The following is a 50,043-nucleotide window of genomic DNA, read 5'->3' as shown; positions in this document are numbered from 1 at the left end:
CCAACAAGTGGTCTCCATCGGTGCAGCGGAACAGACCCAGTTTCACCAGCGGGCCTTCATCTAGACGGATACTGCTTTGAATTTCGCTAGCTTTGTTCTCCAGCAAATGGGCAAAGTCAGACTCCTGGGTATAATCCACCACTTCGAGGCTATACAGCTCTCCTTCTTGCACGCCACGGTTCCATGCTTCATAACCACCGTCTGCATTTTGGCGGAATACGATGCGCAAAGCATCATGATGCTCGACAATGCGTTGCAATGTTTGATGAAGCGCCGTTTCGTCCAAACGATCCTCACGGTGCAGCATCAGAGCCTGGTTATAGTGCTCAGGATTAGATGGCTGCTGTTCAATAAACCAGTGCTGAATCGGTGTCAAGGCCACATTTCCTCTGACTTCTCCTTGATCGGACACGCGGGTCACCCGCTGCACCCGTCCATTCAGCTCAGCAATCGTTGGATACTGGAACAGTTCTCTCATTTCCAGCTTGTAACCATTTTGCAGCAATCTCGAAGACACCTGGATGGCCTTAATCGAGTCGCCGCCCAAATGGAAGAAGTTATCCAGTACACCAATTTGTTCGATACCCAGTACAGATTGCCATACCGATACCAATGTCCGCTCTACCTCATTACGGGCGGCTACATAATCCTCGCCGGAATCCACGCTTCCCTCCGGCTGTGGCAACGCCCGCCGATCCACCTTGCCATTCGGTGTCAACGGCAATTGCTCCATCTGTACAAAATACGACGGCACCATGTAACCCGGCAATTCCTGGCTCAAGGCGCTTCGTAGCTCACTTGCCGTAATATCCGTAAGGGTGACCACATATGCGCAAAGCTGTTTTTGTCCCTGCTCATCCTCACGTGCAATGATGACGGCTTCTTGCACCGCCTCCAGCTTCAACAGCTGCGCTTCCACCTCGCCCAATTCAATCCGGTAGCCACGAATTTTCACTTGCGCGTCGATCCGCCCTTTGTATTCCAGCGTCCCGTCCTCATTCCAGCGAACCAAATCGCCTGTACGGTAGCAGCGCTCTCCACTGCAGAACGGACTATCTATGAACTTTTCAGCCGTTAAGTCAGGACGATTCCGGTAGCCACGTGCCACCCCGTCGCCGCCGACGATCAGCTCGCCCCAGGCCCCCACAGGCTGAAGCTGCATGGAACGATCTACAACATATGCCGTGGAGTTGTGAATCGGACGTCCAATTGGAACCGCTTCTGACTGCACACCAGCAATTGCATGAGTTGTAGAAAAAGTTGTATTTTCCGTTGGGCCATAGCCGTTGATAATCCGTAAGGACGGATGAGCCTCAAGCACTCGGTTAATGTGCGGTACGGACAGCACATCACCGCCAACCAGCAGTTCTTGTACCCCCTCAAATAACTCCAGATCCTGCTGGGATAGCTGGTTAAAGAGCGGCGCAGTTAGCCACATTGTCGTAATACCATGGCTGCGGACAGCTTCCTTGAGCTTCGGCGCATCCAAAATGACATCCTGGCTCACCAGTACAAGCTGTCCTCCATTCAGCAGCGCACCCCAAATTTCAAAGGTGGACGCATCAAAGACAACGGCACCGGTTTGTAAAATGCGCGTATCAGCACCCAGTTGCGCATAGTTTGTATTTTTCACCAAACGCACAACATTGCGGTGTTCTACCATAACCCCTTTAGGCTGTCCGGTCGTGCCTGAAGTGTACATAAGATAGGCTAGTCGATTACCAAATGTATGTGTCTGTACTCCAGTAGTGCTATCTGTGACAGACGAGGAGGATTCTTTTATATTCACATTTTTCGGATTTGTATAATCGGCATAATCCGCATGATAAGCTTCATTTTGTTCCTCATGAACGTTATTTACGCCTTGGGTATTCTCTGATCCGTACACCGTGACATCGCTAAGATCTAGCACGATTCCGGTGTAATCCTCCGGTTGCTGTTCCGCATGCTGCACCAGCAGCAACTTCGCTCCCGAATCTTCCAACAGGTAGCGTACACGTTCAGCCGGATAATCAGGGTCAATCGGCACATATGCGCCGCCCGCTTTGAGAATCGCCAGCATACCGACAATCATATCTGCAGAACGCTCAGCAACGATACCTACAGTTCGCTCAGTAGTAACACCGTGTCCGCGCAGCGTATGAGCCAGTCGATTGGCTTTAGCATTCAATTCGCCATAAGTTAAATGAGCGTTCCCAGACACAACTGCTGTCTGATTCGGTATACGTGCCGCCTGTTCCTCAAATAACTCATGAATGCCTGCTTCGCGTGGATATTCCACTGTTGTGGCATTGAATACGTCGACGATTTGCGCCCGTTCTTCCTCACTGATCAGCGATAATTCCTGTATCTGCTTGTGTGGGCCCTGTACCATATGCTCCGCCACACTCAAAAATTGTTGAATAATTCGAGCAATTTCCTGTTCACTAAACAGCTCAGTACGATAATCCAGGTATAATACGAGTCTGTCGTCATCCAGCATTTCAACCATGTGAATATCGAAGTCATTCACTGTATCTCCGCAGAAATCGTTATCCACCTGCTGAATCGCTTCATCAAAACGGGAGAAACTCAAGGTACGGTACTGAATAGATGCCCCAAATAGACGCTGGATGTCCAGACTGCTTTGCTGTTCGCGCAAATCCTGAATAATTTTGTTGTACGGGTAACGCTGATGCCGCAAAATAGACGCCTGCTCCTTCCCTACCCCCTGCAAGAAGGCCAGCAGTTCGGATTCCGGTTCGACCAGCAGACGCGTTGCCACGGTGCTGACGAACATGCCGATAGTATCCTTTTCTTTCTTAGAAGTACGGTTGGCATAAAGTGTCCCTACGGTTAAGTCTTGCTCCCCCGTCACTTTATGCAAATAAATATACAGAGCCGCCAGGAAGAACGTGAAAATACTGATTTTATGTTCCTCGCAAAAAGCCGTAACACCACGATACAATTCATGCTTCAGTATAAAACTCTCCCGGCGTGCAGCTGTGCTCAGTGTCAGCGGATTATATGATTTTAAGCCTGTGGTCTCTGGCAAATCAGCAAACTTTTCCGTCCAATAGGTCTTGTCCTTTTGATAACGGTCAGATTGCTCATAGCTTTGCTCTACCTGAATAAAATCCAGATAAGGATTGCCTTTGGTCGGTGCATCCTGGCTTGTACCATGCACAATATCCATATAATGTCCAGTGATTTCATTAATGGCCTGATTCATGGACACGCCGTCCGAAATAATATGATGCATTTTAAAATTGAACCAGGTTTCTTCTGTCCCTAACTGCAAAATAACAAATCGATACAGCTGCGAATCCAACAATGAGAACGGCTGTGGATTATGGCGCTTTAACCATTCATTCGCTTCTTCCGGGGTTACTTGAAGCGTTTCAATACTTTCAGCTGTAAACGGCTCTACATATTGATATGGGATTCCATCCTGAGCAGTGATTTTGATACGGAAAGAATCGTTTTGGGCAATCACCCGGTTCATTGCTTGCTGCAATGCATCTATACGAACAGTTCCTCTGATTTTTACAGTAGCAATAATGGTTGAAGTATTCCGATTAGGATACAAAAGCTCCGTATACCAAATACGTTGCTGTGGCTGGCTTAAGGAAAACAATTGAACATCTTGCTGTGTCATCCATCTCTCTCCTCGCAAAATAGATATTTGGTAAAAAGAAAATTCGCATATTTATGCGGTTTGTTCCTCGGGATGCTTTCGAAATTGAAGCTCATATAGCTCCGCATAATGACCACCCTCAGCAATGAGCTGGTCATGAGTACCCTGTTCTTTGAGCTCACCATCGGCAAGGACACAGATCGTATCCGCCCGCTCAATCGTAGACAATCGATGGGCAATAACTAATGTCGTACGATCCTTCATCAGCTCATCTAAGCCCTGCTGAACTTCATATTCTGATTCTGCATCCAGAGCTGAGGTCGCTTCATCCAGCAGCAAAATCGGTGCATTTTTGAGCAGAGCACGGGCAATCGCGATCCGCTGTCTTTGGCCGCCGGACAAATTGGCTCCGCGTTCACCAACAATCGTATCGTAACCCTCCGGAAGCTCAGCTATGAAGCCGCTGGCATAGGCTGTTTTGGCCGCAGCCTCTACTTCCTCATCCGTGGCATCCGGTGAGCCAAAGCGGATATTATCCGCTACTGTACCGTGGAACAATGTAGCCTCCTGTGGTACATAGGCCATTAAATTCCTAACCTCATCCAACCGAAGTTCTTCTGCCAAGCGGCCGCGAATCCGCAGTATACCTTCGTCTGGTGGGTAAAATCCCAGCAACAACTTCATCACTGTGCTTTTTCCACCACCACTCGGACCGACAATCGCGGTTACTTGCCCTTCCGGCACGACCAAGCTCAATCTTCGCAGCGTTGGGCGCTCTGGCTGATAGCCAAAGGTGATGTCGTGCAATTCCAACGCAGCTGCACTCTGTTCAATGGCGGGGTCCGAATCCACGATATCAACCTCGTCATAAGACTCCTTAGATTTACGGGCTGATGAAGCTGCCGCCCCCGGACCGATAAGCCCGGTCATCAGGCTCTTCTGCTTCGCCGCGGGGAACTGTTCCTCTTCCTTCGATTCATTCAGAATTTCGCGGATTCGCGCCAAGCCCGCCAAAGAGTTTTGTAACAGTGATACAGCCGCCCCCAGCTCCAAAAATACCGTTGAAATACCCGTTTGCAGCTGCACGATCTGTCCCAAAACTCCGAGTTCCATTTGCTTCTGCGAAACTAGGATCAATCCGGCAACAAGCACACCGCCCAAAGTGATAAATTCAATAACAAAATTACACATATCTTGCAGTCCCATGTGACGTCCCTGTCGGATACTGACGCGATTTATGTCCTCGCTTGCATCGTTGCAAAGTCCACCCACCTTTGTCCTTAGCCCAAACAACTTCACCGTCTGTAAACCGGCAAGCAAATCACTCAATCGTTCCGTGAACCTGCTCATCCGTCCCTGTAATTCTTCACTCGTATGTCGCATTCTCTTCGCGAAATAAGCATTTATCCAAGCTGAGGCCAGACCAAGCAAAACCGCCATAACTCCAAATCGCCAATCCAGCACCATCAAAATGACCAAAGAGCCTAAGAAAAGCGAAGTTTCCAGTATAATTGAGCGAATATGAACGGTGTAAGCCTGCTCCAGCGTTTGGACATCATTCGTCATACGAGATACAAGATTACCCGAATGGTGTTTTTCAGCTTTTTCATAAGATAGCTTGACAACATTTCCGAATAGCTTCATTCGTACATCGGCAATCGCGAGCTTGACACATCGTTTATACATATAGCTGCACACAGGGGAAATAAGACTTAATGCCAAAAATGTCCCGCTGACCAAATAAACCGCTCGGTATAGCTCCTGTACATCGCCATTAACCGCAAAATTCAGCAGATAATGCACCACAAAAGAAAGCAAAATTGTGATGCTGGCATTGGTTAGACTGTTGCCAACCAACCCTGTAAAATACCATTTTCGGTGCGGCTTCATCAGGGACATCAATTGCTTGAATTCATAAAACCCCTGCTTGAAGGTCACGACGCTCACTCCTTTCCTCAGGCAGTGAATATCCGTTTTCCGCTGTTTGCTGTCCTTCTTCAAAATTTTGCAAATACAGCTTTCGGTACACACCGTCACGACTTAATAATTCCTCATGGGTACCCGATTCCACGATACTCCCCTGATCAAGGACGATAATGCGGTTCGCCTGACGTATGGTTGATAGTCGATGGGCAATGACCAGTACCGTCCGGTTTTGCATGGCCGCATTCATTGCAGTCTGTACCTGAGCCTCCGACTGGCTATCAAGTGCTGAAGTAGGCTCGTCTAGTAGAAGCAGCGGAGCATTTTTCAGCAATGCTCTTGCTATAGAAATACGCTGTTTTTGTCCGCCGGACAATCCGCCTCCCCGCTCGCTCAACAGAGTCTCATAGCCCTCGGGTAGCTGAATAATAAATTCATGCGCATGTGCCGCTTTCGCCGCCTCGACAATTTCCTTGCGGGTCGCCTCCAGACGCCCATATCCGATATTTTCTGCAATAGTGGCCGGAAAGAGCGACGGTTCCTGAGATACCATCGAAATATGACTGCGCAGACTTGTCAGATTCCAATCCGTTAAATTCTTACCAAACAATTGAAGAGTTCCAGCATGCTCTCCCGGTTCATTAAATCCGCAAAGCAGCTTGAAAATAGTGCTTTTACCGCCACCACTGGCACCAACAATCGCTACCGTTTCTCCTTGTCCTACCTGGAAGCTAATATCCTTCAGCACCGTATTTCCTTCGCTGTAGCCAAAGGTCAAATGCTCAAAGCTGACTACAGCAATGTCATTGTTGCTTTCTGCATTGTCTTCCTCATGATCTTGACTAATTGAAGTGCTTTCCCCGTCTTGCCGTTCATCCGGCCAATCCAGTACCTCAAACAAATGCTTCGCCGCTCCCTCTGCTTCCTTCATTTGCGAAATGATCGTCGGCAGCATGGCAACGGGCTGCAGGATGAACGAAATCAGATATAAAAACAGGACAATGCCTCCCGCGTTTAGCTCACCTTGTTGGATCAGATATCCACCGCACACAATGACCAAAATAATCGGTGTTGCCAGCATCATCACCCCTACTGGAGTAATGAACGCATAGCGTTTTTCCAGCCGCAATCCGCGCCTGATGACCTCCTCCGTAATCACCATATACTTCTTCAACAGCACAGCCTGCATATTGAATGCCTTGATGATAGGAAGTCCTCCAATCGCATCCTGTCCGACCGCATTCAAATGAGCAATTTTCTCCTGAAGCTCCTTGGAGTATTTTTCAATTGGCTTGCTCATCAGTGATGTAATGAGCATTCCTATAGGCATAAGCGCAAGACTTGCCACGACCAGTTTCCAGCTTGTCAGTAAAAGCAACGTTAATGATGCCGCAAACACCAGTGGCAAATAAAATAGATTAGCAAACTGCTGAATAAAAAAATTCTGTAGTAGCGCGGTATTGTTTGTTAGACGGGATACTAAATCTCCAGTAAACTTCCTCTCCACGCTGGCAACAGGTAAATCATAAAACTTATGTACGAGATCGCCTCTCAAGTCGCGCAGGGCACTAACACTGAATCGTGCTGAAGCGTACCTCATCACAAACTTACAAGGCATTCCAATTACCGTCATACCAACAACTAGATAGACCATGTTCTGGGTAGAGGAGAATGTCCCCTGTGCCATTTGCTCTATGGCCTTACCCAAAATAATGTCGATAGCTGCCAAACACAGGGAAGAAATTACGGTTATAAAAACCCAAAGGTTATACGGCTTTATATAACGTGTAAGTCTCCGAAAAGCAGAATTGGATCGAAACAAGGGCATCCCTCTTTTTCATTGCCCACACTTGAGCAGTGCGAACTAATTAGATTGGCGATGGACGTCGTTGAAGTAAACTCTGTGTCTGAAGTGAATGAGTGCCTGTACAGAAATGTTGGATTTAATCTATGCTGGAAAATGCATCATGGTGGGTTGATTTCGGTTAATTGCTGAGATAGCGATAACGAAGTGTATCGTGATGTGTGTGGGACATTTAATTCTGCCTAAATCGTGGTTGTAGAGTACTTGTGTCGTAAGATGTATGAGCTGCCGCAGTGTGGGCCATCGGCGGAGATGTAGAAAGAATGTCCTCAACTGCGCTCATAACCTCTGGCTCTTGCTCATGGATGAAAAAGTGATTGCCTTCGAACATACGGACATCCATAGGTGACGTTGTATGCTGCTGCCAGGCACGGAGTGAATCTGTGCTAACCTCAAAATCCTCCGTCCCCCCTAGAACTGTCATCGGGCATACCAGTGGATTTCCTGGCTGATAAACATAAGTTTCGCATACCTTAAAATCTGCACGCAGACGAGGCATAATAATTTGCATCAATTCTGCATTTTGCAGCACCTCTTCAGGTGTACCCTGCATCAAACGAAGCTCTTCAGTGAAAGAATCGTCTGCTAAATCATGAAGTTGTTTTTTCGAGTACGGAAGATGAGGGGCAGATTTACCAGATACGATAATATGCACAGGTAGTTTTCCAGTTTTGCTGTACAACTGCCGTGCTGTTTCAAATGCAATCAATGCCCCCATGCTGTGCCCAAAAAAGGCAAATGGCTTATGTATGTATGGAGTCATGGCTGGGACCAATGATTGAACGATGTCTTGAAGGGTTTCCAGTGGAGCTTCAATGGAGCGGCTCTCACGTCCTGGGAGTTGTATTGGTAACACGGTAATATCAGGTGCGAGCCTGGACTTCCAAGAGTTAAATATATAAGCACCGCCGCCGGCGTAGGGGAAGCAAAATAATTGGAGCTTCGCAGTCGGTTGAACCTCTGTTTTCGCGAACCAAGATTGTGATCGAGTCGTCACATGAATTCCTCCATCCTCTATGCAGTTCATAATTTTACAGTAAATCCTTATATCTCTTTTTTTCTTCCAACACTTTCTAGCTTTTTTAAATATACAAACTTTAAAACGGCTTGACATGGGACAAAAGTGCTAAATTGCTGAGCTTCATAAAAATAAACTAAAATCCATATTATTCTATTTGTTTCCAAACTACAAAAACAACAATTTTACTTTTTCATTCATTATCTGCTCCTCATGGGTCTGCAAATTAGGCTTAAAACATAGTTTCACATTTTCAAGAATATTGTAAAACTAAAATTATTGTGATTTACAATTACGCCCAAACCCCTTATCCTATAACAATTTTATCTTTACATGCCATTAACATAAATGTAACAAATTCAACCTGATATCATCCGACAAATTCCGCCTTTTTCCGCACCTCTCCTTAACGTCCTATATAATGGAATTAATTTAAAACAAGCTCACATAAACCAAAATTAATAACTCTTTAAATTTTTATTAAGCAGGGCTTTTATGTAGTTCAATAGAACTACATTTTCCATAATTTTTTTTGACTCTTCGTCTAAAAAATTTAGTGAGAATTGATTTTTTATCTCTCCAAGCTATGAAATTTCTTTTGAAACCTTAATTGAAACGTTTCTATTTCACTTCAAAAGTGCCTTTTATTTAGAAATTTATATCCTTGCTTTTAGTCTTTTCGCCTCCCAAAAATCAGTAACGGCAAACAGCAAGTCTCCCTGTTGTTAGAGACTTGCTGTTATATAAGTTTATTATGATTGATTTCGACAGTGGGAGAAGTCTTAACTTCAACTATCAAGAGGATGCTGCTGCCGCAAGCGTACCGGAAGAATCAGCTATATGGTGAATGCTTCGTACGAAACGAATTGTTTTTGTTTGCGAATGCATTACAACTGAATGAGTTTCAGCTCTGTGACCTGGCAGAGAACGAACTCCCTGCAACCACTCACCAGGCGTCACCCCTGTAGCGACAAACATCACGCCTTGGCGTCCGACCATATCCTCCATCGACAGCAACGCCCCCGGATCAGTAATACCCATGCGTTTGCAACGTGCAATCTCTTCTTCTCCATGAGGCAGCAGGCGACCCTGTATTTCTCCGCCCATACATTTCAGCGCTGCCGCTGCCAATACTCCCTCAGGAGCGCCACCAGAGCCGATGTGCAAATCTACACCGCTATCCAGGCAGGTTTCGATTGCGCCCATCACATCCCCATGGCCAAGCAGCTTAATCCGAACGCCACTTTCCCGCAGAAGCTGGATGATTCCGGTGTGCCGTGTACGATCCAGAATTGATACTGTAAGATCGGACAAGGATTTCCCCAAAATTCGCGCTGCTTTTGATAAGGTAGTCGGGATCGTGTCCTCTAGTGACAGCTTTCCGGCCAGTGCCGGGCCAACGGCTAATTTTTGCATATACATATCCGGGGCATGAAGCAGACTCCCACGAGGTGCAGCAGCAATGACCGACAGTGCGTTATTCAAACCGTTCGCCACCGTTTCCGTCCCCTCCAGAGGATCAACAGCAATGTCCATGGCCGGTCCTCTGCGGTTGCCTACTCTCTCCCCGATATACAGCATGGGAGCCTCATCCATCTCGCCTTCACCAATTACAACCGTACCGTCCATGGATACCGCGTTAAAATGAGTACGAATGGCTACCGTTGCCGCCTCGTCCGCACTATTCTTATCTCCACGCCCTGTCCATTGTGCCGATTGCAGTGCCGCTGCCTCTGTAACTCGAACGAATTCCAATGCCATTTGACTCTCCATACTTATCCCTCCACCTCTCCTAAAAATAATTGTTATCCATAGGCAAATTAATATTTTCAAGGCAGTTTTGCTGCCTTTTATATTTACACTCCTGTATCCTGTGATTCATGTTCTCTGTATATAAGCTGCTTCTAAGTTACTTCGCTTCTACAACATTCGGATAATCAAGCCTGCTGTCTCTTCAATTGCTTTATCTGTAACATCAATGACCGGACAATTCAGCTCTTGAAACAGAGACTGTGCATACGCGATTTCCTCTTCCACCCTCGTTGCTGTAGCATACTGCACATTGTTAGGAAGCCCCATTACCTTTAGTCGTTCACTGCGTATTTTCAACAGCAGTTCCGGCTGGATCGTCAATCCGAACACTCGGCCACGCTGAACATCCTTTAACTGAATAGGTGGTGTTAGCTCCGGTACTACCGGAATATTGACTGTTTTATAACCTTTGTGTGCGAGAAACATGGATAAAGGAGTTTTGGAAATACGAGACACTCCAAGCAATACAATATCTGCTTTGAGAATGGCGCTCACATCTTTGCCGTCATCATATTGAACCGCAAAATCCAGTGCCTCGACACGCCGAAAATAGTTGTCATCCAGTCGGTGCAGTAGACCAGGCTTCTCTTTAGGATCGTTATGAAACGTATCGGCGAACGCCTGCATCATCGGTCCCATAATATCGACAGCACGCACATTCAGCCGGACAGCCTCCTCTTTCATCGCCTCTCTCAATTCCGGCTGTACCAGCGTATAAGCTACAAAGCCTTTGCGTTCGGCAACTTCCTCCATTACCCGACTTAGCTCGTCTTCATCCCTCACGTTCATAAATCTTTTGATCTCTGTGTCTGGTAACTCAAATTGGCGCATGGTCGCCTGTACGACAGCTTCTGCTGTCTCGCCAATTGAGTCTGAACAGATCGCTATAAAATGACTGCTCGCCTGAACCATTCGATTCCTCCCATTAATCCTCTGCTACCATATCGAGCAACATTTTAATAATATTTGTTTTTGTAATACGTCCCACGACTTTCCAATGCTCTCCTGGTTTGTCGGAATCCGAAGGGACGACGACAGGCAAGCTGTCGATTTGACGGGCAATAATTTTGCGTGCCGCCTCTAATACGGTATCCTCTGGCGAAACAGTAACCACATTCGCTTGTCGGGTCATTACCAGACTGACAGGAATAGTTGCTGCATTGGGATTGCCTAACGTTACCTTAAGCAGATCCTTGCGAGAAGCTACTCCTGCCAAATCTCCGTCTTCATCAGTTACGATCAAATTGCTCACATTTTCCAAAAAAAGAGCTACGACAGCTTCCTGAATTGTGGTGGTTTCACGTACGATGACTGGAACCCCGTGAAGATCGCCGACCTTCATTTGCAAAAGCCGGAATTTTTCCTCCCGGTTCGGCGTGCCCCGCTTTCCAACAAAATAACCGACCTTGGGCTTTGCATCTATGTAATTCAGAATGCCCAATTTGGATAGGTCGGTCCGAATGGTCGCCTTACTGAGATTAAGCATTTCCGCAATCTGGTCACCCGTAATCGGGGCATGCTTTTGTACGATGTTTAAAATTTCTACTTGTCTTGCCGTAAGGTCGATGATGAACGCCCCTCCTTTTTAACTTGCGATCTGATATTGAATATAATACGTCATATATAATAATAAATCAACCTAAAAAAGCATATAAAACATCACATATATAAAATTAAAGTGGTTATTCACGTTCTTTTATCATTTAAAACACTTATTTCATACAAAAAAACGGGTGCTTTATCCCTCTCTTTCGAGTAAGGCAAAGCACCCGCTTTCCTATTCGTATCTTAAAGCATCAATCGGACGCAGCTTCGAGGCCTTGCGCGCCGGATATACTCCGAACAGCACTCCAACTCCCATACAGCACAGAAAAGAATACAGAACTGGCTCTACCGAATACACAATCGGCATTTGGGCGAATTTCTCGAGCAGCTTTGCACCCCCAAGACCCACCATTACGCCGACCAGTCCGCCCATTAGACTGAGAAAAACAGCCTCAGCCACAAACTGCAGCATAATATCGCTGCGTTGCGCACCAATTGCTTTGCGAATTCCGATTTCTCTCGTACGCTCTGTGACGGACACCAGCATAATATTCATAATGCCGACACCGCCAACACCAAGCGCAATTGCAGCTACACCGATCAGCAGCATATTCATAACCCGGTCAACCCCGGACACTGTTTTTAGGATTTCCGTCTGGGTCATAATTTGAAAATCATCGCCCTCTGAGGGCTTTAGCTCATGCCTGGTCCGCAGCACCTGCCGAATTTCAGCACTTGCCTGATCGATCTTGTCCTCTGTTGTTGCAGAGGCATTCACCTGCTGAATGCTCATATTGCCTAGTCGTTCCATCCCCGTTGTAATCGGCACATATACCTGCTGTCCACTATTATTCATATTGGAATTGGAATTGGAATTAGCCAGCACACCAACCACCTTAAAGGGCAGTTGCTTGATCATAATGATCTCACCTACCGATTTGGAAGCATCCGGACCGAAAATATTACGGGCCGCATCACTCCCCAATACCACCACATTCAATCGTTTATCCACTTCATAGTGGGTAAACGATCTGCCTTGAGCGAGCGACAGCTTTCTCACATGAACAAATCCCAGCGAGGTCCCCTCAATTTGTACATTGACCTTATTGCGACTCCATGTAATATCTGCACTGGTCATCGCACTTGGTGCCACCTCGGCTACTGCCTTTTGCTTCTCTAGCTCCTCGATATCTTCCAGTGATATTCCTTTCGTTTGATTAAACGACATGGAACTTGATCCATCATATGGAGCATAAGGATAAATCATCAGCAGATTATTTCCCATACTGTTGATCTGCGATGTAATCGTAGCCGTTGATCCTTTACCAATGGCCACAATCGCAATCACAGCAGCCACACCAATAATAATGCCCACCATGGTCAGTAAGGATCGCAGCATATTGGTGCGCAAACTGTTGAGCGATACACGAATAATTTCCTGAAACTTCATGCCTTCACTTCCTCTGCCGCCATTCTTCGTTTCTCAACAGGCTGATCCTCTTCAATCCGCCCATCCCGAAAGTGAATCAGACGCTTGGCATATTCCGCAACCTCCTGATCATGAGTAACCAGTACAACCGTTTTCCCCTGATCGTTCAATCGCTGAAAGATCCCCATGATTTCCACACTTGTTTTGGAGTCCAAAGCTCCTGTCGGTTCATCCGCCAAGAGAATAACCGGATTATTCACAAGTGCGCGTGCAATGGATACACGTTGCTGCTGACCGCCTGACAATTCGTTTGGTCTGTTGTTCATCCGGTCGCCTAGTCCTACGCTTGTGAGGGCTTCCATGGCCCGCAAACGACGCTCCTTGGCAGAAACACCCGCATAGATCATAGGCAGTTCCACGTTTTCCAGAGCTGTTGATCGGGGAAGCAAATGGAATTTTTGAAATACAAATCCGATTTTCTGATTACGTATAATAGCCAGTTCATCCTCGCGGGCATCTAATATCGAATATCCATCCAAATAAAATTGTCCTGACGTAGGTAGATCCAGACAGCCGATGACATTCATCATTGTGGATTTGCCTGATCCAGACGGTCCCATAATCGCAACAAAATCACCGTCGGCAATATCAAGCTGAACCTCACGCAGAGCATGAATTTCCTGATCTCCGACATGGTATACTTTTTTCAAACCCTCAATCTGAATAACATATCTCATGCCTGTTTAAAAGCCTCCCTGCATGCCGCCCATTGCGGAAGGATCTGGCGGAGGCTCAGGGGCAGGCACAATAATCGTGTCCCCCTCCTTAACACCGGACTTAAGCTCTACTCGGTCTGGCGTGTAAAATCCAAGTTCTACAGGCTTGAATGTGCGTGCCCCCGGATTCGCAGCGTTATTAGCAGAAACATACACACCGTCCTGTCCTCCTTCGGATCTCAGTGCAGTCGCAGGAACGAACAGTACATTTTTGTGTACTCCCAAAATAACAGCCACATTCATAATCATGCCTGTTTTAAGCTTCCCTTTCGGGTCATGAACAGACAGTTCCATCAGATACGTTGTCATCCCTTCATCCGTAGAAGCTTCCGGTGAGACGAATTGCACTTTCCCTGGGAACGATTCACCCGGATAGGCATTGGTCGACAACACAGCCGAAAGCCCCTTCTTTACCTTGACAATGTCGTTCTGACTTACCTTCACAACTACTTTAAGATCGTTGGAATCCGAGTTGTTCATGGTAATAAATGGAGCCGTCGGACTGGTCCCCACATCTCCGTTCACCTTCAGGATCACTCCGTCCCACGGTGCCGTGACCTGAAGCTTGTTCAGTTCATTTTTTTTCTGCTCTAGCTCAGTCGCCAGCCTTCGCACCTCTATCCGTGAGGATTGAATACTCGATGCATCAGCCGGAACCTGAGTCTTATGAAGCTCAGCTAATGCGGCACGGTAGCCGATTTCAGCCTCTGAAATAGTGCGACGTTTTTGCGACATGATTTTGCGGAACTGCAGATCTAGACCATCATAGTCCGTCTGTGCTTTATCCAGCGCTTGCTCTGCCTGCTCCAATTCACTGTTAGACACCGCTCCAGCATCATGTAAAAACTTTTGGTCTTCATACGCCTTCCGCGCTTGCTCCAGCTGCTTTTGAGAGGCTTTCTTCTGGCTTTCGGCTTCTTCTAGCTCAAATGATTCTTGCGCAGTATCGACAGCCATTTTGGCCCGAAGTACATTGGTTTTCTGGATTTCAATATCCTCTGCCTTCGGACCTTTTTCCAATTCAGCCAGTTTGGACTTGGATATTTCCAAAGAATCAGACGCACTTTGAATTTGCATTTTAATTTCCGAGCTGTCCAGAAGCGCCAACACTTGTCCTTTTTTCACCTTGTCTCCGGCTTTCACGTTCACCGCAGCCAACTTATTGTCGCCTGCACTCGTGAAGTTCAGCTTCACTTCCTTGGATGCTTGCACAGTGCCCGACGTGTCGAGCTTCTCGCTCACATCGCCGCGCTCTACTTTAAGCCTCTCATCCTGAACTATAGGTGCTGCCTGCTCTTTGGGCATATTCAGATATACTGCCGCTCCGCCTCCACCTACAACCAGTAAAACAACCGCAGTCCAGATCCACTTTTTTCTCCGTTTTCTCCGTAGCTTGATTAAAGCATCATTTAAAACCGTTTTTGCCAACGCCTTTTCCTCCCTATGTGCTCCATGGCTTGTTCAACGTATACTCATTTTGATCCAGCTCAATCGCCAGCTCTTCCATTTGCCGCTCAATTTGGTTCACTTTCAACTGATTATTTTTCAATTCCATTTCGATAATTAGACCTCTGGCCCACTTCTTGCGCGATAACTCCAAAGCCTCTTTTGCCGTACGCAAGCTTTCTTCCAGTTGTACGTATTTCTTTTGGTTTTCCTTAACCGTGGCATACAAATTGCGAAGGGATTCGGCAAAATCCTTTTGACCTTTGGCGAGTTCCTCTTTGGCTGTATCGACATCCATTTTAGCTAGATCGTAAGCTCCTGCGCCGCTGTTAAAATCAAAATATCTCACGTTGAGCTCCGAAGTTTTGATACTATCCTCCAGCTTCCATAAATTCGGATTCATGTCTGTCAGCTGTTGTATATGTAATTCGATATCCAGCTTCTTCGGTTCCTTGTACACGGGGCGATCCACCATTTCATAGGCTGTTCCGTTAGGCTGTCCCATGAGGAAGTTCAGAGCATCCCTGGCTTTTTGCAACGCAATTTTTCCCTGCTCGACAGTTTGCTCTGCCTGGATTCTGGCCTGAGTACTCTCGTTTTTCGCGTATTCAGACAACTTGCCGCGCGTAAATTTGGCAAGTGCAATCTTTTCCTCCGCTTGGGCGATTTCAAGCGCCTCCAGATCATTTTTCACTTGATTCTCTGCTACAAACACACTTTGGTAGCTTTTCATTACATTAAAATAAATCTGGTCTTTGGCATATTGCGCCTGCTTTTTGCTGGCTAGATAGGATAGTGTCGAAGAGTTATAATTTCTCCAAGAAGTCTCATCACCGACATATTCACCGTCTATAAAATCAACAAATGCATTTCCCAAATCCTTTTCTGCATTTTTTAGTTCAAGTCTACGACGCTCTACATCCCGCTCGGCGGTACGCGTATTGTAGCTGTTCGTCTGGGCCCATTCTACTGCCTGCTTAAGCGTTAATGGAGGTAGAGCCTGTGCTGTTACGGATGATGTCTTCGACGTAGCCGCAGCAGATGAATTAACTGACACATTTGCTGAAATGCTTTCTGATGAACTGTCAGCCTGTACAATGGGGACAAGACCTGTAGAAAAGGACAATACAAGCAGCACGGCAGCCGCTTTTTGCTTCATAAATAAATTTCTCCCCTCTCGGTGAATACTTCGAATCTTTTCCATTCTTTTCGACATAAATTTCCACGAATTCTTCGCATTCTAATTGTACTTTCACGTTTATGTTGGTACAAGGTGTCAAAACAATACATTTTTGTAACCTTTACGGCCAGATTACTCGTTGTAAACTACTTCACACCCCACCAGACATAGATTTAATCTGTTTTTACCTGAACTTTACCTAAATTTCAGCTAATTTTAAGGAAACTAACAGCAACTATTAAGGTTTGGAACATATACTAGAGAAAGAATAACAGCCGCTCACTAGGAGGGTTAATAGATGATAAAAGAATCTCGCATGACAACTACTAACGAACCGTCTGATTTGTGGATGACTCGCTTTCTGCGCGAATCCGAACACAAAAAGAAACAACTCATTCGGGAAGCCCGAAACAATAACGATATACCGCTGATGAACAGTATTTCTTTTCACCTTGCCCAGCGTGACCAGCAGCATCTGATTGGATAAGCTTACTGGGAAATCTAGTGCTATATATAACACCATCGTTCGTTAATCTACATGATACGCCAAATTAAAAAGAGACGGGACAAATCATAGCTTGATTTGTCCCGTCTCTTTTGGGCGAGGATACAGGCTAATGTAATATCTCAAAATCATTGCCACCATGGCTTGTTCCTCATTCTATTCTATTCTTCCATCTCCGCCTGCGGCTGATAAAGATATTGATCCAGCGGGATGCGTCCATTTGCATTAAATTGTATGCCCTCCTCTTCCAGATACAGTCGCTGCAAGGATGCGGACTCATCCTCCTGCAAAGCAATCTCACCCAAACGGTTAACTACTCTATGCCATGGAAGTCGATGCTTTTGGCTCAGTGTATGCAAAATACGCACCACCTGTCTAGCCCCCCTTGGGCTTCCGGCCTCTGCCGCAATTTGACCGTAAGTCATTACTTTCCCCTCAGGAATCAGCAAGATAATTTGAAGCACACGGGCAGTGAAAGGCTGCATGTTCTAATTCCTCCGCATTACTATTGCTTTTTTCCATTATTATTATAGCACCCTGAACAGAGGCCAAAAACCCCTGCTCCTACAAATGTAAGAAACAGGGGGGGACCTATCATTGCAATTTAGAATCCACTCAGGCCCTGTCTTTTTAAATCCTGTGCTACCAATCGCGCCAGTTCTCTTGCACCGGCATGGTTTGGATGCAGTGTATCACCGTTCATATACAGGGCCAGTGTAGCTTCTTTGCCAATAGAGGTGAAATAAGCCGAGCTGAGAACATTCAGATCCACTAAAGGCGTTTGTTCCTCTTGAGCCAGCGCCAATATAGCGCTTCTATACCATCTGTTTTCTGCGTTGTGTACATTGTTAGCATTAAAATCAGTGGCTCGGCCTTGCGGTGTTGACAGGATTACCGTCGCCCCCTTAGCCTTCACCTGCCGGATCATATCCCGCATCCAGTCCTTAAACTCTGCTTCGCTTTCGTTATGCTTTGGATTGGTGTCATTTATGCCTAATTGGAGAATAAAATAATCCCCCGGCTTAATATATTGAACGATTGCCTCCAACTGGCCGTCCTGATGAAAGCCTCTGGCAATTTGGCCCCCTGACGCCATGTTGCGGATTTGAAAAGTATTTGTGTTTACAAACTCTGGCAGCAGTTGACCCCAGCCCGCCTGCACGCTGCTATCTAACGGATAATAGTTACATACCGTAGAATCCCCGCCGATATAAATCGTGCGATTCGTAACCGGATTGCTAGACAAATGCCTGATTTCCAGTGCACTGAGGGTGAAGGATGCGCCCTCTTTGCCCTCAGTAACCAGCAGATTTAGCTGTCCGTCTGTCACGGGGATTTGAAAGCGATCCTTTGCCCCATTTCCCGTCATATTTATGACCTGATATACCCCTTCAGCTGCAATACTCGAACGTGAGGTATCTCCTAAAGTAACCGATACCTCATACAAACCTGGAGGAAGATCGACGTCAAAAGTATTTTTGCTTTTTGTACCTGTAGCCAAGAATTGTACGGCATCACTTGCCACTCCAGTCCCCGATGCATTGACATTACGCATATTCTCAGGAGTACGAAAGCCATAGCCACGTGCTGAGTCATAGGACAGCGAAGCGCTCACTCCGGTATAACCCGCTTCGACCGCACCCCCGCCAAAATCAAACTTGTACTCGCCAGTGGATGCATGTACCGGAGTAGCTATACCCAGCCCTGGCGCACCACATAAAAAAGCTGCTAAAAGCATACCAGTCAATCCTTTTTTCCACTTCATTCTTTATTCCTCCTCCAGATTTTTATAATTGAGCGAAGCAAAGAATATATTTTGTAAGCGCATACATAAAATTCTACCAATAGTTGCACGGTTGTACCTATGTAATTCTTATGCAAATAGAACAGCTTCGCAGTTCCAACTGCGAAGCTTTATAAATTAGCTTCAAGATTACTACATTAATCTGAAACAAGAATACCGTCAAAGCTCTCTGGACCTACACGTATTGTTCCCAACAGGTTAGAAGAAACAAAAGCTGTATAAACCAATTGTGGTGAAATCGGCGGGTTAAAGTCATCGGCCGAGAACGCAATTACCTGTGGAGCTAATAAACTCAAATTAAAAGTAGATGTAGCCGAATAAACAACAGGGTCAGTTATGAGCGTACCTCTTACGATAGTGATCGTAATTCCGGCTAAAGCAAGCGGAAGCTGAAGTGAAATGGTTCCTTTAAGCAGAACCCGTGGCGTACCTGTAGTTCCCTGTGTGTTTAATCCGATCTGCCCGAACAATTGAGGCGTATTTAAAAGAGTAATCGGAATGGCAATAGAGTTGGCTGTTGAAGCATTCTGGGATGTTCTCCCATCAATAAATGTTCCCATAGAATCTCCCCCCTCTCTACCAGATACTCATAGACTATGAAAAAATTCATTTTACGCTTGGACTAAATCACTTGTAAAACACACAACTTCTGATGAATAGGCGAATGTGCAGCCCTTTCTCTGTCCATGTGAATACACTAAATCAACACTGGGAAAGGAGGGACGTAATGTCCAATAAGTTTAGAGCCACGTTGAGGGGGGCTAATGAAGTGCCTCCTGTCAGAACAAATGCGACAGGAACTGCGGAATTTCATTACCGTCCGTCAAGCCAGCAATTAAGCTTTGAGCTGACGGTTCGCAATATTTCACGAGTAACTGAAGCGCACATTCATCTGGGACGAAGAGGTGAAAACGGACCGATTGTTGCTACCCTATTTGGTCCTTCAAAGTTTGGGATAACAGTAAAAAGAGGCGTCGTTAGTGGTGTACTACGTGCATGTGATCTTACTGGTCCGCTCAAAAGCAGAACCATTTATGATTTGGTGTGCCAAATCAGAGAGGGCAACGCCTACGTCAACGTCCGCACAATCCGTCATCCGAACGGCGCCATTCGTGGACAAATTAGACGCGCACCTATCAAACGTTGCAAATAAAAATGAACATGAGTATAAAAAAGAACTTCCATGCCGCTCATTTTGAGCCTATGGAAGTTCTTTTTTATTCTTAACAAAAGTTAAGAAGTTCATAAGCGGTTCTTAAGCCACTCCCTTTCAGGTTGTTAAGAACTTTGTCTTTTAATAGAAAGAGTTCAACAAGATATAGTTCACTACTGAAAGGAAATGAAAATTATGAAGCCTACGACCAAAGAAAAAATTCCCGAATTGCAGTTGGTCAGAGCCATGGCGATTCTAGCCGTCCTAATGGTACATGCCACGTCTTACGCAACGGTCCAGCTTACAAATTCCAGCCTTTATGTTGTGTATAATGCGCTCAATGTGTTGATGAAGTATGGTACTCCTGTATTTATCGCGCTTAGCAGTATGGTGCTGTTCTACAACTATAAGGATCGTCCACTGGGACGACAGCTCTTAAAACGCTTTTATAAGCAGAGATTGCTGTACATCCTCTTGCCTTATGTCATGTTCTCTCTTTTTTATTTCATTCTGTCCCTTATGGCTGGAAGTACCGAACCATGGAGTATACCTACACTGGCGGAAAGTTTTGCTCTGGAGCTGGCCACAGGCAAAGCGTACACCCATTTATATTATATTTTTATTATGATGCAATTTTATCTTGTATTTCCATGCGCACTGTGGCTGTTCCAGCGTTATCGGCAATTTCCACAATGGTCTATTGTCATTGGGCTGTTGGTACAGTGGGCATTTATTATTAGCAATAAATATCTCTTTCAGGTTCAAAATAAAGGCAGCTGGGCGCTGTCCTATGTGGCCTGCTATATGCTGGGCGCAGCCCTCGGTTACTACTATCCCCAGCTTCGAACTTGGTTTCTGATGCGTAAAGGGGAACGAAGTCTTGCTGGCGTGCTGACATGGATCGCAATTTGGGCTTTATGGCTGATTTCAGCTACCATTCATGTCTATATGTGGTACGAAAATAGATTATATGGAGCCTCATACAATTCGCTCGTTTTTGAACTTATGTATAACATGTACAGCCTGTCTAGTACGCTGGTATTACTACAGATTTCCTTTTTAATGTATAGAAGGCAACATTCCTTTGTCATTCGCAAGCTGGAACGTCTGGGCACACTATCTTTTGGTGTCTATCTGATACACCCGTTCTTCCTGCTTCTGTATCGGCAATTTTCACCACACATCGGCTCAGCGCAGCTTATTCATGTGTGGTACGCTGGAGGTTTTTTCTGCGCACTTCTTTGCTCTTGGCTCGTCGTGTCGGTCATCACCCGCTTCCTGCCATTCGCGTGGATTTTGTTCGGTCAACTACCAGCCAGCAAGCGACCTGAGATCAGTGTCCATAGCCTCCACCCTCAAAAAAGTATATAATACGCCCATATTGTATACAGCTGGAAAGAACAGAAAGGGTGCAAAATCATGCATAACGGAACCATTTTATTAGTAGACGATGAACCTGAGATTATTAAGCTCATGCAAATTTATTTAGAAAATGAAGGCTATCGCTTGCTCATGGCACGCGACGGACTCGAAGCGCTGGAGCAGGTTAATCGGGAACAGATAGATGTAATGGTGCTGGATGTGATGATGCCCAACATGGACGGGATTGAAGCCTGCATGAAAATCAGGGAAACCGAGCATTTTCCAATTATTATGTTGTCTGCAAAGGGACAAGATATGGACAAAATCACAGGACTTAGCGTTGGAGCCGATGATTATGTTACCAAGCCGTTCAGTCCGCTGGAGTTGGTAGCACGCATCAAATCCCAGCTGCGTAGAGTACGGAAGTATACCCAATCCTCACCTGCTTTGGAGCATGAAATGGTGCTGGATGAACTCTCCATTAACGCTGTTACGCATGAGGTTACTCTTGCTGGAGAATCCATTAAGCTGACTCCGCGTGAATTCGCCATTGTTGAGCTGTTGGCTCGACACCGGGGTCAAGTGCTAAGCATGGAGCAGATTTATGAAAAGGTCTGGAAGGAGCAATATCTGGAATCCAACAACACGCTAATGGTTCATGTGCGTAAAATTCGCGAGAAAATTGAGACAGATCCGAGAAAACCTAAATACCTGAAAACGGTGTGGGGCATCGGCTATAAAATGGATAAATTCGATTAATGGAGGACTTGCATCTTGAAGGCAAAACGATACGACACGCTGGGATGGAAGCTGGCAGCCCTTAGCCTTGCCGCCTTCACTTTAACTGGGTTGATTTTAATGGTGTTTTATTATGGAGCGTCTTTGCTGTTATGGCTGAATCCGTCCCGTTCATTTTTTGGCACCCGGCTGATCCGCTGGACCGTAAATCACATTGGTTCCTCCCTAATCATGCTGGTGTGCGGGCTGCCTTTATATATTTATTTCTTTTTCCTTTTTACCAAAAATACGATTGGCTATCTACGCGAGATTACGACAGGGATGCAGAATTTCGCGGACGGAAATCTATCCTATTCGATTCCGGTATCCTCCGCGGATGAGCTGGCAACCTTGGCGAAAAATATGAACACCATGGCAGACAAGCTCCGTCTCTCACTAGAAGAAGAACGGGCTTCTGCCAAAGTAAAAAATGACCTAATCACTGGCGTATCCCACGATCTTCGCACCCCGCTAACATCCGTGATCGGCTTTTTGGAGTATATCGAAACCGATCGTTACCGGGACGAAATTGAGCTGCGCTACTATGTGAATATTGCTTATGAAAAATCGCTGACGCTTAAAAAGCTGATCGACGAGTTGTTTGAATACACGCGTGTGAGTGGTGGCAGCCTGCCGTTGGAACTGGAGCCTGTAGACCTCGGCAAATTGCTCACTCAGCTTGCTGAGGAATTTGTGCCCTCACTGGAACAGGCGGACATGTCTTATCATGTCCGAATCGTTGAGCCTGTTCGGATTTTGGCCGACACGGACGAGCTGGTACGCCTGTATGAAAATTTATTTTCCAATGCGATTCGATATGGAAAGGAGGGCAAGCGTCTCGATATCACGATAGGACGTGAAGGCGATGAAGCGATAGTGATCTGCACCAACTACGGTACCCCGATTCCACCGGAAGATGTCCCACATCTGTTTGAACGATTTTACAGAGTAGACAAATCACGCTCCAAGGAAACCGGAGGTACCGGGCTGGGCCTTGCCATTACCAAAAGCATTACCGAGCTACACAATGGCCACATTTCGGTTAGGAGCAATCGCAGACAAACGGATTTCGAAACCCGTTTTCCGATTTATCGCGCCCGTTAGACGGGCAGTATAACGCTAACCAATCAACAACGTATAAACGATACCCGGTCCATGTACACCAATCGTCAAATCGTTTTCAATATCCGACGAGCGGCTCGGTCCAGTAATAAAATGAATGCCTGCGGGCAATTGCTCTCGCCCGGCTTCGTCAAAGCGGCTTAAAATCTCGCCCAGTCGTGTTCGCAGACGCTCCACTGGCAGGAGAATGATCAGCACGGTCGGCAGTAGACTAACCGAGCGCCCCTTCTCCGGCGAGGATAGCACTGCTACCGAGCCGGTGTAGGCGGCTGCCTCATCGGCTATAACGATGCCGATATCGGCCTCCGCGGCGCGTGCCTTCCAGTCTTCGGCTGGATCGGTGTTCCACACCGACAGTCGGACTTCCGGCAGCGCTGCTTCCAACTGGAGCGCATCCAGATCCGGCTCATTCTGCCGGATGATATAGGCCGCTCCCAGTTCTTGCGCTTTGCGTGCGATCCAGTCTGCCGTTTCCTTCAGATCCGGCAGACGCACCACATGTCCGCCAACACTTGTAAAGTTGGCGGTAAACTCCTCGATGCGCTGCTCCGCGCTCCATTCGAATTCGTGCCAAAACGCAGGTGCACCGCGAAACGGCTGCATCGGTGGCTCTGTCTGTCGCGGACGCTTGAGCCGGGCCGCAATGCCCTCCATAAAGCGCGCCTGCTTAACACGGGATTCTGCCTGCATGTGATGAAGCCACGCTTCATGCTCCGCTTTTGCTTGCGCAGAAGAATTACGCTGTTCACTCATGCTGCGTCCCTCCTTTACTTCTATCCGCCAAGATCGCCTCCATTCGACTGAGAATGTCCGGATGCATGACCTTGCGTTCCTGCTCCAGCTCTCGCTCCAGTGTGTTCCAATGCTGGCGGAAGGATTTTTTTGCCAGACTCGGGGCCACACGATACGTATTCCAGCCTTTTAAGGGACCAAGCTTAAGGGGAATTTCTCCCTTACGAACCACCGCTTTCTGTGCGATCTGCCCGAGTCTGATCGCCGTAGCGAATCGCTTCGAGCTGGAAACTACCGCCGCAAAACCTTTCATCCCGATCGTCTCCAGCTTATCCCCTTGTCCCGCCTCCACCTTGCGCCTACGCAAATAAACCAGCATTTCATGCAGTGGTATTTTGACCGGACAGGCTTCATAACACGCTCCACACAGACTGGACGCACTCGCAATATCGTTCCACTCTTCAATGTTGCCGTGAAGAGCAGGCGTAAGCACTGCACCGATAGGGCCGCTATATGTCCCGCCATACGCGTGTCCCCCAATGTGCCGGTACACCGGACAAGCGTTCAGACAAGCGCCGCAGCGAATGCAATTTAACAGCTCCTGAAACTCAGGATTGCCTAGCTGAAGCGAACGCCCGTTATCTACGATGATGATATGCATTTCCTCCGGTCCATCGGCATCCTGGCTGCGCCGGGGTCCTGAAATACCGGACATATACATCGTCAGCTTTTGTCCAGTAGCGGAGTGTGGCAGCAATGTAGCCATCACCTCCAAATCTGTCCAGGATGGAATAATCCGCTCCATACCCATCAGGGTGATTTGCGTTCTGGGCAGAGTGGAAACCATACGTGCGTTGCCTTCATTTTCGAACAGGACCATGGAACCCGTCTCGGCAATGGCAAAATTACAGCCTGTCATGCCAATATCCGCTTCTAGAAATTTTTCACGCAGCTTTTTGCGGACAAAGCCCGCCAAAATTGTCGTATCTGCGGACAACTCCTCCCCCGCTTCTTTGGACAGCAGTTCGGCAATTTGATAGCGGTTTTTGTGAATTGCTGGAATGACGATATGGGACGGTGCCTCTCCTGCCAGTTGAATAATATACTCACCGAGGTCACTTTCAATCGTCTCGATCTCTGCACCTTCCAGCGCCTGGTTCAAATGCAGCTCCTCCGACACCATCGACTTGGATTTGACGACAGAACGGGCTTGATTATGCTCAGCAATATCCAATGTAATGCGCACAGCATCCACTGCGGTAGCGGCAAAATGGATATGCACCCCGTTGGCACGGGCATTTTCTACAAACAGATTTAGGTAATAGTCCAGATGGGCAATGGTATGAAGCCGAATTTGACGCCCCCGCTCACGCCATTCCTCCCAATTTCCATGCTGCTCTGAGGCTATTCGCTTGCCATTACGTAGCCGTTCGGTAGTGAAACGAACGGCATTCCGCAAAAAATCATCATTCAGAGCCAGCTCTGCACGTTTTTTGACCTTTTGGTTCATAGTGTGTGTATGTACAGCGGTCATGCATGCTTCACCCCTTCGTACAACAGCTCTGCTAGATGCATCACCCGAACGGGCTCTTTCCGATATCTGAGATTACCCGCGATGTTCATCAAGCAGGCCATGTCCAGTCCGACCAGTACCTCAGCTTCCGTCTCCCTGATATGATCTACTTTTTCAGTCACCATCGCTCCCGAAATATCAGGCATTTTCACCGCAAAAGTACCACCAAACCCACAACAGTCCTCAGCAAAAGGAAGCGGCACTAATTGCAAATCCTTTACGCTGCCAAGCAGCTTCATTGGCTCCTCCTTTACGCCGAGCAAACGTGTTCCATGACAAGACGGATGATAGGTTACCGTATGCGGAAAAGACGCGCCCACATCGGTCACGCCAAGCACCTGTACCATAAATTGTGTAAACTCATACGTCTTTTGCTCCAGCCTCCGTGCTGAATCCAGCCACTCAGGCTCATCCTTAAACAATTCCGGATAATGATGAATCATATATGTGCAGGAACCAGAAGGTGCTACGACAAAATCGCTGTCATTAAACGCTTTCAAAATCGTTTTTGCCGCAGCCCTTGCTTCATCCCAATAGCCGCTGTTATAGGACGGCTGCCCGCAGCATGTCTGTACCTTGGGAAATTCCAGCTCGACACCATATCTGGCAAGCAAGCGGGCCATCGCTTCCCCTACCTTGGGATAAATGGCATCACTCAGGCAGGTAATAAATAAAGATACCTTCATACGACACACCCCTTCCGTCCATGGAATAGCTATTACTGAAAATATATTTACCTAAAAGCTTTCCAAAGGAAAGCTCTCTACGCAAGCATAAGCTTGCAGTGGAATCCTCACCTATAGGTGTTTTACATTATCAAAGAATCCCACTGTAACAGCGATCGTAAGATCAAATGAAACGCAGAGCGGCCTTTTCCCCTCCCAAACTGCATCCTTTACACAATCGTAACCGGAATGGACAGCTCTGCGAGTTGACTGCGAATCGGGTCCGACAACCGTGAATCTGTAATAATTTCGGACACTTGCGACAAGTTCACGACATGAGTAAACGCCTGCTGCCCGAATTTGCTCGCATCCGCCAATAAAATCACGCGATCCGCAATGCTGACCATTTTCTGCTTCAAACGAGCCTGCAACTCATTCGATTCACTAATGCCGCGATCCAGATGAACTCCCTGACTTGAAAAAAACAGCTTATCTACGTAATAAGTTTCTAATGAACGCTCTGCGAGAGGACCCACGAACGACAGTGAACGTTGAAGCAACTGGCCTCCCGTCGAAATGACCTCGATTTTTTCCTTACCCGCCAGCTCTGTTGCTACCCGAATCGAATTCGTTAGTATGGTTAAAGGGATATCCGGCAGACTGGAAGCCATATACCAGGCAGTCGTACTGGCATCTAATAAAATGCGATCATGCGGCTGAATCTGCTTGACCGCTTCCTCGGCAATCCGGCGCTTTTCCTCTGCGTTCATAATTTCCCGTACCGCATAGGGTGTTTCAGGCTGCTCGTTTTTGACACTAACCGCTCCCCCATGCGAACGGCGCAGTCGTCCCGCCTGCTCCAGACGATCCAGATCGCGTCGGATCGTTTCTTCCGTTACTTTACACAGCTCACTCAATTCGGACACCCGGATGCTTCCTCTTTCATTCACGAGCTGTACAATCATTTCATATCTTTCTGCGACCAGCATGGCAATCTCACTCCACATCTTTAATATACAAAAAGTCCTGTCACCCGCCGGAACTGCCCGTAGGCATCCTCCCACGCTTCTGATTCAGCAGGTTCATATTCCTCTACGGTAAGAGAATCCGCAATGACCCGGCGTGCTTCCCATATATCGGAGAACTTTCCCTGTGTCATCCATTGTACCGCAAGATTGCCGATTGCGCTCGCTTCTGCGGGTCCCGCCCACACCAGTTTTTGAATCGAATTGGCCGTCCATTGGCACAGCAAGCGATTCTGAATCCCTCCGCCGACCATATGCAAACCATTAAACTGCTGTCCTGACACCCGTTCTGTAAGCTCCAAAATGTAGCGATACTTTAACGCCAAACTTTCTAGAATGCAGCGCGTAATCTCTCCTGGCGTATCTGGCAATGGCTGCCCAGTATTGCGGCAGTATTGGCGTATGCGTGTTTTCATATCCCCGGCATGCAAAAACAGTTCATCATCCGGGTCAATCAAACAAGTGAAGGCTGGCACCTGCTCTGCCATATGAACCAATTCAGGAAAGGAATAGGAGTTTCCCTGCCGCTCCCACTCTCTGCGCGCCTCCTGTAGAAGCCACAGTCCCATGATATTTTTTAGCAGCCTGTAGGTCCGACCTACGCCGCCTTCATTTGTAAAATTAAATCGAAGCGTATCATCATTGATTACTGGCTGTGCGGTCTCCGTTCCCATCAGGGACCATGTTCCGCAGATCAAGTACGCAAAGGACCGCTCCAGCGCAGGCACGGCAGCCACTGCTGATCCTGTGTCATGCTCTGCTACTGCAATCACAGGAATCGCTTCAATGCCCAGATCCGTCATGACCGATGAACGGATGGTGCCGGCAACACTTCCTGGCTCCAGTACCTCTCCAAACCAAGAGCGGGGAATGTTGATTCCCGACAAAAGCTCGTCATCCCATTTTTGCTGTAATGGATGATATAACTGCGTACTGGTTGCATTTGAAAATTCATGATACATTTCACCTGTCAGAAAATACCGCAGCAAATCGGGAATCATCAGGAAATGTTCTGCCTGTTCCAACAAGGGTGATCTTGCATTTCGCATAGCAGCCAGCTGATAAATCGTATTGAACGTCAAAAACTGAATGCCTGTGCGCTGAAAAATAAAGTCTTTTCCCAGCCGTTCCTGTACTTCTTCCATTACTCCATGGGTGTGCCAATCCCGATAGTGATAAGGGTTGCCCAACAATTCGCCGGTTTCTCCAATCAGTCCAAAATCGACCGCCCAGGAGTCAATCGCCAGGCTGGATGGATTCACCCCCATATGCTTGGCTTTGAGCAATCCCTGCTGAACCTCGTGATAGAGACGCAGTATGTCCCAGTGCAGGCGCTCCCCAACCTTGACCGGATCATTGGAAAAGCGATGGATTTCCTCCACCACGATACGTGAATCGGTCAATTTCCCGAGCAAAACCCTGCCGCTGCTTGCCCCCAAATCATATGCGAGGATGCTCACCAGCTCGCACCACCTTTTCCTCTTTGCAAAATCTGCGTACCATACTCAGACGCCAAGTAGGCTTTCATTGGGTCTGCTGGTAATCCTTGCTCTTCACGGATCGCCTTGAGCAACGGTGCCACATCAAACTCAAACGCTTGACGTACGGCATTTTCCGCACCCAGCACATCCTGACGGCTTGCCGCTTCCTCCACTTCTGCATGATTGATCAAGAGTGCCTTTGCATATTGAGTTTGCACATTCAGCACCGAGCGAATCATGGCCGGAATTTTGGATTCGATATTATGTGACTGATCGATCAAATAAGCAATTTTATCGACAGTATGACGGATATCTGCATCGACATCCTGAGCTGCGTTCAAAATCTGGTAAAAGATTAAAAACAGCTCATACGGATTGGCGGTACCCACGATCAAATCATCGTCCGCATATTTATAACTATTAAAATGAAAGCCTCCCAGTCGTTTCTCATCAATTAGGAACGCAACAATATGCTCCACGTTGGCCCCCGGCAGATGATGCCCTGTATCCACCAGCACCTGTGCCTGCGGCCCCAACTTGGTCGCGTAATGGTACGCCATGCCCCAATCGGCAATATCCGTATGATAAAAAGCTGGCTCAAACGCCTTGTATTCAATCAGCATGCGCATATCCGGCGTGAGCGCCTTATACATTTCACGAAGCGCCTCCAGCATCCAATTTTTGCGTTTGCGAATGTCCCCCTGACCGGGATAATTCGTCCCGTCTGCGAACCATAAGCTAAAATCGTTGGAGCCCGTTTCCTTTGCAATATCCACGCATTCCAACAAGTGGTTGATAGCTTTACGACGGATTGCCGAATCTACATTGGTAACGCTTCCGAGCATGTAGTCCTCATCTTGAAACAGATTGGGATTTACAGCCCCTATCTTTAGGCCGAGACTTTCGGCATGACTACGAAGCTTACTGTAATCGTCCACTTTATCCCACGGGATGTGAATAGCAACGGACGGACACAAACCTGTCACGGAATGAACCTGTGCAGCATCCTCCAGCTTTTCGAACGGATCACGCGGCACGCCCGTTTTCTGAAAGACCTTAAACCGTGTACCTGAGTCTCCATATCCCCAGGAGGGTGTTTCTATATTAAGTGATTTCAGCCTTGACTTTACTTGCTCCAGGTCAATGCCTCGTTGTTGCTGTTGTTCCTCAAATAAGCCGTACGCTTTGTCACTCATCGTGGTTCCTCCTTGGAAAATGAAGTGAGTTATGGGAGGCCGCTCCGCTGCTGACCACCCATAAAGTCATTTCTAATTTAAAGTGTTAGTGTATATAAAAGGATGCAAACACGTAAATGGGTGTTTTTACTTATTTACGTGTTTCCAAGAGTATTTCACACTCCTTCAGAACTATGGGTTTGTGGCGATTTGTGGTGATTAATGAAATGGATTAATACATTAAACTAGCGTTATAACCCAAAGTATTGAGTCGTTGAAATGAGTCTATCGCTTACAGAGGTTCATTTAAATTTGGCTAGCGTGTAAACGCTGCTGGGACGCCGCCGTCGATAGTCAGCATACAGCCTGTCGTTTTCTCTGCCTTGGATGAGGCAAAAAAGGCGATGCCCTCTGCGATATCCTGCGGGTAAATGTTGACCAGCAGCGTCGTTCGCTTGCGGTAATGCTCCTCCAGCTGGTCTGGCTCGATGCCGTAGGCAGCGGCGCGTTCATTGCGCCAATTGGAGTTCCAGATTGCCGAGCCTTGCAAAATCGCATCCGGCAAAATCGTATTCACGCGGATACCGTATTCGCCGCCTTCTGCGGCAATACAGCGGGCTAGATGCGCTTCCAGTGCCTTGACCGAGCTGTAGGCCGTTACATTTTTACCCGCGTAGACTGAGTTTTTGGAGCCGACGAACACCATGCTGCCGCCAATTGTCTGTTCCTTCATCAGCTTGAATGCTTCGCGTGCGACCAAAAAATAACCTGTTCCCAACACATTTACATTTAAATTCCACTCTTTTAATGATGTCTCATCGAACGGACTGGATGTAGCAAGCCCTGCATTGTTAACGATGACATCTACACCACCATAGGTTAACGCTGTTTCGGCATAAGCAGCCTGAATCTGCTCCTCCTGTGTTACATCCATTTTCACAGCAATTGCACGGTTTTCACCGTAGCTGCTATTGATGTCTGCAGCTACCTTTTGCGCACCTTCCAGATTGAGATCTGCCAATACAACATGCGCACCTTCATCTACCAAACGCCGTGCGGTTGCACTGCCGATTCCGCCTGCACCGCCTGTAATGAACGCAATTTTGCGTGAGAATTCCGCTTCTGCCGGCGCAAGGGACAGCTTATAAAGCTCCAGCGGCCAGTATTCCACGTTGTAAGATTCATTTTCACTAAGCGAAACAAACTCTCCTAACGCCGTTGCTCCTCGCATGACAGCAATTGCACGATGATACAAGGCGCCGCTCACCTGCGCATTGCTCCAGCTTTTGCCTGTGTTGATCATACCTACGCCCGGAATCAGGATTACACGCGGCGCTGCTTCAAATCTCACGTCTCCTTCATGTTGATTGCGCTCGAAATAAGCTTGATACTGCTCCTTATAGGCTGCTATACCCTCGGCTAGCTTAACTTTCAGCCCCTCTACATCCTCCATATCCGGTACCCAATCTACATAAAGCGGTTTCATTTTGGTATGAACCAGATGATCCGGACACGCTGCTCCGATCTGGGATAAAGCGGCAGAATCCCGGCCGTTCACAAACTCCAATACATCTTCCGCGTCATCAAAAGTAAGGATCATCTTTTTCTCATCACTGACTGCCCCCCGGACGGATGGCATGACCTGGGACAGCATGCTGCGGCGCTCCTGCGAGGTAAGCGCTTTATATTTTACGCCTCCAAACGCCTGCTTTTCCTCTTGGCGAGCTTTAATATAACTTTCTGCTTCTTGGATGATTTCAATCGTTTTGGCATATGCCGCTTCGGATGTATCTCCCCACGTAACCAAGCCATGCTTTTCCATCAGTACCAACTCAGCTTGTGGGTAATCGAGTACTCCTTGTGCTATCATTTTCGACAGCTTAAAGCCAGGACGGATATAAGGTACCCATACAAAACGTTCACCGAAAATTTCCTTAGCGATTTCCTTGCCGTTATGCGCACAGCATAAGCTGATGATCGCATCTGGATGTGTATGATCGACATGCTTAAACGGCAAAAATGCGTGTAGCAATGTCTCAATTGAAGCTCGCGGATGCTTAGCATCTATCATACAGTTCGCCAAATATGCGACCATATCCTCGTCAGACATATCATCCCGTTCAAACAGTGGACGAATATCCTCCATACGAAGCCCTGTAAAGTTATACGCTTTCATTGTTGCCAGATCGGAACCGCTCCCCTTAACGTACATCACTTCTACTTCACGCCCGCGAAAATCTTGTATCGTCGTTTTGGCCGAAGTGTTCCCACCTCCCCAGTTGCACACGCTCCTATCTGTGCCAATCAGGTTAGAACGATATACGAGTTGTCCCAGCGTGCTTTTCTGCTCAGATGCTTGTGAAGAATTCCATAGACTTTGTACCATAGGAAAAAGACCTCCAAGTTCTGTTTTTGTTTTGAATTGTTTTATTAAGGTGGATATTTTTATTTATGGAGACTATAACACTTTTGTTTAAATTTGAAAATATAAAATACAAAAATAATCAAAAATAAATTTTAATTTTATCCATCTTTAAAATGAATATATTCATCTACAAAACGATTTCCACGCACACAATAAAGGCTGTGTCAGAATCGGTTATAAAAACCTCTCCGGCACAGCCTCGTTTGTTTATCTTATCTATTTATCCATCTATATGCATCACTTGGGCTAGCAGCTCGTACGAACGCAAACGCGCCTGATGATCATATATCTGAGCGGTAATAATTAACTCATCGGCTCTCGTCTGGTTGATTATAAAATCCAGCCTTTGCTTGACGGTGTCAGGACTGCCAATTGCGGAATACCCCAGCATATTACCGCGAACCATCTCCTTCTCCTGCTCACTCCAAAGCTTATCCATGTTATCGACTGGTGGTTTTAGTCCTCCGCTATGTCCGCGCAGCACATTTAAAAATTGTTGTTCTTGTGAAGTAAAAAGCCGTTGTGCTTCTTCATCAGAATCTGCGACAACCACATTCACACCCACCATCACATACGGCTGATCCAGTGCCTTGGACGGCCGGAAATTACGGTGATACAATTCCAGCGCTTGTAGCAAATGAGCTGGGGCAAAGTGGCTAGCAAACGCGAACGGCAGTCCAAGCTGACCTGCCAATTGAGCGCTAAATCCACTTGAACCCAACAACCAGATAGGTATGTCCATCCCTTCTCCTGGAATTGCTCTTACACCCGGAACGGCTCCCTTTAGCGCTGGATTCAGGTAAGAACGCAGCTCATTTAATTGCTCGGGAAAATCTTCTCCAGTGCTGTGCAACCCTCGTCGTAATGCTCTCATTGCAGGTTGATCCGTGCCAGGAGCCCGACCAAGTCCCAGATCAATTCGCCCCGGATAAAGCGACTCTAAGGTTCCAAACTGCTCCGCAACCATGAGTGGAGCATGGTTAGCCAGCATAATACCGCCTGAACCGACCCGAATTTTGTGGGTATGTGCAGCTACATGCCCGATGATTACAGAAGTAGCCGCACTGGCAACCGCCTGCATGTTATGGTGCTCCGTTAGCCAGTAGCGGCGGTACCCCCATTGCTCAGCATGCTGGGCAAGATTCACCGTATCACGAAAGGAATCGGCAGGAGTACCGCCTTCAATGACAGGTGCAAGGTCTAATATAGATAGTGCAACATTCCGCGTAGTCATTTTATATAAACCTCCTGTCAAACTATTATTTTACGTATTTCTTTCCACACCTTAAGTCTTTGACCTATCAATCAATTGATGCATCAACTATAATAATGCGTCCCCTTATGAATTGCAAATGATTTAAATTTTAGTTTTTATCAAAAAATAGTTTACTTTTACGATCAGCTCGTCTATCATGCTCATATGTGGATAATGATTATCCATATTAGCCTGGTTATAACATATTGAGGTGATTGCTAGTGCATATGAAAACAGGTGTTGAACAATCTGTCTACGCCCTCCTTCTGCTCACGATGCTGCCGGACAAAGCCGTTTTACCTGGAGAAGCCATCAGCCAGCAGTTAGGCGCTTCACCTACTTATTTTCATAAGCTGTTACGAAAATTGGTTAGCTCTGATTTGATTACTTCTGTACCTGGTGTCAAGGGCGGGTTCAAATTAAAGAAAAAACCTGAGGATATACGGGTATTTGATATTTATCTGGCGATTGAGGGACAACAAACCCTCTACTCTTCCAGCGGTATATACAACGATATGCTTGAATTAAAGAAAGACGATCAGTGCTGCTTACTGACCAATTTGATGGAAGAAGCGGAAGCCTCCTGGAAGGCCGTTCTGAAAAGAGAAACCATCGCATCACTATCCGCTGAATTTTTTAAAGAAGGATACGATGCGAAAATTACTTCTTTGGAGAACTGGATTCAGGAAAAAATGGTGTTGTAAGAACTCTTATTTACAGAAAGGGATATGAACATGAATGATTATTTAGTAAAAGCTCTTGCCTACAATAACCAGGTGCGGGCTTATGCTGTGAGAACAACGGAAACAGTAAGTGAAGCCCAGCAGCGTCATTATACCTGGCCAACAGCATCGGCTGCATTGGGACGTTCCATGACGGTGGGCGTGATGCTGGGAGCTATGCTTAAACATGAGGATAAACTGACGATCCGGATTAATGGCGGGGGGCCCATCGGTACTATTCTTGTTGATACCAACGCCAAAGGAGAAGTTAGAGGTTATGTAAAAAATCCACAAACCCATTTTGAGCTTAATCAGATCGGGAAATTAGATGTCGCCAGAGCCGTAGGGATAGATGGAGCGCTGATTGTATCCAAAGATATTGGCTTAAAGCAACCATTTGTTGGACAAGTCCCCCTTATATCGGGTGAACTGGGCGAGGATTTTACTTCTTATCTCGTCCAATCCGAACAAATCCCTTCTTCTGTAGGAGCCGGGGTTATTGTTAACCCGGATAACTCCATTCAGGCGGCTGGAGGTTTTATTATTCAGTTAATGCCAGGTACACCGGAGGAGGTCATCAGTTTTATCGAGCGACGGATTGAGAGCATTCCGAGTATCTCCGCCATGGTCATGGAAGGTCTTGCACCAGAGCAGATTCTGGGTCAGATTTTGGGAGAAGGCAACATGAACATATTGGAAACTATGCCTGTACAATTTCATTGTCCCTGCTCCGAAGAACGAGTTACCAACGCCATTATCAGCTTAGGGAATCAGGAAATAGAAGACATGATCCGTACCGATGGCCAGGCTGAGGCCCATTGCCATTTCTGCAATGCACATTACCATCTCACCAAAGAAGATCTCGAAGGCATGCTGGAAACTAACATCGTTTAAATACGGGCTGTTCCCAAAAGTAGTTCAAGCTACTGGGGAACAGCTCTTTTATTTACCAATTATTCTCATTACTTCCTTATCCGAAAACGGTAGACTTGCTCCTCATGTAAGTGTTAATGTTATATTATTCCAATCCTTTGAGGTGAGATGCTCTATGTTCGACAAAGATACATATGACATTCTGGCTTATTATGACGGCGGTGCAGAAATAGGCAGGTTAGAGCGAGGCATCGGAAAAATAGAACTGGAAAGATCAAAAGAAATCATTTCCCGTTATCTCAACGAATCCACTCACGTTATTTATGATATCGGCGGCGGTATAGGGGTCTACTCTTTATGGCTGGCAGGGCTGGGATACGAGGTTCATCTATTTGATCTATCTTCCCAAGCCATTGAGTTCGCTCGTCAGCAGCAATTGAATAACCCCATCATCAGCACACTGGAAACCGCAGATGCCAGAAATCTTGATCGTAAGGATGAGAGCGCGGACATGGTGCTATTGATGGGGCCTTTATATCATTTAACAGAGCAGAAGGAACGAGTAAACGCACTGCAAGAAGCGGCACGTGTCTTAAAGAAGGGGGGAACGCTGATTACTTCGGCGATCTCCAAGTTTGGCTCGCTACTATGGGGACTATCAGTGTACGGCGAGTGCAATACCATTATGGAGGAAGATGCGTTCATGGATATGGTCAGACAGGAACTGGCAGATGGTCAGCATATACGCCCGGCGGCCTATCCCTCTTTTATCACACGGTCCTACTTCCATACTCCAGATGCTTTGCGTGCAGACTGGCAGGCGGCTGGATTGTCGAAGCCTCGTGTATTAGGCGTAGAAGGCCCTGTCTGGATTGCACCCGGATTTGAGGGAAAATGGGCGATTCCTTCCCATCGCAGACGTTTGCTGGATATAGCACGGCAGGTTGAAGAGCAAGAATCCGTGATCGGCATGAGCCCGCATATGCTTGCGGTAGGTACCAAGTAAAAAGACGAGCAATTCCCCCGCTGTTTGCTTTTCCCAGATAAAAAACCTAATGGAGGTCGTTTTCCTTGATGATCCTTGAACTGGTGGCTCTTATTTCTACCACAGTCTTGTTTACGTTTTTTTCCTTTCGATACCGCTTGTGGAGACGACTACCATAAGAAATGAACAAGAGATGCTGCATACTATTCTCCAATTTGCTCAAGAGGACGAACGGGTGCGTGCCGTGATTATGAATGGTTCGGGCCGTTATGGTTATAGATACCCGATTGAGGACGATCAACGTGTGACAAACTATCTCCATCACATAAAAGCTCTACCTACAGATGCAACAGACATCTATTAATGAAAAAAAACAGCCGGGCACTTGATTTACATGTGCTGGGCTGGTTTTTATACTCTAACGTTGTTTGTCTAAAATACCATTTTGGGATGGGCTGTCCCTAATATTAGTTTTCGGCCAGGACCCGGTCGCCTCTGCTGGCAGGCTGAGAGATAACCAAAAATTCAACATCCTCATCCGTGTCGTTAAACATTTGATGAGGTACCATAGGAGGAACCTCACATCCTTCCTGAGACCCTAACTGGATTCGTTCACCGTCCACTTCAAGTACCGCTGTCCCTGATAAAATAAAGAAAAATTGGCGTGCATGGTGATGATAATGTCTAACTTCATGTGTATTTCCCGGCATACGCTCATGAATAATGCTCAAATCATCATTTTTCACTAAGCGCCAACCATCACATTGATCTCCCCATATATAATGTTCAGCACTATGTTTACTTATTTTCAAGATGAATTCCCCCTCTACAGTTACAGCTTTATTGTAGTAAATCTAGAACCACAAAGCTACAATCTTAATTATTAAGACCGACAGGACCCATGTAAAAATGTCCCGTGGTCAGACCGTTTTAGATATCAGCCTCGATAATTTCCTCCAACTTAATCCAGCTAAAATCCTCTTCTCCACGAGATAGCTTCACTTCTCGCCGACTTGTGTTAATCACTGTAACCAGTCCGCGGAGCTCCTCATCATCAAACGGATTGAACACTCTTATCGTAATAGGCTTCCGTTCGTTATAGGATACGATAATGGCCTGTTCAATCTGCTGCATCTCCTGGTCGTCCAGTGTTGGCTTGCCGCGTCTGCCCTGCTCCTTCATCAGTCTTAAATATGCCTCCCGATGTTCAGGCAAAATCATGCGCGAGCTTTCCCATATGCCGTTTCCTTCAAGCTTTTTTCCCATCGTAAGCCCTCCTATGCTGTTCTGGTTACCGGATGCCATGCCAATACATGATCTAATCGAAAAACACGTGGCTGACCCGTCTGTAAACAGGTGGCCCGTATCAAACCATTCTGCACACGATGGACCTCTATCCTTCGATGAGACAGCTTGCCCTTTCGGTCCATATACACGATTTCCACGATCTGTCCCACATATTTCTCCAGCATCATCCTTCACTCCTCATCAGAACGTTTGTTTGTATTATATGCGAACATGCGTTTGATTATCAATGTAAAAAAATCCCCAGAGGGAGCTGACTCTCTCAAGGGATTTTATATAACCGTACCTATAAATTTATTATTTGCTTTTTTCCATTACAGCAAAGTAATTGTCTTCATAATCTGCAAAGTTAAATACTCTCCCGAACGGCATATCTACAATTTCTCCAACTTTGACATTTTTCTTTGATAAGTCACTATGGAGATGATCGAGAGTTTCTGAGAAAAACATTAAAGAAGGTGCACCAAGATTTAATTCGGGGGACATTTTAGCAACGAATTCCTTATTATGGAGAATGATGCTTGTTTCGGCGTCCTTTGTAGGAGCAATTTCAATCCATCTCATACCTTGACCGTTATTTTCTTCAGAAATTACACTAAACCCTACCTTTTCAGTCCAAAAATTCAGTGCCTCATCTTGGTTATTTACATACAACATAATTTGACCGACTTTATTAATCATTGGTTTATCACTCCCTTGCAATAAGTAATTACCAAAATCAATGCTTTTAGTCAGCCTATAGTATTTTCCTAATCTAATACAACAACCATTATATGCCTCTCGCTTTAAAATTCATAGGTGGACAGCTTAATATCCTCTTTATTCAAATCTTTCAACGGATACACAGGACCATTCCAATAAGTCAAAATATTAAGCGGCTCATTAGTACTATGCTCCTTTAAAGTGTGAGATAATTCAAGCAATATATGAGGAAGTTGATAAGAGCTTGTTAAAAATTGATATTCCTCTGGGTTTTCGCAGTCTTCTGCTCGATAGAACACAAAGTAACCCTCAGTATAGTCCCCAATGAGTACAATATGACGAGCAAGAAAGATAATTTCACCATTGGCAAACGGAATGGAAAATGTCGAAGCAGAGATCAAATCTGTCTCTAATGCCTCAATACGAAGGGTGAGTTCATTGTTAAGAGCATCCACTTTTTTTCTTTGTTCACTGATAAGGTTTTCGTAATTTACAGGAACAAGCCCCCCATTCTTGATCGTAGCGATCAGTTCATCTATAAACACTTTTTGAGACAATACTCGATTGCTCATCCTATTCATCTCCATATTCGTAAAAATAAGCATGAAACTCCCGCTTCAACATGTTCAAATAATTATGTATTAAAAGCTTGATTAATTATCCAGCATTTTTGTGACAGCATTCACGACCCTCTCCATCTCAAATGGCTTCACAATAAAATCTTTGGCCCCTGCCTTAAATGCTTGTATAATTGCTTCCTGCTGACCCAAAGCAGAACACATTAAGATATTGGCTTTAGGATCAAGCTCTACAATCTTTTTAACCGCCTCAAGACCATCCATTTTAGGCATATTAATATCCATGGTAATTAAATCGGGTCGAAAGTGGGCATATTTCAACACTGCATCATACCCATTTTCCGCTTCTGCAATAACAGAGTGACCTAAATCCATAAGAATATCCTTGAGCACAGAACGCATAAATAAAGAATCATCCACTATTATAACTGTTGCCAAGTTAACCTCTCCAATCCGTTGTCTTATGATATGTACGCCCAAACTTCAATATCGGTGAAAAAACTAGTTATATTAATAGAAAGAATCTGTAAAAAGAAAAACGCTACCATTGAATTATAAAAGGAATTTGAAACTAGCTACTCCAGCATTAATTTCAAAAAAAACGTTTCGCAATGACGTAAATCATCTCTATAGTATGAAGATTACAAAGTACTAGGTATTCCATGAACCCTTAGCACTAGGCAAAAGAATTGAAAAGGAAGAGAAACAGAGGCTAACTCATTAAACAGATACAAAAAAGACGCTGGTATCGCTCCCAACGTCTTTTCTTGAACTAACTATTTGTTTAAATATGCTTATTCATTCAGAGCTTTTTTCAAAGCCTCCAAATTGTTTTTCATTACACCAAGGTAATCCAGGTTCTTCTGCTTATCTTCATCTGTCAATCCCTCAAGCGGGTTCAGCACATCCGTTTTCGAACCAATTTCGGTAGCTACAGTCTCAGCAACCTTCGGATCAACCAACGTTTCAAAGAAAATCGTCTTCACATTGTTTTCTTTAGCAAACTTGATAATACCTGCCAACTTGTCTGGTGTAGGTTCTTGTTCTGGAGATAAACCGGCAATAGGTACTTGGGTCAGACCATATTGCTTAGCCAAATAGCTAAAAGCAGCATGCTGCGTAATAAAGTCTTTACGTTTTACATCTTTCAGACCTGTTTTGAACTCGGTATCCAGTTCTTTCAGCTTGGCGATATAAGCGTCAGCGTTTTTCTCATAGTCTGCTTTATTTGCAGGATCGGCTTTTACAAGCCCTGCTTCTATAGCTTCTACTTCTTTCTGAGCTAAGACTGGATCAAGCCATACATGAGGGTCCAGCACATGATCGTGATCATGGCCTTCCTCTGCGTGTGCTTCTTCTCCTTCTTCCTCCTCAGCAGAGCCTTCCATCAGGTTCAACCCTTTGCTTGCTTCAACTACTACACGCTTATCATTGGATGCGCTGCTCAAAGCCTGTTCTGCCCAGCCTTCGACGATCCCGTTATAAACAAATACGTCAGCATCCTTAACCTGTGCCATATCCTTGGCGCTTGGTTCCCAGTCATGCGGCTCAGCACCGGCAGGAATCAACGCAGTTACGTTAGCATGATCTCCAGCAACTTGCTTGGTAAATTCATACATCGGATAAAAAGTGGTGACCACATTCAGCTTTTTACCACTGTCTGCTGTTTGTGCCGTATTAGGTTCGGTTTGGGATGTGTTCGTGGCTGTCTGATCAGATTTAGCTCCACAACCGGCCAAAATAAGTGCTAGCCCCGCAGACAATACAAATGATTTTTTGAACCATGTATTCATATCCGTAACTCCTTATGTGTTAGTTTTTTGTACGCTCACTGGCCTGCTGCATTCTTACGTCGGGAAGCCTGTTGCTTGCCCAGCTTACGGACCAGCTTTTGAATACTAGCTCCTACGATCAGGAATAATAAGAGCACCATAGCAATCGTCCCACCTGGGGGTGTACTGAGTTCATATGATGCGGTTAATCCCATAAATACGCCGATCAATGCGGTGATCATGGATATCCAAATAGCTGCCGCGAAGCTCGGTGCAATTCGAATCGCCAGCGCAGCAGGCAACACGATTAGTGAGGAGACAAGCAGTACACCGACAATCGGCATGGCTGCGGCTACAATCATCCCAGTCAAAATACTAAACGCAAACGAGATAGATTTGACAGGAAGACCATTGGTCTTTGCCGTTTCTTCATCAAAGGTAATCTGGTACAAAGGGCGTCGAAACACGAAAAAGAAAATACCTCCGATGATAGCCACAACGATCATCAACATCAGCTCAGTCTGATTGACGGCTACGACCGAGCCAAACAAATAAGCGGAAAATCCCTTATTAATGCTCTGGTTCAGATTCATTAAAATAACAGCCGTTGAGAGGCCGCCTACCATAATAATAGCCACAGAAATCTCACTATACGTTTTATAAGATCTGCGGACATACTCAACAATAATCGCGCCGATCACGGCAACAATAAATCCAGTTATCGTCGGGTTAATGCCTAAATAGGCGCCTGCTGCCACCCCTGCAAGCGATACATGCGATAGCATGTCCGCCATGAGAGCCTGGCGCCGTAGCATCAGGTATACTCCAAGCACCGAGGCCAGCAGTGCAATTACCCCACCGGCACAAAATGCCCGCTGCATGAAGTCGTAGTGCAGCATTTCCATCCGCCATCTTCCTTCCTTTCAAGCTCAATAATACGGTCCAAATAATGTTGCACTTCCGATAGTCCATGCGTAACCATGACTACGGTTCTTCCATATTCCTTAACCTGCTGATTCATCAGATCGTAGAAGTGATGTCGGCTTTCCTGATCCATCCCAGTCGTGGGCTCATCCAAAATGAGCAAATCCGATTCCTGAGCAAGCGCTCTTGCCACACAAATACGCTGCTTCTGTCCACCAGACAATTCGCCGATTTTACGATGCCGTAAATCCCACATCCCTACTTGACGAAGTGCCTGCTCTGTCAAATCATGATCCTCAGCCCGCATCCGGCGTAGCCAGGAACCATGAGTGTATCTACCCGAACGGACAAATTCCAAGATGGTACTTGGAAACCCTCCATTGAAGGCAGCAATTTGTTGTGATACAAATCCGACAACCAGCTTTTTACCTTCACCTGTACGGTCGGACATGAACACTTTGCCTTTCCAAGGCTGAAGTAAACCGAGCAGCAACTTAAGCATCGTCGATTTGGAAGCACCATTTGGTCCGGTAATAGCCACAAATTCTCCAGAAAAAATTTCAACATTGGCATCCACCAAGTTAGGAACATCTCCGTAGCCAAATGTGACTTGATCCAATGAGGCCAATAACATAACGCAAATCTCCTTTTCCTTTAAAAAGCCTGGAGCCATCTGAGCGGTCATCATAGCGCAGATTCTCCAGGTCGTTTATGATCATTAAACCATCTACCGTAATTATTACGATTTGGTAATAAAAAAATAAGCGCTTGATAAACGTAACCTTTACGCATTAGCAAGTTTAACAGTTTAGGCAAGGTTCGTCAATGTTTTGGCAACTCTTTTGTTTGTTTATTTCACTTTGTCCGGGTACAAGCCTGCAGCCAAGGTTTTCAGTGCAATCGGTGCTCGCACACCTTCAGCCGCTGCGGATAGAGGCAGCACCACAAACCGTTTGTTTTTGATCGCTTCGACACCAGCCAGCGCGGGCTTGCTCAACAGCAACTTTTCTTTATCAGCCAGTGAAGTATCTCCGTAGTCGAGAATAACAATAACATCAGGGTTGCGGTTCACGACCTCTTCCCAGCTTACCTCCGTAAAACTTTTGTCAATATCATCAAAAATATTTTTCGCCTTCACACTTTTAATCAAAGATGTCAGATAATTGTTAGCAGCCGTAAATGGTTTGTCTTCACCGCTGTCATAGACAAAAACCTTGGGTGCCCGTTCAACTGTACCAATTTGAGTCTGAATGGACTGCACTTGTGTACGAATGTCATTTACCAGCTTTTCTGCACGCTCTTCAACCCGAAAAATACGTCCAATATTTAGTATATCCCGATATACATCTTCTAATGTAGGGCCCGGCTTATTGGAGGATTCCTGCACATAGGTTTGCACACCCTGTTGGGCAAGCTCCTCACGGGAACCCAAACTTTTATCATTAAAGGCACTCTTCCAGCCCGCATAGGCAAAATCCGGTGCAGCTGCCATAAACACCTCTTTGGACGGATATTGTTTGGCCAGAACTGGGATTTTATCATATTGAGTTTTATATTGCGGCAAAATCTGATCATCCAAATAGGCGGTTCCTACCATAGAGGATTCCAGCCCAAGGGCCAGCATAACTTCTGTCGCATGCTGGTTCAATGTAACCGCGCGTTTGGGCGCTTCGGGAAATACCATTTTAACACCCATATTTTCAATCTCTACGGCCTTCTCTTGGGTCGTTGATTGCGATGCGTTAGGTTGCTGCCCATTTGCAGATAAATTTGTGGTTTGAGCCGTGTTTCCTGCTGCGCAGGCCGATAACAGCAGCATCATCGCCAAAGCAAGCATAAACAGCGATAATGCGGGGTTGCTATATTTATTCATATGTAACGTCTCCTCTTTCATTCACAGTATATCTTGCTTTATCAGATCACCATTTGTTCTGCTAATGTCGTGGATGGCTCCACCTCTGAGAGAATCCGGTAAAAAGGTGATACTTGGTTTCCCTGTTTTCGGATGAACGCGGATTTCTGTCTCCACTCCAAATACACTGCGCAGCAGGTCAGGCTGAAGCACATCCTCCGTTATGCCGGAAGCTACCACTTTTCCTTCTTTTAAAACATACATTCGGTCACAATAAAATGCCGCCAAATTTAAATCATGCAATGCAGCTAAAGTAGTGATCTGAAGTGTTTTGACCAAATCGAGAATTTGCAGCTGATACCGGATATCCAAATGATTCGTTGGCTCATCCAAAATGAGAAACTTCGCCTGTCCGGCCAAAGCTCTGGCGATCAATACCCGTTGCTTTTCACCGCCCGAGAGGGTAGCAAACCCCTGATCCGCCTGAGCATTCATGCCTACCCGCTCCAGTGCCTGTTCAACCAATTCATGATCGAGGGCAGTATCTGCTTCCAGCAGTTTTTTATGGGGATGGCGGCCCATCAGGACGATGTCTCGTACTGAAAAATCAAACGTTTGGGGCGCATCCTGGCTCACCACTGCCATTTGTCGCGCCGTCTCTTTGTACTTCATCCGCAATAAATTCTGGCCATCCAGCGTCACCAAACCACTGTCAGGCCTTAACACCCGATACATATTCTTAAGCAACGTTGATTTGCCACTGCCATTCGGACCGATCAGCCCGACCAGCTCTCCTGTTTTTACTTGGAGACTGATGCCGTCGATCAACCGTTTATCGTGAATACTGAAGGTCACGCCTTCAACTTCTATATTCATTTTTCGCCTCCAAACGAGTAAGAACTACGGCGCAGTAGCCATACAAAAAAGGGACTGCCGCACACAGCTGTTACAATACCAATCGGCAGCTCCTGCGGAGCCAGCACGAGCCGGGCACATACGTCTGCCCACACGACAAAGATAGCTCCCGAAAGCAGACTGACGGGCAGGACACGTCGATGATCCGATCCCACTATTAACCTAACGATGTGTGGGATCATAAGCCCGACAAAGCCAATCGAGCCACTGACGGATACGACTGCCCCGGTTAAAAGGGAAGCGACAACAACTAATAATATGCGGAACGCCTGTACGTTCACACCGAGCGTTACGGCGGCTTCCTCTCCCGTTAGCAAAGCATTCAGTGAACGGTGTCGGGTCAAAAGGACAGCCGTCCCAACGATTATAATGAGGCTCGGAATGAAAAGCGTATCCCATTGCGCGCCTGCCAGACTTCCCATCATCCAATACATCGCGTCACGGATGCCTTTTTCATTCGGAGCCATCGTAACGATAAAGCTGGTCACAGCTGACAGCATCATAGATACTGCAACCCCTGCCAACAGCAAGCGGGTCGTCGATATTCTGCCGGCCACACGGGCCAACGCAAACACCATAAGCATCGCAGCTAGAGATCCCATAAAAGCAGATATGGGCAGTGCAAGTCGTCCCAAAAATCCAAAAGCTCCAAACACAATAACTAACGTCGCTGTCACTGAAGCCCCCGACGAAACTCCTAAAATATAGGGGTCCGCTAACGAATTACGAATGAGTGCCTGTATAGCCGTTCCGGTAACAGCAAGGCCTGCTCCTACGACAACACCTAGCAGCACGCGCGGAAAACGAATTTCCCAGACGATATATTGCTCCGGTTTGGTCCATGTCACTGGGATCCACTGATCCAGCCAGGGCAGATGAGACAGCGCAATTCGCCATACTGTCCCTGGAGCGACAGCCACAGGACCCAGCATGACCGCGAGTGTAACTGACAGCACCAGCCCAACAGTTAACAGCAGCAGAATTGTTGTAAATCTCCATGGAGGCTTCCCTACTAGGTCAGTTCGAGAATGAGGCTTGGATGAATAAACGCTGCTTGTTCTCGAAATCATGAACTAGCCGGTGGCTTTGTGGCCTTTTCCAGCTTTTTCAATCGTTCCTCGATCTCAGAAGCAGAGAAATTCTCCCCCATAATAACTGCTACATCGTTCACTGGCTTTTGTGGTCGAATCGGAATGATTTCCAGCTCACGATAGGCAAATTGGAACATCATCTGACCCTCCGATTCCAAAAATCGCACAATTCCTTTGGCCCGATAAATTTCAGCAGGTAAACTGCGGAACAACTGTTCAAACTCGGAACGTGACACAGGTTGTCCAAAAAAATGCGTATGAACAACTACATGGTCGTAGGAATGATAATGCTCCCCGTGTTCGTGGTCATGGTGCTCAGGCTTATGATGGTCATGAGAATGATGGTCTGTATGGTCATCATGGCCATAGGTGGAAAGTCGATCTTCTGCATGATGATGATTGTTCGCGATATCAACTGTAGACTCCTTTTTTCGCGAAACATCCAATCGTCCCTCTCCTTGAATGGAGAAAAAGGTACCCGTATCTACGTCACTCCGCTGCGTGCTTATAGTCAAAGCATAGGGATTTAATTCTTTTACAAGAGCCTGTACTTTTTGCAATTCTCCCGCAGCCAATAAATCAGTCTTGTTAATAATCAGTTTGGAAGCACACCGCAGCTGATCCTGCATTAACCGAAACGACTTGCTTCTCTCACTACCTAAGGAAAAATCCAGAAATTGACGCGCATCCATAACTGTAATAACGGATTGTAAAACCATCGAAGAATAGATAGAAGCATCTGTCACTGCATCTACGATCTCCATCGGATTAGCCACTCCCGTACATTCGACAATAATCACATCCGGCTTATATTCCTTGGCAAGATTCATGAGCTCAACGCCCAAATCGCCGCGAATGGTACAGCATATACAGCCACTGAGCATTTCCTTCATAGGAGCTTGGTCATTCACCAAACTACCGTCCAGATTAACATCACCTAACTCATTCATCAAAATAGCTGGCTTGAGCCCCTGCTCCTTGTAGTAAGCCAGCGCATGCTGAAGAAGAGTTGTTTTCCCACTGCCCAAAAAACCGGATAAAACAACAATCGGTATCATAAAATCCTCCTTCTCTTTTACAGCACTAATATGGATCGTACCGTAAAAGTTTTCTTCTTGCAATCATTTATCCGATATTAATCGTAATAATTACTATTAATAATCATAAATATATATGATCTCATTTTGAATTGTCAATATAGGAGGTGATTGAAGCATAATCCAGCGGCATGATTGTCCCAGCCCAGGCATAGGATGTAGATAAGAACCCTTATTCCCAAGGAGATTTGGAATGAAAAACAGTACGCTGTTGAAGATGCTGCCTTTTATGATTCCTTTTGCCTTTCTCATCCCTGTGCTTATTACGCTATCTCCTCAGTGGCTTCGTTTGTTAGATATGGGGCAACTGCAGTCATTAAAGACGGTATTTATGGGTATTTTTCTGGAAGCTGTTCCGTTTCTCCTGATTGGTGTGCTTGTCTCATCCCTCTTGCAGTGGCTTATACCAGAGACATGGATTCGCAAGATAGCGCCTGCGCATCCTATTCCGGGTGTCCTGCTCGCCTCCTTGCTAGGTATGCTGTTTCCCATCTGTGAGTGTGGCATGATCCCTGTCGTTCGCCAATTAATGCTCAAGGGAATGCCTACCTATATGGGTATCACTTTTATCTTAAGCGGGCCTATTATCAATCCTGTAGTGCTGGCTGCCACGATGATGGCTTTCCCTTCCCATCCTGAGGTCACTGTCGTTCGAATGGGTTTGGCCTTTGTCGTTTCCGCGACCATCGGATTGATCATATATGCCTTCGTGCGTGTGCATCCGCTCAAACGGTCGTTACTCTCTTTTAACCAGCAGCAGCAGAACAATCAGTCTCATCGGCATAACCGCACCTGGCGGGGCTTTTTTGTACATGCTGGTGACGAGTTTTTGGATATGAGCAAATATCTCATTATCGGTGCATTATTGACAGCTTGCATCCAAACCTTTATCCCACGTGACGAATTGCTTTCGTTAAGCAATGGAACGGCCGGCTCGTACGCCTTTATGATGGGCTTTGCTTACGTGCTGTCGCTGTGCTCCACCTCTGATGCTTTTGTAGCTACTGCTTTTTCGCATACCTTTACACTGGGACCGCTGGCAGCCTTTCTTGTACTCGGCCCGATGCTTGATTTCAAAGGCACACTCATGCTACTCAGCACCTTTCGCACCAAATTTGTCGTGATCCTGGGCTTACTCATTGTTTTACTCGTCCTGATGGGGTCTGTAGCTGCTGAATGGTTATTGGGGAGGTGAATACAAACGTGAACTCAACCCTTAGCATCCGCTGCCAATATGGCATGCGCTCCTTGCTTATGATCGGATTAGCTGTATACATCATCACATTACAACACACGAGTGCACTTCATTACTACTTGGCTCCGCACATGCAAAAGCTGCTTCTGCTCTGCCCTGTGCCACTCATATTCATCGCTTTGGCGATGGCATGGCACGTAATCGTGGGGGGGCGGGATGGTGAAGATGTATGCGATTGTGAACATCCGTTACCGCAAAGCTGGTTCAAAAAAACTCTCGTATATGGAATGCTGCCCATTCCGCTGCTGTTCGGTTCACTGCTGCCTAATCAGGCGCTTGGCAGTGACATGGCCGCCAAAAAAGGCATGTCCTTCACCTATCCCAACCCGGATATCCGACGAAAAACAGACATACAAGCCACGAACACATCCGCCGCCTCCCTTTTATCAACTACATCTTCTACACCAACTTCGCTCCCTCTACAGGGAAAATGGAGTCAGGAAGCGCTGGATAAGCTGTTTGTTCCTCTCGATAAGTACAATGTTGAATTCGCCGAGCTGGCGAAACGTCTGTACCAGCAGCCCATTATACAGATCCAGCCGGAGATTTTTTCCGAAACTATAGGAGCGATCGAACTGTATAAACACGCTTTTGAAGGAAAAAAAATACAGGTGACTGGCTTTGTCTATAAAGACGACAACCTACTGGGTAAAGGTCTATTTGCAGTAGGAAGATTCCTTGTGATGTGCTGTACTGCCGATGCCATGCCATTCGGGATTATCGTCCAATCCCAGAACCCTCCGTCCTTTGACAAAGATACCTGGGTGACTATTGAAGGAACACTGCATGCAACGCAAAAGGGCAATACACCCGTACTTGAAATTCAATCCGATAAAATAACAACTGTCGAGCAGCCTGAATCCCCTTATGTCTATACCCAAGCAGACTCGGTAGCTACCTACGATCGTTTGAATACAGCACATTAAACCCACCAAGGAGGAAAAATGATGAACAAGGTTCCTGTTATATTAATCAGTGGTTTTCTTGGAAGCGGCAAAACAACACTCCTTTTGCGGCTGTTAGCCCATACCCGCCAGATTCCCCTTCGTGCTGCTGTTTTAATGAACGAAATGGGCGAATATGATGTAGACAGCGCTATTATTTCAGCCGAAATGCCTGACGTAACAGTGGAGGGACTGCTAGAGGGGTGCATTTGCTGCAGCAAAAGAAATGAGCTGGCTGGTGCACTGCATACCCTGCTCAGCCAAGATCCGGATGTGATCTTCATGGAGACCACCGGAGTAGCCAACCCCGAGCAGGTATTGGAAGAACTTCGCTCCCCACTGCTGGCAGATCGGCTGTATCTGGTTCATAGCATCAGTGTCGTGGATGCCGAGCTGTTCCATGAATACAACAGCCGCTTCACCGCAGACAAGGAGCTGGTTCGAACTCTGCACGGACAGCTTCGCTCTGCCGACTTCATTGTGGTGAACAAAACGGATGTCGCAAATAGCCGTGAAGTGGCAAAGGTCGTCAAAAACATCCGCAAGCTCAACAATACAGCCAAGTTGCAAACTACTGAATATAGTCGTATTGACCTTGAACCACTGCTGGAACCTATCCTGACCTCCGTATGGGTTGGTACGAAGCCTGTACAGGTATTTCAACTTACATCGGCACAGTCACAGCCGAGCGACGCAGGAGCATCATCTATTCCAATTCCCGTCAAAGATAACGAAGGATCTAGCTACGCCTCCAGAAGTACCGCATTCAAAGTGATTTCTGCACACCGTCATAACCACAGTCACGATCACGACCGCCCCCATTCTTTTTCTCGTCTGGAGAGCTTAACACTGCATCAATATTCTCCTCAGACATTGGAAAAGCAACGGTTAGAAGACTTTCTGACTGGGCTAGGTTCCTCGCTACTTCGCGCGAAAGGTTACTGTGTGCTTCCACACGAGGGAACAATGCTTTTGCAATTCTCAGGAAATCACTTGGAATGGCAGCCCACCGCACTTCCGGTGAGCCAGGGATATGTCACACTTATTGGAGAACAGCTTGACAAGGCATTCATTACCGACCAATGGGAACAGTGCTTCGTTTCATTGTAATTGATACATTCGGTTTAAGATGAATTTTCTCTCTGGAATGTTTACGAAATTAAAATTTAAAAGGCTGCTCCTTTGACCTTTACAAGTCAAGGAACAGCCTTTTTTTCGTAACCATTATGAATTTGCATGCACGCAGTATGTACCTCATAGCATGTCATGTTGAATGAATGGGAATAAAAAAGCCGTCGAGGCTTTCTCGACAGCTTGAGTACGACTATACAAAGTCATACATTAATTGCTTGGCAACGTCCTACT

The 50,043-nt window shown here is 46.3% G+C and carries 46 protein-coding genes and 1 pseudogene; 12 read left to right on the top strand and 35 right to left on the bottom strand.

Annotation, left to right across the window (positions count from 1 at the left end; translation table 11 throughout):
* The 11 genes from ABEW32_RS18820 to ABEW32_RS18770 all read right to left on the bottom strand — a co-directional run.
* On the bottom strand, window positions 1-3,637 hold a 3,637-nt coding region (locus ABEW32_RS18820), incomplete at its 3' end, for a non-ribosomal peptide synthetase (RefSeq protein ID WP_430190568.1).
* Window positions 3,638-3,688: 51 nt separating this feature from the next.
* A complete protein-coding gene (locus ABEW32_RS18815) occupies window positions 3,689-5,554 on the bottom strand; it encodes an ABC transporter ATP-binding protein (protein WP_430190565.1) in 1,866 nt (621 codons plus the stop codon).
* A complete protein-coding gene (locus tag ABEW32_RS18810; protein WP_430190562.1) occupies window positions 5,529-7,361 on the bottom strand; it encodes an ABC transporter ATP-binding protein in 1,833 nt (610 codons plus the stop codon). The genes ABEW32_RS18815 and ABEW32_RS18810 overlap by 26 nt, the downstream gene beginning before the upstream one ends.
* A gap of 214 nt (window positions 7,362-7,575) precedes the next feature.
* Window positions 7,576-8,400, bottom strand: a complete 825-nt coding sequence (locus ABEW32_RS18805) for a thioesterase II family protein (protein ID WP_430190559.1) — start codon at window positions 8,398-8,400, stop codon at window positions 7,576-7,578.
* 816 nt (window positions 8,401-9,216) lie between these two features.
* Entirely contained in the window at window positions 9,217-10,194 is a 978-nt protein-coding gene (glpX, locus tag ABEW32_RS18800; protein WP_430190556.1) for a class II fructose-bisphosphatase, read from the bottom strand.
* Window positions 10,195-10,341: 147 nt separating this feature from the next.
* A complete protein-coding gene (locus tag ABEW32_RS18795) occupies window positions 10,342-11,145 on the bottom strand; it encodes a pyruvate, water dikinase regulatory protein (RefSeq protein WP_430190553.1) in 804 nt (267 codons plus the stop codon).
* A 13-nt stretch (window positions 11,146-11,158) separates the two neighbouring features.
* Window positions 11,159-11,803 carry a helix-turn-helix transcriptional regulator gene (locus ABEW32_RS18790; protein WP_026065509.1) on the bottom strand — a complete coding sequence of 215 codons (645 nt, stop codon included), beginning with the start codon at window positions 11,801-11,803 and terminating at the stop codon, window positions 11,159-11,161.
* 207 nt (window positions 11,804-12,010) lie between these two features.
* A complete protein-coding gene (locus ABEW32_RS18785) occupies window positions 12,011-13,228 on the bottom strand; it encodes an ABC transporter permease (protein ID WP_430190550.1) in 1,218 nt (405 codons plus the stop codon).
* Complete coding sequence (locus tag ABEW32_RS18780) at window positions 13,225-13,944, bottom strand: ABC transporter ATP-binding protein (RefSeq protein ID WP_430190547.1); 720 nt, start codon at window positions 13,942-13,944, stop codon at window positions 13,225-13,227. Before ABEW32_RS18780 ends, ABEW32_RS18785 begins: the two co-directional genes overlap by 4 nt.
* Window positions 13,945-13,950: 6 nt before the next feature.
* Window positions 13,951-15,411, bottom strand: coding sequence for an efflux RND transporter periplasmic adaptor subunit (locus ABEW32_RS18775; protein ID WP_430190544.1), 1,461 nt, complete (start codon window positions 15,409-15,411; stop codon window positions 13,951-13,953).
* A gap of 13 nt (window positions 15,412-15,424) precedes the next feature.
* Window positions 15,425-16,588 carry a TolC family protein gene (locus ABEW32_RS18770; protein WP_430190542.1) on the bottom strand — a complete coding sequence of 388 codons (1,164 nt, stop codon included), beginning with the start codon at window positions 16,586-16,588 and terminating at the stop codon, window positions 15,425-15,427.
* 319 nt (window positions 16,589-16,907) lie between these two features.
* Here ABEW32_RS18770 and ABEW32_RS18765 point away from each other — a divergent pair, with 319 nt between their 5' ends.
* Window positions 16,908-17,096: a hypothetical protein gene (locus tag ABEW32_RS18765; protein ID WP_430190540.1), complete on the top strand. Its 189-nt coding sequence runs from the start codon at window positions 16,908-16,910 to the stop codon at window positions 17,094-17,096.
* 179 nt (window positions 17,097-17,275) lie between these two features.
* Here ABEW32_RS18765 and ABEW32_RS18760 read toward each other — a convergent pair whose 3' ends face one another.
* The 3 genes from ABEW32_RS18760 to ABEW32_RS18750 all read right to left on the bottom strand — a co-directional run bounded on the left by ABEW32_RS18760 (window position 17,276) and on the right by ABEW32_RS18750 (window position 19,478).
* Window positions 17,276-17,599 (bottom strand): MGMT family protein, encoded by a 324-nt coding sequence (locus tag ABEW32_RS18760; RefSeq protein ID WP_430190537.1) that lies wholly within the window; start codon window positions 17,597-17,599, stop codon window positions 17,276-17,278.
* 119 nt (window positions 17,600-17,718) lie between these two features.
* Window positions 17,719-18,879: a rhamnogalacturonan acetylesterase gene (locus tag ABEW32_RS18755; protein WP_430190534.1), complete on the bottom strand. Its 1,161-nt coding sequence runs from the start codon at window positions 18,877-18,879 to the stop codon at window positions 17,719-17,721.
* 176 nt (window positions 18,880-19,055) lie between these two features.
* Window positions 19,056-19,478 carry a hypothetical protein gene (locus tag ABEW32_RS18750; RefSeq protein WP_430190531.1) on the bottom strand — a complete coding sequence of 141 codons (423 nt, stop codon included), beginning with the start codon at window positions 19,476-19,478 and terminating at the stop codon, window positions 19,056-19,058.
* 167 nt (window positions 19,479-19,645) lie between these two features.
* Between ABEW32_RS18750 and ABEW32_RS18745 the strand changes: the two genes are divergently transcribed.
* The 4 genes from ABEW32_RS18745 (at window position 19,646) to ABEW32_RS18730 (ending at window position 23,314) form a co-directional block, all read left to right on the top strand.
* Window positions 19,646-20,071, top strand: coding sequence for a CHRD domain-containing protein (locus ABEW32_RS18745; RefSeq protein WP_430190528.1), 426 nt, complete (start codon window positions 19,646-19,648; stop codon window positions 20,069-20,071).
* Between the two features lie 195 nt (window positions 20,072-20,266).
* Window positions 20,267-21,442 carry an acyltransferase gene (locus ABEW32_RS18740; protein WP_430190579.1) on the top strand — a complete coding sequence of 392 codons (1,176 nt, stop codon included), beginning with the start codon at window positions 20,267-20,269 and terminating at the stop codon, window positions 21,440-21,442.
* Between the two features lie 48 nt (window positions 21,443-21,490).
* On the top strand, window positions 21,491-22,192 hold the full coding sequence (locus ABEW32_RS18735; RefSeq protein WP_430190526.1) for a response regulator transcription factor: 702 nt from the start codon (window positions 21,491-21,493) through the stop codon (window positions 22,190-22,192).
* A 15-nt stretch (window positions 22,193-22,207) separates the two neighbouring features.
* On the top strand, window positions 22,208-23,314 hold the full coding sequence (locus tag ABEW32_RS18730) for a sensor histidine kinase (RefSeq protein ID WP_430190524.1): 1,107 nt from the start codon (window positions 22,208-22,210) through the stop codon (window positions 23,312-23,314).
* A 15-nt stretch (window positions 23,315-23,329) separates the two neighbouring features.
* Here the strand turns inward: ABEW32_RS18730 and ABEW32_RS18725 are convergent, their stop codons facing one another.
* From ABEW32_RS18725 to ABEW32_RS18690, 8 genes are all read right to left on the bottom strand, one after another.
* Window positions 23,330-24,085 (bottom strand): LutC/YkgG family protein, encoded by a 756-nt coding sequence (locus ABEW32_RS18725; protein WP_430190576.1) that lies wholly within the window; start codon window positions 24,083-24,085, stop codon window positions 23,330-23,332.
* Window positions 24,078-25,598: a LutB/LldF family L-lactate oxidation iron-sulfur protein gene (locus tag ABEW32_RS18720; protein WP_430190521.1), complete on the bottom strand. Its 1,521-nt coding sequence runs from the start codon at window positions 25,596-25,598 to the stop codon at window positions 24,078-24,080. Before ABEW32_RS18720 ends, ABEW32_RS18725 begins: the two co-directional genes overlap by 8 nt.
* On the bottom strand, window positions 25,595-26,323 hold the full coding sequence (locus tag ABEW32_RS18715) for a (Fe-S)-binding protein (protein ID WP_430190518.1): 729 nt from the start codon (window positions 26,321-26,323) through the stop codon (window positions 25,595-25,597). Before ABEW32_RS18715 ends, ABEW32_RS18720 begins: the two co-directional genes overlap by 4 nt.
* Before the next feature lie 209 nt (window positions 26,324-26,532).
* Window positions 26,533-27,291: a DeoR/GlpR family DNA-binding transcription regulator gene (locus ABEW32_RS18710; protein ID WP_013370978.1), complete on the bottom strand. Its 759-nt coding sequence runs from the start codon at window positions 27,289-27,291 to the stop codon at window positions 26,533-26,535.
* A 20-nt stretch (window positions 27,292-27,311) separates the two neighbouring features.
* Window positions 27,312-28,787, bottom strand: coding sequence for a rhamnulokinase (gene rhaB, locus ABEW32_RS18705; RefSeq protein ID WP_430190516.1), 1,476 nt, complete (start codon window positions 28,785-28,787; stop codon window positions 27,312-27,314).
* Window positions 28,784-30,004, bottom strand: a complete 1,221-nt coding sequence (gene rhaI, locus ABEW32_RS18700; RefSeq protein WP_430190514.1) for an L-rhamnose isomerase — start codon at window positions 30,002-30,004, stop codon at window positions 28,784-28,786. Before rhaI ends, rhaB begins: the two co-directional genes overlap by 4 nt.
* A gap of 295 nt (window positions 30,005-30,299) precedes the next feature.
* Window positions 30,300-32,369, bottom strand: coding sequence for a bifunctional aldolase/short-chain dehydrogenase (locus tag ABEW32_RS18695; RefSeq protein ID WP_430190512.1), 2,070 nt, complete (start codon window positions 32,367-32,369; stop codon window positions 30,300-30,302).
* Between the two features lie 259 nt (window positions 32,370-32,628).
* Window positions 32,629-33,642 carry an LLM class flavin-dependent oxidoreductase gene (locus ABEW32_RS18690; RefSeq protein ID WP_430190510.1) on the bottom strand — a complete coding sequence of 338 codons (1,014 nt, stop codon included), beginning with the start codon at window positions 33,640-33,642 and terminating at the stop codon, window positions 32,629-32,631.
* 242 nt (window positions 33,643-33,884) lie between these two features.
* Between ABEW32_RS18690 and ABEW32_RS18685 the strand changes: the two genes are divergently transcribed.
* The 4 genes and pseudogenes from ABEW32_RS18685 to ABEW32_RS18670 form a co-directional block, all read left to right on the top strand.
* On the top strand, window positions 33,885-34,367 hold the full coding sequence (locus ABEW32_RS18685; RefSeq protein ID WP_488168821.1) for an RrF2 family transcriptional regulator: 483 nt from the start codon (window positions 33,885-33,887) through the stop codon (window positions 34,365-34,367).
* A gap of 30 nt (window positions 34,368-34,397) precedes the next feature.
* Entirely contained in the window at window positions 34,398-35,279 is an 882-nt protein-coding gene (gene hslO, locus ABEW32_RS18680; protein WP_430190505.1) for an Hsp33 family molecular chaperone HslO, read from the top strand.
* Between the two features lie 154 nt (window positions 35,280-35,433).
* Complete coding sequence (locus tag ABEW32_RS18675; protein WP_430190502.1) at window positions 35,434-36,264, top strand: class I SAM-dependent methyltransferase; 831 nt, start codon at window positions 35,434-35,436, stop codon at window positions 36,262-36,264.
* A 154-nt stretch (window positions 36,265-36,418) separates the two neighbouring features.
* Window positions 36,419-36,505, top strand: a pseudogene (locus ABEW32_RS18670) (aminoglycoside 6-adenylyltransferase); the annotation flags it as partial.
* A gap of 205 nt (window positions 36,506-36,710) precedes the next feature.
* Here ABEW32_RS18670 and ABEW32_RS18665 read toward each other — a convergent pair.
* The 13 genes from ABEW32_RS18665 to ABEW32_RS18605 all read right to left on the bottom strand — a co-directional run bounded on the left by ABEW32_RS18665 (window position 36,711) and on the right by ABEW32_RS18605 (window position 46,440).
* Window positions 36,711-37,055 carry a cupin domain-containing protein gene (locus ABEW32_RS18665; protein WP_430190499.1) on the bottom strand — a complete coding sequence of 115 codons (345 nt, stop codon included), beginning with the start codon at window positions 37,053-37,055 and terminating at the stop codon, window positions 36,711-36,713.
* A 118-nt stretch (window positions 37,056-37,173) separates the two neighbouring features.
* Window positions 37,174-37,509 carry a YolD-like family protein gene (locus ABEW32_RS18660; RefSeq protein WP_430190496.1) on the bottom strand — a complete coding sequence of 112 codons (336 nt, stop codon included), beginning with the start codon at window positions 37,507-37,509 and terminating at the stop codon, window positions 37,174-37,176.
* A gap of 11 nt (window positions 37,510-37,520) precedes the next feature.
* Window positions 37,521-37,715, bottom strand: coding sequence for a hypothetical protein (locus ABEW32_RS18655; protein WP_430190573.1), 195 nt, complete (start codon window positions 37,713-37,715; stop codon window positions 37,521-37,523).
* A 130-nt stretch (window positions 37,716-37,845) separates the two neighbouring features.
* A complete protein-coding gene (locus ABEW32_RS18650) occupies window positions 37,846-38,229 on the bottom strand; it encodes a VOC family protein (RefSeq protein WP_430190493.1) in 384 nt (127 codons plus the stop codon).
* Window positions 38,230-38,333: 104 nt separating this feature from the next.
* Entirely contained in the window at window positions 38,334-38,822 is a 489-nt protein-coding gene (locus ABEW32_RS18645) for a hypothetical protein (RefSeq protein ID WP_430190491.1), read from the bottom strand.
* A gap of 81 nt (window positions 38,823-38,903) precedes the next feature.
* Window positions 38,904-39,266, bottom strand: a complete 363-nt coding sequence (locus ABEW32_RS18640) for a response regulator (protein WP_430190488.1) — start codon at window positions 39,264-39,266, stop codon at window positions 38,904-38,906.
* Between the two features lie 356 nt (window positions 39,267-39,622).
* Entirely contained in the window at window positions 39,623-40,621 is a 999-nt protein-coding gene (locus tag ABEW32_RS18635; RefSeq protein WP_430190485.1) for a metal ABC transporter substrate-binding protein, read from the bottom strand.
* Between the two features lie 35 nt (window positions 40,622-40,656).
* Window positions 40,657-41,505: a metal ABC transporter permease gene (locus tag ABEW32_RS18630; RefSeq protein ID WP_430190482.1), complete on the bottom strand. Its 849-nt coding sequence runs from the start codon at window positions 41,503-41,505 to the stop codon at window positions 40,657-40,659.
* Window positions 41,451-42,158 (bottom strand): metal ABC transporter ATP-binding protein, encoded by a 708-nt coding sequence (locus tag ABEW32_RS18625; RefSeq protein WP_430190479.1) that lies wholly within the window; start codon window positions 42,156-42,158, stop codon window positions 41,451-41,453. The genes ABEW32_RS18630 and ABEW32_RS18625 overlap by 55 nt, the downstream gene beginning before the upstream one ends.
* Window positions 42,159-42,374: 216 nt before the next feature.
* Window positions 42,375-43,397: an ABC transporter substrate-binding protein gene (locus ABEW32_RS18620; RefSeq protein ID WP_430190476.1), complete on the bottom strand. Its 1,023-nt coding sequence runs from the start codon at window positions 43,395-43,397 to the stop codon at window positions 42,375-42,377.
* A gap of 21 nt (window positions 43,398-43,418) precedes the next feature.
* Window positions 43,419-44,252: an ABC transporter ATP-binding protein gene (locus tag ABEW32_RS18615; RefSeq protein ID WP_430190473.1), complete on the bottom strand. Its 834-nt coding sequence runs from the start codon at window positions 44,250-44,252 to the stop codon at window positions 43,419-43,421.
* Window positions 44,249-45,361, bottom strand: a complete 1,113-nt coding sequence (locus tag ABEW32_RS18610; RefSeq protein ID WP_430190471.1) for a FecCD family ABC transporter permease — start codon at window positions 45,359-45,361, stop codon at window positions 44,249-44,251. The genes ABEW32_RS18615 and ABEW32_RS18610 overlap by 4 nt, the downstream gene beginning before the upstream one ends.
* A complete protein-coding gene (locus ABEW32_RS18605; RefSeq protein WP_430190468.1) occupies window positions 45,358-46,440 on the bottom strand; it encodes a CobW family GTP-binding protein in 1,083 nt (360 codons plus the stop codon). Before ABEW32_RS18605 ends, ABEW32_RS18610 begins: the two co-directional genes overlap by 4 nt.
* A 232-nt stretch (window positions 46,441-46,672) precedes the next feature.
* Here ABEW32_RS18605 and ABEW32_RS18600 point away from each other — a divergent pair, with 232 nt between their 5' ends.
* Genes ABEW32_RS18600 through ABEW32_RS18590 form a run of 3 tightly spaced genes read left to right on the top strand, consistent with a single transcriptional unit; the run spans window position 46,673 to window position 49,788 of the window.
* Complete coding sequence (locus tag ABEW32_RS18600) at window positions 46,673-47,674, top strand: permease (protein WP_430190465.1); 1,002 nt, start codon at window positions 46,673-46,675, stop codon at window positions 47,672-47,674.
* 8 nt (window positions 47,675-47,682) lie between these two features.
* A complete protein-coding gene (locus tag ABEW32_RS18595; RefSeq protein ID WP_430190571.1) occupies window positions 47,683-48,660 on the top strand; it encodes a TIGR03943 family putative permease subunit in 978 nt (325 codons plus the stop codon).
* 18 nt (window positions 48,661-48,678) lie between these two features.
* Entirely contained in the window at window positions 48,679-49,788 is a 1,110-nt protein-coding gene (locus ABEW32_RS18590; protein WP_430190462.1) for a CobW family GTP-binding protein, read from the top strand.
* Window positions 49,789-50,043 lie beyond the last annotated feature (255 nt).

Origin of the sequence: Paenibacillus jamilae (genome assembly GCF_050482105.1) — a bacterium.
Taxonomy (GTDB): Bacteria; Bacillota; Bacilli; order Paenibacillales; family Paenibacillaceae; genus Paenibacillus; species Paenibacillus jamilae_B.
The sequence above is the reverse complement of the archived record's forward strand: the minus strand, read 5'-3'. Positions and strand labels throughout refer to the sequence as shown.

Coding starts and splice junctions, on each gene's coding strand:
- glpX (WP_430190556.1), bottom strand. CDS start 10,194: ATGGAGAGTCAAATGGCATTGGAATTCGTTCGAGTTACAGAGGCAGCG.
- ABEW32_RS18795 (WP_430190553.1), bottom strand. CDS start 11,145: ATGGTTCAGGCGAGCAGTCATTTTATAGCGATCTGTTCAGACTCAATT.
- ABEW32_RS18785 (WP_430190550.1), bottom strand. CDS start 13,228: ATGAAGTTTCAGGAAATTATTCGTGTATCGCTCAACAGTTTGCGCACC.
- ABEW32_RS18780 (WP_430190547.1), bottom strand. CDS start 13,944: ATGAGATATGTTATTCAGATTGAGGGTTTGAAAAAAGTATACCATGTC.
- ABEW32_RS18770 (WP_430190542.1), bottom strand. CDS start 16,588: ATGAAGCAAAAAGCGGCTGCCGTGCTGCTTGTATTGTCCTTTTCTACA.
- ABEW32_RS18765 (WP_430190540.1), top strand. CDS start 16,908: ATGATAAAAGAATCTCGCATGACAACTACTAACGAACCGTCTGATTTG.
- ABEW32_RS18760 (WP_430190537.1), bottom strand. CDS start 17,599: ATGCAGCCTTTCACTGCCCGTGTGCTTCAAATTATCTTGCTGATTCCT.
- ABEW32_RS18755 (WP_430190534.1), bottom strand. CDS start 18,879: ATGAAGTGGAAAAAAGGATTGACTGGTATGCTTTTAGCAGCTTTTTTA.
- ABEW32_RS18750 (WP_430190531.1), bottom strand. CDS start 19,478: ATGGGAACATTTATTGATGGGAGAACATCCCAGAATGCTTCAACAGCC.
- ABEW32_RS18745 (WP_430190528.1), top strand. CDS start 19,646: ATGTCCAATAAGTTTAGAGCCACGTTGAGGGGGGCTAATGAAGTGCCT.
- ABEW32_RS18740 (WP_430190579.1), top strand. CDS start 20,267: ATGAAGCCTACGACCAAAGAAAAAATTCCCGAATTGCAGTTGGTCAGA.
- ABEW32_RS18735 (WP_430190526.1), top strand. CDS start 21,491: ATGCATAACGGAACCATTTTATTAGTAGACGATGAACCTGAGATTATT.
- ABEW32_RS18725 (WP_430190576.1), bottom strand. CDS start 24,085: ATGAGTGAACAGCGTAATTCTTCTGCGCAAGCAAAAGCGGAGCATGAA.
- ABEW32_RS18720 (WP_430190521.1), bottom strand. CDS start 25,598: ATGACCGCTGTACATACACACACTATGAACCAAAAGGTCAAAAAACGT.
- ABEW32_RS18715 (WP_430190518.1), bottom strand. CDS start 26,323: ATGAAGGTATCTTTATTTATTACCTGCCTGAGTGATGCCATTTATCCC.
- ABEW32_RS18710 (WP_013370978.1), bottom strand. CDS start 27,291: ATGCTGGTCGCAGAAAGATATGAAATGATTGTACAGCTCGTGAATGAA.
- rhaI (WP_430190514.1), bottom strand. CDS start 30,004: ATGAGTGACAAAGCGTACGGCTTATTTGAGGAACAACAGCAACAACGA.
- ABEW32_RS18695 (WP_430190512.1), bottom strand. CDS start 32,369: ATGGTACAAAGTCTATGGAATTCTTCACAAGCATCTGAGCAGAAAAGC.
- ABEW32_RS18690 (WP_430190510.1), bottom strand. CDS start 33,642: ATGACTACGCGGAATGTTGCACTATCTATATTAGACCTTGCACCTGTC.
- hslO (WP_430190505.1), top strand. CDS start 34,398: ATGAATGATTATTTAGTAAAAGCTCTTGCCTACAATAACCAGGTGCGG.
- ABEW32_RS18675 (WP_430190502.1), top strand. CDS start 35,434: ATGTTCGACAAAGATACATATGACATTCTGGCTTATTATGACGGCGGT.
- ABEW32_RS18660 (WP_430190496.1), bottom strand. CDS start 37,509: ATGGGAAAAAAGCTTGAAGGAAACGGCATATGGGAAAGCTCGCGCATG.
- ABEW32_RS18655 (WP_430190573.1), bottom strand. CDS start 37,715: ATGCTGGAGAAATATGTGGGACAGATCGTGGAAATCGTGTATATGGAC.
- ABEW32_RS18650 (WP_430190493.1), bottom strand. CDS start 38,229: ATGATTAATAAAGTCGGTCAAATTATGTTGTATGTAAATAACCAAGAT.
- ABEW32_RS18645 (WP_430190491.1), bottom strand. CDS start 38,822: ATGAGCAATCGAGTATTGTCTCAAAAAGTGTTTATAGATGAACTGATC.
- ABEW32_RS18635 (WP_430190485.1), bottom strand. CDS start 40,621: ATGAATACATGGTTCAAAAAATCATTTGTATTGTCTGCGGGGCTAGCA.
- ABEW32_RS18630 (WP_430190482.1), bottom strand. CDS start 41,505: ATGGAAATGCTGCACTACGACTTCATGCAGCGGGCATTTTGTGCCGGT.
- ABEW32_RS18625 (WP_430190479.1), bottom strand. CDS start 42,158: ATGTTATTGGCCTCATTGGATCAAGTCACATTTGGCTACGGAGATGTT.
- ABEW32_RS18620 (WP_430190476.1), bottom strand. CDS start 43,397: ATGAATAAATATAGCAACCCCGCATTATCGCTGTTTATGCTTGCTTTG.
- ABEW32_RS18615 (WP_430190473.1), bottom strand. CDS start 44,252: ATGAATATAGAAGTTGAAGGCGTGACCTTCAGTATTCACGATAAACGG.
- ABEW32_RS18610 (WP_430190471.1), bottom strand. CDS start 45,361: ATGATTTCGAGAACAAGCAGCGTTTATTCATCCAAGCCTCATTCTCGA.
- ABEW32_RS18605 (WP_430190468.1), bottom strand. CDS start 46,440: ATGATACCGATTGTTGTTTTATCCGGTTTTTTGGGCAGTGGGAAAACA.
- ABEW32_RS18600 (WP_430190465.1), top strand. CDS start 46,673: ATGAAAAACAGTACGCTGTTGAAGATGCTGCCTTTTATGATTCCTTTT.
- ABEW32_RS18590 (WP_430190462.1), top strand. CDS start 48,679: ATGATGAACAAGGTTCCTGTTATATTAATCAGTGGTTTTCTTGGAAGC.